Origin of the sequence: Bacteroides sp. AF29-11, from assembly GCF_003602895.1 — a bacterium.
Taxonomy (GTDB): Bacteria; Bacteroidota; Bacteroidia; order Bacteroidales; family Bacteroidaceae; genus Bacteroides; species Bacteroides uniformis.
In genome coordinates this window covers 1-57,671 of sequence record NZ_QTLY01000008.1, presented here as the reverse complement: position 1 = coordinate 57,671, position 57,671 = coordinate 1, and the positions used below count along the sequence as shown (strand labels likewise).

The following is a 57,671-nucleotide window of genomic DNA, read 5'->3' as shown; positions in this document are numbered from 1 at the left end:
GATTTATGACATCAGGCGAGCCTATGGGTACTATTACGACTTGAAGGAGGTGCGCCAGGTGACTTTTGGTGAGGACAGTCGCGAAGGACATCTTGTCACCGGCATGCTCGACGAAAGTCTGATGGACGGAGACGAACAGCTTTTCCAGTCTCTCTGGAAAACCTATTTCAAGGCAATCTGCATCAAGGAACGCCTCAATCCCCGGAAGCACAAGCAGGACATGCCCGTGCGCTATTGGAAATATCTGACGGAAAAACAGCAGTGATTCCCTTTATTCGATTTTCTCCACTGTCACTTCGGGAAATTCCTGCATCAGTTGCAGCAAATATCCCTCATCATAGCTTTTCTTGGATTTGATGACCATGGTCACTTGATAGTTGGTGTACTCTCCCTGCACTTGCCGGTCCAGGTTGTAGGACACCACCAGATAGTCTTTGGAGTTGAATCGCCGGGACACTTGCGGCAGTATCTCTTTGCTGGAAGTGGAAAAGGTTATCACGGAACTTTTCATGCCAATGCTTTTGAAAATAAGGCTCAACAGTTCGAGCCCTGCCAGAGTCAGCAGGGTGGCGGCAATGCTGATGGTGTACATTCCTGCACCTACTGCCAATCCGATGCCTGCAGTAGCCCATATTCCTGCGGCTGTTGTCAGTCCCCTGACTATCTGTTTCTGGAAAATGATGGTACCCGCACCGATGAATCCGATACCGCTGACTACTTGTGCGGCAACACGGCTGGGGTCCAGCGTCACACTGCTTTCCTTGATGATTTCCTGAAAACCATATTGGGATACAATCATGATGAGCGCGCTTCCCAATGATACCAGGAAATGGGTGCGGTAGCCTGCTTCTTTGGCACGGTATTCCCGGTCCAGTCCGATAATGGCACCCAATATTCCGGCTACCAGCAACCTGAGCACAAAATCAAAGTTTAACATCATCATCGTATCCTCTCTTTCTTTTTTATTAATTGATGACCCAATTCTTATTGTGGGGCACTGTTTTCTTGGGGTTGTAATGCATTCCGGCTTGTGTCGGTATTTTTAGTATGTATGTACGTCCGCTTTTATTCATCAGCGAGGTATCCCGCAGCCACGGATTGGCATCTTTCAGTTGGGCATAGGTGATGCCTTTATCTTTGGCAAACTGTGCCAGGTTGCCGATGCCCGTTGTGACGGTCACTTCCGTGTAGGGGATGGGTGGATAAAGATGTTCCCGTTTCAACAGAAAGCCGTACTGCTGCGGATTGCTGATGACTGCTTTGGCTGCCAGCAGGCGGAACATGTAGCGCGAAGTCTCTTCTACCAGCCATAAGTCGACAGCCTGGTCCACCATTTGCTTCTGCAGTTGTGTGGAGATGCGTCCTTGCCCGGCATTGTAGGCAGCGGCTACGCACAGCCAGTTCCCGTATTTCTGATAAGCATCTTTCAGGTACTTGCAGGCTGCTTTGGTCTCTTTCTCGATATGGTATCGTTCGTCGATGTTGCTGTTCACCTCCAGTCCGAATTCGCGTCCGGTGGCAGGCATGAACTGCCATAGGCCGGCGGCACCCGCAGGCGATTTGGCAAGCGGGTTCAGGTTGCTTTCTATCACAGCGAGGTACTTGAAGTCATCGGGAAGGCCGTTGGCTTTTAGTATAGGCTCTATGACGGGGAAGTAGCGGTTGGCACGCTTCACCATGAGCATGGTGGTGGAGTGCATGTAGGTGAAGGACATCAGTTCGCGGTCCATACGTTCGCGGTGGTCGTAGCGAAGCAGGTCAATAGCTTGTCCGGCAAAAGTGATCTTATCCGGTACGCTGGGGGAGGTCACGCAGTAGGGAACTTCGGATTTCACGGAATCGCGTTCGGGATTCAGCGTACTGCTGCCTGCGAGGAAGGGGAGGCTGGAACCTGCGCACAGTGCAATGGCAGCGGTAAGCACGATATATTTTGAATTTTTCTTCATGTCTGTATGTATATTTCTGTTTGGAGACGTGAAGATACGAAATCAATTCGTTATAGGCAACCTTTCCCATAGCCATCGTGGAATCATACGCCAAAAAAATACCAGTACCCGGTAGCGTCCGTCAATGACAACTACCCGTCTCTTTTCTCTTAAAGCCTTGATTATGTGCTGTGCTACACGGTCTGCTTTCATCAGCATCGGGTATTTCCCGCTTTTCAATAAATCGGTGGCAACAAATCCCGGACGGATGTCGGTGAAGTGTATATCAAGATGCTGCATCCGGGCAAGTTGTGCCAGCGCTTCGATATAGGTATTCTGGAAGCGTTTGGTGGCAGAGTAGGCCGGTGCAACGCCTAGTCCTTTAGTGCCTGCAATGGAACTGATGACAGCAATATGTCCGGAGCCTTTTTCCTTGAAATAGTTGAAGGCGGCAGTCACCATGCGGGTAAATCCCTCTACATTGGTACGTGCCGTGTTCAGTTCGATGTCCGGTTGTAAGTCCCGGTTTTGATGTCCCACGCCGGAACTGAGGAAAAACAGGTCTATGCCTCCCAGCTTTTTTATCAGGTTATGGAGGTGTAGAGTCGCTGTCTCTTCCGTAACGTCCAGCTGTTCCGTGACTATCCGGTCGGGTGCGGTGGCTTGCAGGGCATGCAATGCTTCCTCTCTTCTGCCGGCAATACCTATATGCCAGCCTTGTTGTACAAGTATCCTGGCTACTTCTTGTCCGATGCCTGAAGTGGCACCGATGATGATGGCTTTCTGCATGATGATAGGGGATTATCCGATGACGGTTGCTACAATTCTTCTTCCTCCGCCCCGGTTGCGGAACTCGCAGAGATAGATGCCTTGCCAGATACCTATGTTCAGACGCCCATTGGTGATGGGGATGGTGAGGCTGGTTCCGCTGAGGGTTGCCTTGGCATGGGCGGGCATATCGTCATCGCCTTCGCATGTATGTTGGTAATAAGGTTCCCGTTCTTTTACGAGGCGGTTGAAGATGGCTTCCATATCTGTCTGTACGTCAGGGTCTGCATTCTCGTTGATGGTGAGGCCTGCGCTTGTATGCTTGATGAACAGATGCAGGATTCCGGCAGACGGAAGCGGTGGAAGGTTGCGTATAATCTCCTCTGTCACCAGGTGAAAGCCACGCCGGCGAGGGGTTAGGGTAAATTCTTTCTGTGCGGTCATAAATCATTGTTTTTCGTTTGTTGTCAGGATGGTCTTGTCCGGCAGGGCAGTTCCACGGTGAATGTGCTTCCCACTCCCATTGTCGAATCTACGGTAATCACTCCATTCATTTTCTCAACGATGGATTTGCAGATGGAGAGTCCTAATCCGGCACCTTGGGCAAAAGAGTCCACCTTTTCAAACCGTTCGAATATCATTCCCAGTTTGTCGGGGGGAATACCGCATCCAGTATCGGAAACACTGATTCTTATTCCGTCTGTGTCCGTTTCGTAGTACACTTCGATATGTCCCTGCACGGTGTTTTTCAGTGCATTCGATATGAAGTTGTTCAGTATCTGTTTGATGCGCATCGGGTCGTGCTCTATCTGGCCGGGGGCTGCCGGATACCTGGCAAAGAGTTTCACTCCTGCCGGAACGTTCCGTTCGTACTCGGTAATACTTTCCTCGATGAGTTCTGCCGGATTGAACCATTCGGAATGGAGCTCTATGTGTCCGGCCTCTATCTTGGAAAGGTCCAGAACGTCGTTGATTAGTTTGAGCAACAGTTGGTTGTTGTGGTTTATCAAAGAGATGTACTGTTCCCTTTCCTGCTCGTTTTCCACGTAGTGCAGCAGGCTGGAGAAACCGATAATCGCATTTAGCGGCGTGCGGATTTCATGGCTCATATTGGCAAGGAAAGCGGATTTCAGCCAGTCTGCCTCTTCGGCCTTTTCCTTGGCTTGTATCAGCATTGCCTCCGTCTGCTTTAATTGGGTGATGTCGTAATTGATGCAGATAATCTCTATGATGTTCTGTTCAGGCATGTAGCGTTCTACAATGATGTTGACGTGGGTCCACATGAAAGAACCGTCTTCTTTAAGAACACGTACTTCCCGGCTGAGCTTGTGTGCCAGTCCTCTCTTTACGTTCTGTAGGAAGTCAAGCATGATAGTACGGTCGTCTGGGTGGAGATGATTGTAGGTTCCGATGATTTCGGACAACGGTGTTTCTGTTTTCTCACCCAAGTTCTTGTACCAGCTGCGTTGGGCATAGCCTTGCTCATTAAGAAGGTCATAATTGGCATATCCCACTTTGGCATAGTCACCTATAAGCTCAAAGTGGCTCTCGAACTCTTGTATTTTGTTGTAAGCGACGGTCGTTTCCGTTTTGTCTGCGTTGATTAGCAGATAGTTGGTCAGGTTGTGATTATCGTCGTAAAGGCTTGTGACTTTGGTTACAAGGTCTATGGTGCCCGTCTTCTTCTGTGTCTTGTAGTAATTGCCTATTTTAGAGAAGTCATACCGGAAAGTGAAGTCTGCATTTTCATGTTTTCTTAACTTGCTTTTCATCTCTTCCGGGAAAATCGGATTCTCGAAAATATTAATTCCAAGTAGATCTTCTTTCTGTTTGAGATGGAACATTTCCTGCTCTTTGTCATTCATATCTATCAATATTCCCTCTCGGTTATAGAGCTCAATTCCTACCGGAAGATATTTATAAATATTATGGAGGAGACGGTTACGCTCTTGTAAGGCTTGGGATGCCGATGACATGTCGGGACCGTCTTGTGTTTCGGCAATGCCGTAGACTTTGACATTACCGTTTTCATCGGTTCTCTGCAGGCATATCTTGCTTCTTATCCACGTTGGACCCTCTACTGTGTTGAGCAGATATACAGTCTCTTGTGTCTGCCGGATATTGTCGAAGGAATGTGTGGTAGTATGCCGTTGTTCCTCTTTCAGGATACGTTTGTTGAAATCTTTAAAGCTGATGGTTCCATCCTCATCCAGTCCCAGCAACCGGGAGATATATTCGGAGCAAATGTAGCTTTCGGTCTTTAAATCAGCTTCCCACCATCCCATATTGGCATTGGTCATCATTGCTGACAGTAAGTCATAATCAAATTTAGAATTCATACCGGAATCTTTAATAGTGATGTTTTTGTTCTGCCACAACAATTAAGATATTGACAAAGATACATTATTTCCAAATTAATCTGTGATGAACGGAAATAAAAATAAGGGTTATATGTGTTTTTGGGAAATGGGAAAAAGGTACCCGAGTTTTTGTACTTGCCGGAATAAGACGTATATTTGTTGCAATTTTTACATTCTAACAAGAAAATGCCATGAAGCGTATTGGACTCTTTGTAATAGTTTTTTTCTGCATATCACTCTTACTCCATGCAAGCGGCCCGCGTGTCTTGTTTATCGGAGATTCTATCACGGACGGTAACTGGGGAAATGCCTGCGGGATGCCCAAACCGACTGCGGAACGAAGCCTTTGGGATATGAACCATATTTACGGTAGCGGCTATATGTATTTGTGTGCAAGTCGTTATCAAGGAGATTTTCCGGAAAAGGAATATGCTTTTTTTAACCGTGGCATCAGTGGAAACACTCTCCGGGATTTGGAGAAACGCTGGGAAGAGGATGTCATTGGAATGAAACCGGATGTGCTTTCCGTCTTGGTGGGGACAAACGATGTACATTACTATCTGCAGGGTGACAAAAAAGAGCCTTTTGATTTTGAAGGATGGGAGAAGTGTTACCGTTCCTTGCTTGACCGTTCTTTGCAGGCCAATCCGGAATTGAAGATAGTGCTGGGCACTCCTTTTGTTGCCAATGTCGGCAATATGCGTAAGAGTGAGGACTTTGCAGAACGTGATAGTCTGGTGCGTCGCTGTGCCGCCATCGTAGAGAGGATAGCGAAGGACTATCAGACGGTATTTCTTCCTTATAATGCGATGTTCGATGAAATTCTCGGCACTGCTCCGGCTTCTCAAGACACCTATTGGATTTGGGACGGTATCCACCCCACTCCTGCAGGGCATAAACGAATGGCGGATATGTGGATAAAGCGTGTGAATTTATAATTTATCAATAAAATAGAGAGTAATGGAAAAAGTGATTATCAACTCGTACGAGGATTTTGAAAAGCTGGTAGGCCAGCAAATCGGTGTTTCGGAATATGTAGAGCTCCCTCAGGAGCGTATCAATCTGTTTGCTGATGCGACATTGGACCATCAGTGGATACACGTCGATACGGAACGCGCCAAAGTGGAAAGCCCTTTTAAGAGCACTATTGCACATGGGTATCTCACCTTGTCCATGTTGCCATATCTGTGGAACCAGATTATTGAAGTGAACAACCTGAAGATGATGATTAATTATGGTATGGACAAGATGAAGTTCGGTCAGGCGGTATTATCCGGACAGAGCATCCGACTGGTTGCCCATTTGCAATCTCTGTCGAATCTGCGCGGCGTAGCAAAGGCGGAAATAAAGTTTGCCATCGAAATACAAGGTGAAAAGAAGAAGGCATTGGAAGGGGTGGCTATATTTTTGTATTATTTCAATTGATTATGCGTAAGATGGTATGCCCCCAATGCAAGGTGGGGGCATTTTTTGTGACGAACGGACAAGGTGAGCGCTTGCCGGTCTACATCTCTGACAAAGGCGAGATTGTGCCTAAAGACAGCACCTCTTCATTGGAAGGATACGACCTGGATACGGTTTATTGTTTGTGCTGTTCCTGGCGCGGAACTCCGAAACGTTTGGTGAGATACTGATGGACATACTCCTGCCACAAATGGCAGAGTGCCGCCACGGGATGGTATAACAGCATCCGTGGTCCGGCATACCGCATGACTTTACGCATCCGTTCTTTCATTTCGGGCTTGTAGCAGTGAATGCTGCATTGCCTGCAGGTGGATTTATTCTCACCGAAAGGACAGCGTGAAAGACGAATGCGGGCATATCCCAGCAATTCCTCGCATCGGGGACACAATTGCTTGTTACCTTCCTTTTTCCGGCAGTAGAGGCGGACCATCCGTTCTACTGTCTGTTTTTCCTGCTCGATACGGGATGGCATGTTTATTGTTTGGACTGCCAGCGTTTCAAGGTCGGGAAGAATTCTTTCATACCGGCAATGGCTTCCTCTTTAGTGAAATTCATTCCGGAATCCTTGTTGAATTCGTCGGTGAACTGTGCACAATGTTCTATCATTTCGTCCATAGTGCAGTCTTGTGCAAAATTGCCGTGCTGGTAGCAATAGGTGCAATATTCCTCGTTGAGGCTACCGTCGGCATTGGTTCCGAGTACTTCTGCAGATGACAAGGGCATTCCGCAGCTTTGGCAAAGTTTAGCTTCCATAATGTGTGGAGTTAAGTGATATGCAAATATAGGATATTATTTTGGTTGAAGCGTTCTTTTCAGATAAATCATGTCTTTCAGTTGCTTGCCTCCTTCAAATATGGGGTGGTCGTAATTATCGATAAAGAAATCGGGTACCCGGTGTGAGTATGCAAATCCGCAGCTTTCATAGAAGGGGATGGTTAGCGGACTGTCTCCAGTGCCGACAAGCATAGTATGGCACCGGTCTTTATAATGTTCAAGAACGAATGCTATCAGTTGTCTTCCATATCCCTGGCGCTGGTATTCCGGATAGACAGCTATGCTCTTTATTCGTAGATTCCTTTATCCTCGCAGGTGATTACACAAGACGCTTTGACTGTATCATTATCGGATAGGATGAACATCTCTCCCCGTTCCAGATAACGGTCAATCATGGACTCTTGTTCGTCGGCAAGCAGCAGCAGGTCAAGATATTGCTTTTTGTTGCCGGATATGGGATGTATTCTTATCATATTTCTGAATTTCTGGTGTAAAGTTAGTCATTTGCCGCTGGATTACCATGGAATATCATTTTAACTTGTAGAAAATGAACTTTTTTTCTATATTTTATACTATTTGGATTTTAAAGAGTATCTTTGCATTGTGTCGATAATAAAATATATAATGGTTTTGCTGTGTCTACTTCTTGCAGGATTTTCTTTACCTGCTCGGGCACAGAACAATCCGTATAAGATTGATGATTCCTTATATATTATTTATCAGCGGGCAACAAGATGGAATACCCTTCCGCAAGGGTTGCTTATAGCTGATACTCTATATGCTGAAGCTACCAAGAAGAAAGATAAGAAAGCCCAATGCCTGGCACTGACCATTCCCGTACATTATTATGCTGCCGCCAATAACTATGATATGTTGGAGCAGTCTGCCGAAAGGTTAAGGCTCGAGGCGAGGAAAAATGACTATTTACAGTATTATTATTTTGCTTGTACAATTGAGATTAATAAGCTATTGAACAATGGCCGTACGTTGCGTGCACTACAAAAGGCTGAAGATATGAAGAAGCAAGCCTTTGAGGATAAACATGATTATGGAATCTTTTCTTGTATTCGTACCTTGGGAAACATTTATCGTGTTCGTGGAAATGAAGCATTGGCTGCGGAATACTATCAGGAAGCTTTGGTGTATATGCAAGAGCATCTTCCGGAGCAGGACCCTACAACACTTTACCAGGCTCTCATCAGATATTATCGTGGTAAAAAGGAGGAAGGATATGATAAGGCATTGGAACTGGCGGAGAAAGGTATAAGAGAGGCAAAAACGTCCGGAAGCCGTATTGGGGTCATGCGGGAGAAGTGTCAAGTCTTATACTGGATGCGCCGTGATGATGAATTCAGGACTTGCTATGACGAATGTCTGCGTCAGATGAAACAATATGGGATTGGATGGAATGAAACGGCGAGGAGACTTCGTGTATACAGGCTGGTTTTGGATAAGGATTATGAGCAGGCTCTGAAGGCAGCTGACTCTGTGGGTAATAAAATGGAGGTGTATCGTTTGCGCAGAGAAATATATGTGAAGTCCGGAGACTATGAGCAGGCTTATTTGTATGCCTCTGTATACAATAATTATAAAGACTCGTTGAGCCGGCTGGTGCAGTCTTCAGATTTGGCCGAATTGACAGCCCAATTGGATAACGAGCGTATGAAACTGGAAGCCAAAGTGCTGGAATACAAAAATACGAAGTTGAGTCTGGCCAATACACAGTTGGCATTGGAACAGAGCCAGTCGCATGCCGAATTGGAGAAAATCAATGCCGAGAACAGTAAGTTGGTGCTGGAGAACCGTAATCTGGAACTGGCCCGCCTCAATGTGGAAGCCGAGCGGCAGAAAGCCATTCTGAAGGAACAGCAGGTTGTGTCGCAGCACCAAATTGTTGTACTAAGCCTGGTAGCCTTGATTTTATTGCTGTTTACTTGTTTTCTTATATTCTATCTGTACAAACGTCGCAAGTCGATGGCTGCCTTGCAAGAGAAGAACCAGGAACTGACAGTGGCCCGCGACCGTGCCGAACAGTCGGATAAGATGAAGATGTTCTTTATACAGAACATGAGTCACGAAATCCGGACACCGCTCAATGCCATTGTCGGATTCTCCCAGATGCTGTCTTTGCCCGAAATGGAGTTTACTGAAGAGGAGAAGAGCGAGTTCAGTCTCCGCATTCAGCAGAATTCCGATTTGCTCACCACGCTGGTAGACGACCTTCTTGATCTTGCCAGTTTGGAAAGCGGTAAATATACCATGCGTTTGGAACCTCACAGTTGTAATGCCGTTTGTCAATCTGCCATTGTTACCGTAGAACATCGTAAACCGGAAAATGTGAAGCTGTATTTCACTTCGGATGTGGCGGATGATTATCTGATTGTAACGGATGAGAAGCGTCTGGAGCAAGTGCTTATCAATTTCTTGACCAATGCAGAGAAACATACCGAGCAGGGTGAGATTCATCTGCATTGTTCTCTCTCGGAGATTGCGGGAAAGATTACCTTTTCTGTTGCCGATACGGGTTCGGGCATTCCCGAAGATAAGGCCGACAGCATCTTCGAACGTTTCAATAAATTGGATGCGTTCAAGCAAGGTACGGGATTGGGATTGAATATCTGCCGCATTATCGCTGAAAGGCTGAATGGGGAGGTGAGGCTGGATAGAAACTATACCGGCGGGTCACGTTTCTTGCTGATATTGCCACTGAATGGTTGGGAGTTGACGGCCGGGAATTGCCGGTGAACAAAATCTACTGTACGTCGTTCTTCTCATAACATGATAATCTGATGAAGTTATGAGTAAGTTGAAATTCTCTTTTCTGGTTTTGATGCTGATGGTATCAGTCTCGGCTTCTGCCGATTGGGCACCTGCTGATGTACAGGCTGCACTGAAGAAAATGTATCCTACGGCAGATGATGTTGCCTGGTCGCATGATGAATCTTATTATGTGGCAGATTTCCTGATGAACGGTTTTGATACGAAAGTCTGGTTTGACGGGCAGGCGCAATGGGTAATGCAACAGACGGACTGGGAGACAATGGACGAAGTGCCCCCTGCCGTTTACAATGCTTTTGCCGCCAGTGAATATTCCGGAGGGATGGTGCAGAATGTCACTTGGGTACAGTTTCCCAAATGGCAGTCCATCGTGGCGGTAGAGGTAGGGATGGCAAATCTCCAGACGAAATATCAGATATTGTTTACCCCGACGGGCGAAATCATCCGTGCCCGTAATGTCACCTATACATACAATCCGCTCGGCGCAGCCACTTTCTTGTAACGTCTGTTCGCATACCTGCTGAATTTATCATATCTTTGCCTTCCCAAACCAGACTTTTATGGACAAAGACACTTTTCAGCAGGAGGTTTATAATGTAGTGGCCGCAATCCCTCCGGGGCGGGTGGTGACGTACGGACAGATAGCCTATCTTGTCGGAAGACCTCAATGTTCGCGCATGGTGGGACATGCTATGCACGATGTGCCCGACGGCATGTGTCTGCCCTGCCATCGGGTAGTGAACAGCCAGGGCAGGCTGGCACCGTGCTGGGCGGAACAGCGTGCTTTGCTGGAGGCAGAGGGCGTGACGTTCAGAAAGAATGGGTGTGTGGACATGAAAAAATGCCAGTGGGAATTCATGAAAGAGCAAATACAATAAGATTATGAAATTTATAGGTGCACATGTATCGGCCAGTGGGGGAGTGGAAGCGGCTCCCGTCAATGCCAGTGAGATAGGGGCAAATGCTTTTGCCTTGTTTACCAAGAACCAGCGTCAGTGGGTGGCAAGGTCGCTGACGGAGGAGAGTATCAGGGTGTTTAAGGAAAATTGTGGGAAGCTTGGCTTCGATTCCCGCTATATCCTGCCTCACGACAGTTATCTGATAAATTTAGGGCATCCCGAAGAAGAAGGGTTACAGAAAAGCCGTGCCGCTTTTCTGGATGAGATGCAGCGCTGCGAACAATTAGGGCTGAAGTTACTGAATTTTCATCCGGGCAGCCATCTGAATAAGATTTCCGTGGAAGAGTGTCTGGACAAGGTCGCTGAATCCATTAATCTTATATTGGGCAAGACGCACGATGTGGTGGCTGTCATAGAGAACACAGCCGGGCAGGGTAGCAATGTGGGAAATGAGTTCTGGCAGCTGGGACATATCATTGACCGGGTGGATGACAAGTCTCGCGTTGGAGTTTGCCTTGATACCTGCCACACGTATACAGCAGGCTATGATATAGTGAATGAGTATGACAAGGTGTTTGAGGAGTTTGACACAGCGGTAGGTTTCGGCTATCTGCGCGGTATACACCTGAATGACTCCAAGAAAGCACTCGGCTCCAGAGTAGACCGTCACGACAGCATCGGCAAGGGGCTGATAGGTATGGATTTCTTCCGGCGCTTTATGCAAGATGTGCGTTTTGACGGTATACCTATTATTTTGGAGACGCCCGATGAATCGCTTTGGGCAGAGGAGATAAAACTGTTGAGAAGCTTTGTCTCCTCTGATTGAGAGACTATGCCCTGAATACACATTCTATACGGTTACCGTCCGGGTCGAGGACGACACTTTCAAAATATCCGTCGCCGGAGGTACGGGGCTCTCCTGCGATGGTATATCCCGCTGTACGTAGCCGTTCTGTCTGTCGGAGGACAGCTTCCTGGCTGTCGAAGGCAAAGGCAAAGTGGGTCAGTCCCAGTCTGTTTTCCTCAATAGGGGTATTCTGTATGTCCGTACGGCTCATCAGTTCCAAATCCGTTCCTTCATCGAAGTGAAGGAAATAAGATTCGAATCCTTTTTTGGGGTTGATGTACTTTTCATTGCTGCTCCCGTTGAAGTAACGTGTGTAGAACTCTTTCATCTCTTCCAGTTGGAAGGTCCAGATGGCGATGTGATGTATCTTCATAAGTTTGCTAAATTATAATCTGTGTTCAATCTGAGTAATCTGTGGTGGGGTTGGTAATTGCAGGTGCAGAATAGGGAAAGGCTTTCCCGTCGGGTCGGTTTCGTCCCAGCCGGCCACTTGGAATCCCATATGTTGGTAAAATCGGCAAGCTTGTCCGTTCTGCTCGTTTACATCCACTTTGTGGATGTGTTTTTGGTGGACGGCGTACTCCATGAGCCGTTTTCCGTATCCCTTACCTTGTTGGTCGGGACGGACAAACAACATCTCGATGAGTTCATCGCTCAGTCCCATAAAGGCGGCAATTTCTTCTTTTTCGTTGCGGATGATGTAAAGCTCTACGGCAAGAAAGTACTGCTCTCTTATCAGCGGTTTGTAAAACTGTATATCCTTTTCTGCCAGGAAGTGGTGTGTGCTGCGGACAGAGGCTTCCCAGACGGTCAACAGTTCGTCATAATCTTGTGGGGTAGGTCGGAGTATCATCATTTATTGCATTACTTTGCTGGTTATTAATCAGTAGACAGTCAGAATTCGGCTTCTTTGGTAATCCTTACGGTTTCTCCCGTTATAGGGTGGGTAAATTCTAAGTATTCGGCATGCAGATAAAGCCGGTCTGCTTTCTCCCCGTAAAGTTCATCACCGATGATGGGGCAGTGCAAGCCAAGCGGGTGTGCTGCATGTATACGTAGCTGATGGGTTCTTCCCGTGCGCGGATAGAAAGCGATACGGGTCCGTTTCCCGTCCAGACGTTCCAGAACTTGATAATCGGTGATGGCGGGCTTTCCGTGTTCGGTGTGTACCATTTGCCGTGGGCGGTCAAGTGGATTCAGGCAAAGCGGGAGGTCGACCGTATCTTTGTCCTTTGGGACAATACCCTCGAGCAATGCGACATAACGTTTCCTGACCAGGCGGTTCTTGAACTGGGCCTGCAGGTTCTGGTGTACACGCTTGGTCTTGGCAATGAGCATTAAACCGGAAGTGGCCATGTCGAGACGATGCACCGTCAGGGGACCGTCAGCTTCGGGATATTGCTCACGCATCAGGCTATAGACGGAGACTGCATCTTCCTTGCCGGGAACAGACAGCATTCCTGCCGGTTTGTTGATGACCGAAAGCCATGGGTCCTCATAAACAATCTCCAAATTTTGGGAGGGTACCTGCATTCTTTTCAACATGGGGTTTTCTTCTACTTGTAGACCTTGCAGCATGTGTTGCAGTATAGGTTCGCACTTTCCTTTGCAAGCCGGATAATAGTGGCCGTGATGGCGTATCTCTGTCTTGGGGGAATCACCCCACCAGAACTCGGCCATGGCAATAGGTTTCCATCCGTGCAGATAAGCTTGTTGCAGCAGTTTGGGGGCCGCACATTCACCCGCGCCGGCAGGAGGTGTCTTGTGCACGGTCTGCCCGAATATCTCACAGAGATTCTTGACTTCTCCCCGGTAATTCAGCATCCCGAACTGTTCGAATAGCTTTTGCTGCAATGCTGCAGAGCGGGTTTTACGTTCAGACTTCAATGCTGAAATCCGTCTTTCCCAGTCTTCTGTCTGCGTTTGCAGTGTGGTAATCCTTGCTTTCCATGAACGTTCCAGGCGTTTATATTCCGCCTTTTGGAACTGGCTTTCCCGTATCAGTTCGGCTTCTTCCTGCGCATTGAGTTCTTTTTCTTTTCTGCGCTGTTCTCTGGCTGTTTTGGCTTCTTTCAACTGTGCTTTGGCTGTTGCCAGTATGTTTTCTGCTGACTGAATGGTCCGGGCAAGCTCTGCTGATAAGGCGGCATATGCTTTGTCATTTTCCAGTTGCCGGATGTTGCGGTTGATGGAAGAGATGTTCTCTTCTTCTATCTTGAAAAAGCCTTGTGGCTGTAGCAAGTCATATACGGGAGGAACAAAAAAGGGATGTAGGTTCTTTCCGGCCAATATGCCTGAGAATGCAGCTAAATATCCGGTTTCTCCATGCTCGGTTTGTACAATCAGTACCCCGAACATTTTGCCTTGGCGCAGTTCGTCCTTCCATGCAGTTTGTCGGGTAAGATAGCTTTGTACTTCTTTGGCTGCCAATATACATAATGGGTGCGGAGTATAGCAGAAAGGATAGGTGAACCTTTCCGGAAGCGGAATGTCGGTTATGGAAGTAGTAAAACGGTGCAACATCATGTTGCAAAGATACTATATTTCTCTCATAACAGACCGTTTGTACTGCAAATCTTTATTTCGTTGTATATAGGTTGTATCGCTTATGAAGAAAAAAACATCTTTGGGAAAGTTTTACTTATTCTCCGTTTATACAAATATGTATATATGTGTGAATTAACTTTGTTTTTGATAAATTGGCAACTCTGTTATCCTTAAAAAATGACTATTAATCTGTCTCGGATATTTTCTTCTTCCATAGACTTCTTTTTGTGTACTTTAGATGTTATGCCGTCGTATGAATACGGATGAAGAGCTTTTGCCTTAGTGATACTTGTAAAATAAATTAAGTTATTGCCTTTTTTGTTTTATTGGGGAATGGTTGTTTTTTAAACTTCCTGGATATATAAAAGAAACTTATTTCTCTTTAAAAAGTTGTATATTAGCGCCTTAAAGTTTTTCAAAAGATTATATGGGCAAAAACAAAGAGAAATTAAACATATTCTTGCTTCATTTTTTAGAACGGTTGAATAGCAATGAACCCAATGAAAGGAAAGTTATTGAATCGTTGACCGATTTCTGCAACTACTATGACTTTACGAAAGGGTTTATCTATCAGACTGACGGATTCCGTTATTTCTTATTGAAAGAAACGATTGGAAATGAAGGTGGGACTATGAAACCCCGTTTCGATATGGGAGAGTTGAAAAAGGAGCATGTCGATGCCATGAAAGCTCGGGATAAACCTTTCTATGGAAACAGAAATGCGGATGCTTCATGGGATGATATTGACATTCTTGATTTCTACGGTGAGGATTCTTTGTTAATCAGGCATTTTGAAGATACTGAGGGTAAAATCATCGGATTCATAGGTTTTGCAGGCAGGGAGGAAGAGACCTATCTCACGGAAGAGGAGTTGCAAATCATTCATCTCTTGCTGGGCTCGTTCTCTAAGGAAATTGCGGTCAGGGAATATAAGGAAAGGGAAGTGAGGGCCAGCAATACATTAGGCAGTATCATGAATAATATGGGCGTTGATATTTACGTCAACTCTTTCGATTCCCACGATATGTTGTATGCCAATAGGTCTATGGTGGAACCATATGGCGGTATCGAGCATTTCTGGGGGAAAAAATGCTGGGAGGCCCTCTACTCGGACAAGACGGGGGAGTGTGAGTTCTGCCCAAAGAGGCATTTGATAGATGAAAACGGACACCCCACCAAAGTCTATTCGTGGGATTATCAACGGCCATTTGACAAGTGTTGGTTTCGCGTGTTCAGTGCAGCCTTTGCTTGGGTGGACGGGCAGATGGCGCATGTCATTACCAGTGTGGATATCGACCATCAGAAAAAGATAGAGGAGGAATTGCGGGTCGCCAAGGATAAGGCAGAACATCTGGACCGCTTGAAGTCTGCTTTCCTGGCCAATATGAGTCATGAAATCCGTACTCCGCTCAATTCCATTGTCGGTTTTGCAAGCATCATTGCCGAACTGGACGATAGGGAAGAACGCCAGGAATACCTTGCCATCATGCAGGAGAATACGGAACTGCTCTTGCAACTGATATCCGACATTCTGGATTTGGCAAAGATAGAAGCGGGAACACTTGATTATAATATGGGGTATGTGGATGTCAGTGACTTCTGTAAGGACGTGATGCGCAACTATGATATAAAGGAAGACAAGGCTGTACCGGTTCTGTTGGCTCCCGACTTGCCCGATTACCGTATCTATACCGACAAGAAACGTCTGATGCAGGTGGTCACCAATTTTATAAACAACGCTTTGAAGTTCACCAGTGAAGGGCAGATCCTTTTGGAATATCATCCGGTGGAAGGTACCGGTCAGATAGAGTTTTCTGTGACGGACACCGGTATGGGTATTGCTCCGGATGCCGTGGCTACTGTGTTCGACCGCTTTGTAAAGCTTAATACCTTTGCGAAGGGCACGGGTTTAGGCTTGTCCATCTGTAAAAGTATCATTGAGCATCTTGGCGGGACTATCGGTGCTGAGTCGGAATTGGGAGTCGGCAGCCGTTTTTGGTTCAGACATCCGTGTGCCGGATGATTTTATTTGCCTATATTTGTGCGAACTTCAATATTTATGGATAAAAAACTCTGTACCGATGAAAAACAAGACATGGACGTGCCTGGTTGTTGTGTCAGCAGCATTGCTGATGGCGGGTTGCGGCAGCAGGACAAAGAAACAAACAAATGAAGATGTAAGTATGGATAGTGTCGGTGTAACATGCAGTGGCGTAAAGACCTTGCAACTGGAGGGAGTGCAGGCCACTTGGATTCAGGATAATGCTGGTGAGCATTTGATGCCGAGAACGATTTTCCCGGATGCAAGCGATGAATTGATGGAAAGTTTGTCGCTTCAAGGCGGTATTCCTTCTTCCATGAGCACCTTCCTGGTAGATACGAATGGTATCCGTATCCTTTTTGATACGGGAATGGGAGCTCCCGGCAGTCGTCTGTTGCCCGGATTACAATCTTTGGGTATCTCTCCGGCAGATATTGGATATCTGTATCTTACCCATTTCCATGGCGACCATATCGGTGGAATGATGAAGGGAGACAGTGTAGTCTTCCCGAATGCCGAAGTGTACGCATCAAAAGTGGAATATGATGCCTGGATGGCAATGCCTGCCGAAAGGAAGGCGCAGGTCGTAAAGACGATGGATGCCTATAAGGAACGGCTGCATCTGTTTGAGTTTGGCGATACCTTGCCGGGCAATGTGGTTGCCATGAAGGCAGTCGGTCATACTCCCGGTCATACGGTTTTCCAGAGTGGCAAGTTACTGGTGATTGGTGACCTCATCCATGGTGCGGCCCTTCAGTTGGAGCATCCGGAATACTGCGCTTCCTATGATATGGATAAGGAAGCTGCCGTGAAAGCACGCAAGTATTTCCTCCAATATGCCAAGGACAACCAATTGACGATGGCAGGTATACATCTTCCTGCTCCGGCCTTCAAATAGAATGGGAGAGTGTCAAAAGTATATGAGTACTTTCATTATGCTATATTTAGGCGCGGATAGTTCTGAGCCCCTCGTTATTCCTTTTTACTTTTAGAAGCGGCAGTCTTGTTCGATGTATGTCATATATTCGTCGTAACTGATGTGCCTGCCTCCCATTGTTTTGAGGTGAGGGGTTTCGAACTGGCAATCTATCATGACGCCTCCATGTTCCCTGAAGAATTGGGCCAGATGGATGAGGGCCAGCTTCGAGGCGCTGGGAACGAGTGAGAACATGCTCTCTCCAAAGAAACAACGTCCCAGGGTCACTCCGTACAGCCCACCTACCAATTGCTCTTCTTCCCATACTTCCACGCTGGCGGCGAATCCTTGTTCGTGCAGGTGCGTATAGGCTTCCATCATCTTCGTTCCGAGCCAGGCTCCTTCTTGTTCCATCCGCAATTCTCCGCAGGTTTGTATGACGTCTTCGAAAGCCTCGTTAAAGGTGATCTCGTACTTTCCTTTGTTGATGAGCGTACGCATGGAGTGGGAGATATGGATTTCGTCCGGAAAGATGACGAAACGGTCCATCGGGCACCACCATTGTATCAGTTCTTCCCGAAATGCGTACCAGGGGAAGATGCCGTTGGAGTACGCCAGGATGAGGCGGTCAATGGATAGGTCACCGCCCACAGCGAGCAACCCGTCGGGGTCGCCGTAGTGAGGGTCGGGGAAAGCAAGTTTATCCGTCAGTTGAAAGACCATATCGTTATTCGGTTGCGGGTTGTAGTTTCAATGCTCCGTTTTCCACTTGCACGCGGACTTTTCCTCCTGCCTTCAATGTACCGAACAGAATTTCGCGCATCAGCAAGGGTTTCAAGTGGGCGGCTATCACGCGGTCCATCTCCCGGGCGCCGTATTCGGGGATAAAACCCCGTTGGAGCAGCCATTCGTGTGCTTCCTGGCTCAATACCATTTCCACCTGGCGGGAAGACAGCTTGCTGCCTAGTTCTCCGAGTTTCTTGTCGAGGATAAGTGATGCCATCGGGCGGTCCATGTCATGGAAGACCACCGTGGCAGAGAGGCGGTTGATGAATTCGGGCTTAAAGGTTTTCTTGACTTGTTTCAGCATGGCTTCTCCGGCGGTGACCTGACTGTTGAAGCCGATGGACGCTTGGCGGGCATATTGTGCTCCGGCATTGGAGGTCATGATGAGGACCACGTGTCGGCAGTCGGCTTTCCGTCCTTTGTTGTCGGTCAGTACGGCATAGTCCATTACTTGCAGCAGGATGTTGAATACGTCGGGATGCGCTTTTTCTATTTCATCGAGCAATAGTACGCAGTTTGGAGTCTTGCGTATAGCGTCGGTCAGCAGGCCGCCGTCCTCGTAACCCACATAGCCGGCAGGCGAGCCAATCAGTTTGGCTACGGTATGCTTTTCGGTATATTCGCTCATGTCGAAACGTTGCAGGGCGATGCCCAGCTCGGCGGCGAGCACTTTGGCAACTTCGGTCTTTCCTACTCCGGTGGGGCCTACAAAGAGCAGGCTTGCTAGCGGTTTGTTTTCGTCCAGCAGTCCTGCTTTGGACATTTGCACAGCTTCCACTACCTGACGGACGGCTTCTTCCTGCCCGTAGATGCGGGAGCTGATGCGCTCGTGCAGGCTTTCCAAGGCGACTGTGTCGTCCTCTTTCATGGCGAGGGCATTGACTTTGCAGGTACGTGCCAGTATGTCGGTTATCAGTGCCTTGTCCACGGTCTGTTCTCCGGAGTCTGTGGGATGTATTTCCCGGTAAGCTCCTGCTTCGTCCACCAGGTCGATGGCTTTGTCGGGCAGGAAACGGTCGCTGATGTAGCGGGCGCTTGCCTTTACGGCGTAGGGGATGACGTCGGGCTCGTAGGTGACGCCGTGGTAGGTTTCGTATTTCTCTTTCAGGCCTTCTACGATATGTATGGCTTCTTCAATGCTCGGTTCCAGTATGTCTATCTGCTGGAAGCGGCGTACCAGTCCCTTGCTGCGTGCGAAGTAGCGGTTGTACTCGTCGTAGGTGGTGGAACCGATGAAACGTATTGCCCCGGTTTCCAGATAGGGTTTCAGCATGTTGGAGGCATCCATGGAGCCTTCACCCGTGCGTCCGGCGCCTATCAGGTTGTGTATCTCGTCGATGTAGACGATGGCGTGTCCTTCACGGCCTATGCCCTCCATGATGGTTTTCAACCGCTTCTCGAAATCGCCGCGATATTGCGTGCCTGCCAGCAGATTGCCCAAGTCCAGCTCGTAGATGCGGCAACCGGCAAGCCGTTCGGGGACGTTGCCCGCTTCGATACGGGCGGCAAGCCCATAGGCAAGGGCTGTTTTGCCTACGCCGGGTTCGCCCACATGCAACGGGTTGTTCTTTTCTTTGCGGCAGAGCACTTGTATGGTTCGCTCCAACTCCATCTCCCTGCCGATAAGCGGGTTGTGGTCTGCCAGGCGGTCGTTGAGGCAGGTCACGTAGTTACGCCATGGTTCTGTTTTCTCTTGTTCATCGGGGGATTGTACACCGCCTGCTTCTTCTGCCAGCTCCGCTTCTTCGTAGTGGGTAATGAGCAGACTGAGGAATTCGGGCAGGTCGCCGCCGACTGCTTCCTTTAGAAAATGGCATGCCCAGGAATCTTCCAGTTGCAGCAAGCCTTGTATCAGATGGGGAACACCCAGCTCTTCGGCGCTGGAATACTCTGTCACCATATAGGCATGTTGCAGGAGTGAACTGAGCTGGACGGAAAGTCCCAACTCGTATTCCACATTGTCGGGGATAGTTTCCACTTCTTCCGTCAGATAGTTTTCCAGTGAGATGCTGAGCTCCACATAATTGTAGAAGGTATCTTGCAGGGTGTTGATAAAGGGTTCCTGTTCCAGAATGGCGCTCAGCAGATGTTCGGGCATGATGAACTCGTGCCGGTAAGACTCGGCTTTTCTTTGTGCGGAAGCGAATGCTTGGTTTACGAATATCGTATTTTTTATATCCATATTGTTTCTTTCTTATTCTTCTTCCTCCGGGGTGACGGTGAGCCGGAGGGGGAAACCTTCATTGCGTGCCATGCGGGTGGCTTTCTGTACTTTGGAGTGGGCGATGTCGTATGAGTAGATGCCCACTACCGCGGAGTTGCTCTTGTGCACCTGCAACATCAGTGTTTCCGCTTCTGCCGATGATTTGTAAAAGACGGTGGTGAGTACCTTTACCACAAACTCCATGGTGGTGAAGTCATCATTGTAGATGGTGACTTTGAAGCGTCGGGGTTCCCGTAATTCTATGCGTTCTTTTTCTTTGAAAGAAGATTGCTGTTGTTCCATTTCTTTTTAAAAACTACTGTTAAGACATTGTTCTACCGTTGTGTGGGCAACGAAAACTCCTGCCAGTCATATTCGTCTCCATACTCGTCGGCTATGGCTATGCGTATGGTGACGTTACCCGTCTTTATCCGTTCTCCGGCACTGATGTTGGCGGTGTATTTCACACCGTTGTGCGGAGTTATTTGCTCTATCATGACCGACGGTGATATGTAAATGCGCTTCATGCCCGTGGTTTCCGCCACCACCGGCACTACGTTGTAGGCTGTTTTGTTTCCTTCGTTCATGATTTCAAAAATCACTTTACAGTTTTCGCCCGAATTGATGACGTGGTCGCGGCTGTTGTCAATGAAACGTATATTCCGTATCCTCAAGTGGTCGATGGCCGATGCTTGCGGCTGTCTTCCGGATTGCGGGGGATAGGGCTGTGTCCTTTCTATCCGGTAGCTGTACTCCTCCTGCTTTTGGGGGGCTGTGGCTGCATTGGCAATGGCAGCTCCCGCAATGGTCCCTATGATGGTGCCGATGGCAGAACCCCGGTATCCTCCTCGCCAGCCTCCGTTACTGTCACCTATCAGCCCGCCGATGGCACCGCCTACATTGCTTCCGATGGCAGCTCCTGCAAGCACAGCGTTAGGGTCGCCTGCAGCCATCTGGCTTGTGCCGCATCCGCTGAGGATGATGGTTGCTGCCAGGATTCCTATAAAAGACTTTTTCATGTTCATATCCTATAATTATTATGTTGGGCAGATTGTTTTATAAAAGGGCTATTCCCAGTAAATCATCTTTTTGGTCATGCCTCCGTCAATGGTTATGTTTTCGCCATTGATGAAGTCGTTTTCGTCTTGGCATAGGAATACGCACATACGGGCAATATCTTCCGGTTTGCCAACCCGTCCGGAGGGGTGTTGCGAATGGTCTTCTGCTCGTAATTGTTCATAATCGTGTGTCTGAATCCAGCCCGGAGAGATGGAGTTGACCGTGATGTGCCACTCTGCAAGCGATAAAGCCAACGCATGCGTCAATGAATAGATACCTCCTTTGGAAGCTGCATATCCTTCACTGCCCGGTTCACTCATCAGATAGCGGGTAGAACAGAGATTAATGATTCTTCCGTAGGTATTCGTGCTGTTTTGACTTTTGCGGTGTACTGCCAACGCATGTGAAGTAATGAACACCGGACGTAAATTCACAGACAATATTTTATCGAACGTCTCCACACTCGTTTCTGTGATGGGAGAGAATTCACTAATGCCGGCATTGTTTATAATGATGTCAATATCCCCCCATTCCTTGAAAATATTTTGCAAGCACAGTTCCAATGCTTCTTTGCTGTTTAGGTCGACGGGATAGAATTGTGCTCCGGTGGCTTGGGCGGTTTGCTGCCCTTTCATTTCATTCTTGTCACAAAAGGCTACTTGGTAATTAAGCTTGCAGAAGGCTTCTACAATGGCTTTGCCAATACCCCCGGCACCTCCGGTAACGAAAACTTTCTTTCCGCCTTTTTTGAGGGGAAGTGTCGGCTTATGTAGCGTTTGTACCTTGCCGGATTTTTTCGCTTTCTCCCAAGCTGCTTTGCGTGCCTGGTATTGCTCGTACTGATTTTCAAGATAATTATCGGCCATATATGTTTCCGGTTTTATTGTTTAACTGTCTTTTCTCCGAATAAGTTCACTATATTGATACAAGCCTTCATCTCTCTTCCTCCTTTTTTCCTTGAATTCTCTTTACTTGTTCCTCTATTTCCTCAATCGAAGGCAGTTGACTTTTAATATCTTCGGGAATCAGCTTAGACAGCTCATACTCTGATATGCCGATAGGCTGATTTGTTGATTCCAGTGCATATTGCGCCATTACTTGGTTTTTTGTCTTGCAGATAAGCAAGCCGATGGTGGGGTTATCGCCAGGTTTACATTTTAGATGGTTTACGGCACTGATATAAGTACCGAGTTGACCTATAAATTCAGGTTTGAACTTCTGCACTTTTAGCTCGATTACGCAATAACAACGCAGTCCCAAGTGGTAAAAAAGCAAGTCGGGATAGATTGTTTCATCGCCTACTTCCAAAGGCATTTGACGTCCTACGAATGCAAATCCTTTACCCAATTCAAGCAGAAAACGAGTGATATTTTGTGTCAAAACCTTTTCTAACTCTAATTCTTGAAAATCTTTGGTAATGGTCAGGAAATCGAAGTTATAGGGGTCTTTGAGTGTCTGTAGAGCTAGGTCACTTTGCGGTTTTGGTAGCAGACGACTGAAATTGTTTACCGCTTTGCCTTGCCGCTCATAGAGATTGGTATCAAGAAAGTTGAGCAAAACGGCACGACTCCAGCCGTTTTCTACAGTTTCATTCAGATAGAATAGAGCCTTATCCACTTCCTTGCATTGGGAGATGATATAGAGATGATGCCCCCAAGGGATGGAGAAAAATTTCTCTTCACCTAATTTGGAAACAACTTGTTGCCAAATTGTATATGGCTCATTATAAAATAGATACCACTGCTTTATACTGCGTATGTTTCTATATGAGAACCCTTTCATATCAGGAAATTCTGCCATCAGCTCACGACTCAACTCTTCGAGAAATCCGCTTCCCCAAGTCATTTCTTTCTGCCGTTCTATAATTTCTGCCCCCAGTTGCCAGTAAAGGTGAAGCAGTTCGCTGTTCACGCGTACAGCCGCTTTAATCTGTGCACTACGAATGTCTTGTTTTAGGTGGTTTACCCAATCCTTGAACGGTTGATTTATAGATAGTGCTGTTTTCATATTTTTATTTTCTTCATCGTCATATTCGATGTTTCTATTTCACAAAGTTAAGAAAAAGAATTTATTTCAACTGTAATCCTTTCCGTCTTTTCTACCTCTCCACTTTTACCACACAATATACCATCTCCCCCTCTCTTTCCTTTACCTCATCCCGTGTTGCTGCAATATCCTTCCGAACACGTTCACCCGTTTTGCAGAGAATAGGTATCGCACTATGTCGCTGTATTTCCTCCTATATTTTCGCAGGCGATAATTATTCCCCTTGTAGGGCTTCAAAAGGGAATCCGTCTGTTTCCCTAAGGAGAACGGTTTGTTTCAATATGGAGAACAGTTTGTTTCATTAGTAGGAAACAGTTTGTTCCGTTAAAGAAAACAGTTTGTTTTATTGAGTGCGAACAGTTTGTTTCATAGTATGTGAACACTTTGTTTCTTACTGTTGTAACAAAGTGTTCACCGTTGTGAACTAAAGTGTTATCTATATTTTCAGTGATAAAATGACATGAAAAGGGGGCTGAAGATTACCTTTCTACCATTTGTATTCCTCGCTGTAAGAGTCGAAAGCCGGTTCTCCCGGAATGTTGTATTGGTGGAAAGTTCTGCGGATATAGTTCTGGTCTTCGGGGGAAAGGTAAGATTCTTCCCGGTAGAAGCGGTAGTATTTTCCGCGGCCGAAATGGGCTATCAACTGGCTTTTCAGAGGTTGGAGATTCTTGTAGGGAACTTCATCGAGCAAGTGACTGATTCCCCATGCAACATGTATCTTTTGTGTCGATTGGAAATAGGCGCATTGGCTGCTATCCTCTGGAATACACAGTGGATTGATGATGCGGATGGACGGGTACTCGGGGGTATCGCGAAGGGCGGCTAAGCGATGCAGGCAGTTGTCGGCTTTCGGGCATTGGTTGTTGAAACAGCGTGAGTAGTTGGCAGGTGCTAAAGGTTTCTCGGAAGAATGTTTCATGTTTATATATACTTTGATGAAGCGACAAAGATAGCACTAACTTTTTGATATAGCCTTCTGTTCTCTTGTTTGAAATGCCCCCTCATTGAAAAAACAGCAGCCGGAACCACTGAATTCAGTAATTCCGGCTGTACCGTTCTTTCTTATAAGTATGGATGGACTATTTCACCTGGATGATGTCATAATTCAAGTCACTCACAGCTTCCTGCAGGCTGTCGTTGACAAGGCGCAGGGTTGTGTCGTTCACTACTACGAAGTACACCGGAGTGTCCCTGTCGTTCGGGGTCAGCTTGATGGCTGTTTTCTTCTTGTTGTCGACGTCTTTCTGGATAACTTCTTTCTTTCCTTTGGAAGTAAAGCTCTTGTTCTTTCCGGGGCCTTCGGCATCCAGATAAGTTGTTACCAGCGTGTAGCCGCTTTCTCCGTCGGGACCTACACTGTCTACGCTCAATACATACTGGATGCCCGGACCGTCGGCGGCGGGAAGGATTCCTTCGTATACGGCTACGGCAGACGAGTCATTGCCGGTAACAGCCATTACACTTTCGTCCATGGCGACGGCGTCATTGTTCTGAGTTCCTTTTGATTGGCAGGATACCAATGCAGCGGCAAGGGCTGCAATCATCATTACTTTTTTCATTGCTTTAATGGTTTAAGTTAATTATAAAGACGCAATAGCGTTTGTTATTCATCTTCTTCTTTCTTGATGACGAGCAGCTTGTCCACCCGTCCGCGGTCCATATCCACCACTTCGAAGTCCAGGTTTTTGTAGCTGAACAAGTCTCCGGCTTTCGGCACCCGTCCTATCAAGAACATGGCAAGACCGCTCAAGGTGGTGAAGTCTTCTTCTTTCAGGTCATCATAGTTCATAATGCCCATCGCCTCCATAAAGTCATCCAGATTCATGGAAGCTTCCACCAGCATGGAACCGTCTTGACGAACAACGATTTCCTCTTCTTCCGTTTCATTCTCTTCGAGGATGTCTCCGAAGATACTTTCCGTCAAATCGTGCAGGGTGATGATACCTTCTGTATTTCCATACTCGTCTACAACAACTCCGAACTTGTTTTTGTTCTTCTTAAACAGCTCTAAAACTTTCTTTGCATACAAACTTTCCGGAATAAACAAAGCAGGGCGTGCAATACTACGTAAGTTGAAGGGTTGTTCGCCGCCCATCATCAAGATGATGTCCTTTACGGAAACCACACCGATAATCTCGTCCTTTCCCCGCTCCACCAGGAGATATTTGCTGAAGTGTTCTTCGTGGATGATACGCAGCACCTCTTCCGGTGTGTCTGTGGGATGGAGCACGACGATGTCGCGGCGATAGGTCATCAGGTCATTCGCTCTTTTGTCCGAGAAGCGGAACACGTCACGCAACATTTCCGTTTCGTCTTTGTCGATGACGCCTTGTTCCGAGCTTTGGTGCAGAATCATCTTCAGTTCGTCTTGTGTCATTTGGCGTTCTTCGCCGCTGTTCAGTCCGACGAGTTTGTTCATCAGTTTGGTGGAAGCGCTCAGCAGGCATACAAACGGATAGGAAATCTTGGTCAGCACAATCATGAAGGGGCTGAGCATGGTGGCCCATCGTTCCGGGTTGTTCAAGGCGATGGACTTGGGCACCAGTTCGCCTATGATGAGCGACAGATAGGTGATGATGGCTACTACGGTAATCATGGCGAGAGTCTTGGCATAGGCGGCTACTCCCGGAATGAGGGCGAACAGCGGTTCTACGTCATCAGCGATGGTGGCACCACCATAGGCACCGGATACGATACCGATAAGAGTAATACCGATTTGGATGGTGGAGAGGAATTTTTCGGGTTCTTCCAGTTGTTTCAATACTCCTTTGGCTCTTTTGTTCCCTTTTCCGACAAGAGTTTCAAGGCGTGCTTTACTTGAGGAGACTAAAGCGATTTCATACATGGCAAAAATGCCGTTCAGAATAAGTAAAAGTAGAATGATAATAAACTCCATAGTGGATTTTGAATAGTTTGTGAGGCAAAGATAATGATTTTTCAGTATTTATTGTTAATATTGCCATCCGTTAGAAAAAATAAACAATAAATAGATGAAAAAAAGAATTATTGCCTTGGGGCTTTTATGGTGTCTGTCTGCCGTAATGTTGCAGGCGGCACGTGTAGACACGGTGTTGGTGAGAAGTGCAGCCATGAATAAGGATGTAAAAGTTGTGTATGTATTGCCTGATAAGGCTATCGGCAAGCAGGCTTGTCCGGTGGTTTATCTGTTGCACGGTTATGGCGGCAATGCGCGGAGCTGGGTGCAGCTGAAGCCGGAATTGCCGCAGATGGCGGATGAGAAAGGAATCATATTTGTATGTCCGGACGGCAAGAACAGTTGGTATTGGGACAGTCCGGAGAATCCTGCCTACCGTTATGAGACTTTTGTCACCTCGGAATTGGTGAAGTATACAGACGGGAACTATGCTACCATTCCCGATAGCAAGGCGCGTGCCATCAGTGGATTGAGTATGGGCGGCCACGGTGCTTTGTGGAGTGCTATCCGTCATAAGGATGTGTTCGGTGCGGCGGGCAGTATGAGTGGAGGAGTGGATATACGGCCGTTCCCCCAGAATTGGGAAATGAACAAGCAGTTGGGAGAGTTTGCTGCCAACAAGGCATCTTGGGATGCGCATACGGTGGTCAACCAGCTGGATAAGATTGTAAATGGAGACTTGGCGCTAATCATCGACTGCGGTGAGGCCGATTTCTTTCTTGAAGTGAACAAGGACTTGCACAACCGGCTGCTGGCAAGGAAGATAGACCATGACTTCATCACCCGTCCCGGTGGACATACCGGAACGTATTGGAACAACTCCATAGACTATCACGTCCTTTTCTTCGACAAGTTCTTTAAGAAGTAAGTAACTTATTATTCGATGGTATAGTTCACGGTGCGTGTGTAGTCCTGCTCGTAGCCGTTCCTTATATGCCTGACGACTGCATGGCAGGAAGTGACGATACCCCGGTTATCTAACGTATAAGTATAGGTGGTGGTCTCTTCACTTTCTCCGTTGCTGTCCGGGATGAGTTGGGTAATCAGATAGTTTGCAGGTTCTCCCAATATCTTCCCGTATATGGCAACCGCATGCATGGAAAGCGGATACATGTCCGTAATGAATAGGCTTGGTATTTCGGAGATATTTGCAATTTCATTGCCTGATGGTGTGGTAGCCGTACTGTTGTGCTCAAAAGTGTCAACCTTTTGCTGTATGCGCAATGCCCGGAAGTTGCTGTAGTCTATTGTAATGAATGAGTATTCTTTTCCGTCGTCCAGCTTTTCTGTGATGTTTTCCAGATAGTATTTGTCTTCGGTGTTGATGAGGTAGGAGAAGGTGTAAGTACGGGTATTTCCTGCCATATCCTGACTGGTACAAGTGGTGGCATAACCTTTGTCATTCAGCGTGTAGGTTGATACTGTACCTGCTTCGTCGGTTATCACGGCTTGATGGTCCTTGTATTCGACAGTAGTGGTATTCTCTATCTCGAAGAGTTCGTCTCCTGCCGTAAAGCTCTGTTTGCCGGTGTAGCCGGTCAGCCTGCCTGCACTGTTGTAAAGATAGGTATGGGTGGCAGTAACCGGTTGCGCATCGCTCTCTATCACTTCTTTGAGTTCGATTTTGGAGAAAGGAGTGGTGGGGTAGGTTGACGGCTCCGGTTCTGGCGTATCATTGCCATTGTTATCATCGCTGCAAGCTGCCAGTCCGCCGAGCAACAGCAGGCTGAACATGATTTCCGAAAATCGGGTGATGATTGTAACTCTTCTGTTTAGTTTCATCCTATTGGTCTTTTTATTTGATGCGTACGGCATGGCTTGCCCGACGTTCAATGGAGTTTGCGAGAGTGGTCACTCTTAAAGAACGGGTATCTTCTTGTGCGGGCGGTTGTATGCTTCCGTCGATGGCGCCGAGTGCAGTGCTCAATAAGGCTTCGTTGGTATCTCCAAAGGGCAGGAAACGTGACATGTCGCTCATCTCATTCACTACATATCCCGAGTAGGCCGGTTGGAATCCGGATTCATAATCAGATTTCCCTTCCGAATTGTATATCTTGCAGACGATGGGATTCATCGTTATCATCAGTTCGGGGCTGGAGAAATTCCTGGAACCTACATTCTTGCCTACGGTAGTACCGCCGATGATGACAACATCCATATACGGGTCGAGGCAGTTAATCACCATTTCGGAGGCGGAGGCAGTCTGGCTGCTGGTAAGTACGTAGAGAGTATTCAGGTTTAGGTTTGCTCCGTTTCCGATGAGTCCGGAGTTCAGGGTGAACGGTACTATCTGCGGATTGAAGCGGTTGTTGAATTCCAGGTACCCCAACTCTTGTCCCAAGGCGGAGGAAGGTGCAAGCATGGTACACAGCAATTCTGCGCAACTCAGTAATCCACCGTTGTTGTAGCGCAAGTCAAGGATGAATTCGTTGACTTGCTGTGATGCGAAATATTGGAATGCGCTGCGCAGGTCGTTGTCATATTCATTACTGTTGTCCGTGGGGCCGGAACTGAAGTGGTTGTAGACCAGATAACCTATTTTCTTGCTGCCTGATGTATATACATTCTTATAGTGCACCGGGTTGTCGTTGACGGGACGCGCCGATGCTATCTGTCTGGGTTTGTCGTAAGCAACGATGGCATTTTTCTCCACGTCGTAATAACCTACTGTAAGTTCCATGGCACTACTTCCATACAGTTTCTTATAATTCTGTTCAGTAATAAAGTTCCCGTCCATCTTCATAATCCAGTCACCCCGTTTCAGCCCGATTTCCGAGGCCGGGCTTCCGTCGGCAACGTAAAGAATCTGTGCAACAATGGCATTCTCTTCTCCTTCTACTTCTATCTGGTTGGTAGTGAACTGGAATCCGTAGCTGTAATCCGTATAGGGGATGCTGCGGGTAGTGGTGACGCTGACCAGACTGTCGATGGTGGAGAATTTGTCTTCTTCGGATTTGAGCGAGGCAAAGAAAGTGAAAGGGGCTTGAAAATAGTTCAGGTCGTTGGTATGGGAGATAGCGTCTACCCAATAGTACCACACACGCATGGTATCGTCAATCCAGCGGTCTGTCTGGGTCTGTCCGGCATACTCTTTCCAGCGGTCCACCCCGCAGGAAGTCAGATAAATGGGAAGAATCAGGGTTCCCAATATGAGTATCAGTATATTTCTTGCTTTCATGGGGGCAAAGATAGTGCAAATTGAGTGCAGAACTTTCATGCTTGCATGAAAAAGTTTTGCCGAAATGCAGTCTATCTTATCTAAAGATAGAAAATTGCTTGCTTATCTACCACAATTGTGGTATAAAATTCCCTAATCTGTGTCATTGTCTGCCCCGGCTTATCGCTCTATCTTTGCAACATCCGAATGAGAAACGGTTTATTCACCTAAAATACAAACGACAATGGAAACAAAGAAATTGCACTTTGAGACTCTACAACTTCACGTTGGACAAGAACAACCCGACCCGGCAACTGATGCCCGCGCCGTACCTATCTATCAGACAACTTCGTATGTATTTCGTAATTCGGCCCATGCGGCAGCCCGCTTTGGCTTGCAGGACCCGGGGAATATTTACGGGCGGTTGACGAATTCCACCCAGGATGTGTTCGAGAAACGTGTGGCGGCTCTGGAAGGCGGTGTTGCCGGATTGGCCGTAGCCTCGGGTGCGGCAGCCATCACTTATGCCTTTGAGAATATCACCCGTGCAGGCGACCATATCGTGGCAGCTAAGACCATCTACGGCGGAACGTATAATCTGCTGGCCCACACATTGCCTGCCTACGGGGTTACCACTACTTTTGTGGACCCGGGCAATCTGGACAATTTCGAGAAAGCGATTCAGGAGAATACCAAGGCAGTATTCATTGAAACGCTGGGAAATCCGAATTGCAACATCATTGACATTGATGCCGTTGCTGAAATAGCACACCGTCACCGGATTCCTCTGATTATAGATAACACCTTCGGTACTCCTTACTTGATTCGTCCCATAGAGCATGGGGCAGATATTGTAGTCCATTCGGCAACGAAGTTCATCGGAGGGCATGGTACGTCCTTGGGTGGTGTTATTGTAGATAGCGGCAAGTTCGACTGGGTGGCCTCGGGGAAGTTTCCCCAACTGACGGAACCGGACCCGAGTTATCATGGAGTACGTTTCGTCGACGCTGCCGGTCCTGCTGCCTATGCCATCCGTATCCGTGCCGTATTGTTGCGTGATACCGGTGCCACAATCAGTCCTTTCAATGCTTTCATTCTGTTGCAAGGATTGGAGACGTTGTCGCTTCGCGTGGAACGTCATGTGGAGAATGCCTTGAAAGTGGTTGAATTCTTGAAGAAGCATCCCAAAGTGGTTGCCGTGAACCACCCGTCCCTGCCCGAGCATCCTGACCACGCGCTTTACGGGAAATACTTTCCGAATGGAGGCGGTTCTATCTTTACGTTTGAGGTGCGGGGCGGTGTGAAGGAAGCGCAGACGTTTATTGACAGTTTACAGATATTCTCGTTGCTTGCCAATGTGGCTGATGTGAAATCCCTGGTTATCCATCCTGCCACCACTACCCATTCCCAATTGAGTGCACGGGAATTGGAAGAACAAGGCATCAAACCGGGCACGGTCCGCCTCTCCATCGGGACAGAACATATCGATGATTTGCTGGACGACTTGTCCCAGGCATTTGACAGAATTTAAAAGAATAACAGTATACGATAGAATGAATATTGCTGTATTATTGTCGGGAGGTGTAGACAGCTCCGTGGTGGTACATCTCCTTTGCGAACAAGGTTACCGTCCTTCTCTATTTTATATCAAAATAGGGAGGGACGATGCCGATTATATGGACTGCTCTGCGGAAGAGGATATGGAGATGGCTTCTGCCATTGCCCGGCGTTATGGATTATCGTTGGAAGTAGTGGACCTGCACCGGGAGTATTGGGACCAGGTGGCGGCTTATGCCATTGATAAAATAAGACGTGGCTTGACTCCCAATCCGGATGTGATGTGCAACAAGCTGATAAAGTTCGGGTGCTTTGAGCAACGTGTGGGGAAGGATTTCGATATCACGGCAACCGGGCACTACGCCACTACGGTGTTGAGGGATGGAAAGACATGGCTCGGTACCGCTGCCGATTCCGTGAAAGACCAGACCGACTTTCTGGCACAGATAAATTATCTGCAAGTTTCCAAACTGATGTTTCCATTGGGCAGACTGATGAAGAATGAGGTTCGTGACATAGCCCTGCGTGCCGGATTGCCCAGCGCCAGACGTCGTGACAGTCAGGGCATCTGCTTTCTGGGAAAGATTGATTATAATGATTTTGTGCGCCGTTTCCTTGGCGAAAGGGAAGGGGATATTGTGGAGTTGGAAACGGGTAGAAAGTTGGGCAAGCATCGGGGCTATTGGTTTCATACCATCGGCCAGCGTAAAGGATTGGGGTTGGGTGGAGGACCGTGGTTTGTTGTCCGCAAGGATGTGGAGGAGAATGTGATTTACGTGTCCCGCGGATGTGATACGGCATTGCAATACGGCTATGAATTCCGTATGTACGATTTTCATTTCATTACGGATAATCCCTGGAAGGGAGCGCAGGAAGAGGTGGAGGTGACTTTCAAGATACGCCATACGCCGGAGTTTGTCAAAGGCAGGTTGCAAAAGGAGGCGGAGGGTTACCGCATTGTTTCGGAAGAAAAGCTGCAAGGCATTGCTCCGGGCCAGTTCGGAGTGGTGTATGATGCTGATGCCCGGCTGTGTGTCGGGAGCGGGGAGATTTATATATAATATTCCACCAAGTCTATGATGCCTGCCTTCATGGCATATTTGGTGGCTTCGTGCGCATTGTTTACACCCAGTTTCCGGAAGATATTCTTCCGGTGGCTGTTTACCGTATGGAAGCTGAGGTTTCGTTCGGCAGCTATTTCTTTGGTTGTTTTCCCCAGGGCTATCTCTTTTAGGATGCTCCGTTCGGCAGTAGTCAGTAAATCATCTTTGATGGTAGGATGAGTGGGGGAGGAGGAACCGTTGCCTGCGAGCAGCAGGTTACTGACGTGATTACAGATGAATCGCTCCTTGCGTGAGGCGCATTGTAGTGCGGTCAGTATCTCTTCTTTGGAATTATCCTTCAGCGCTACGCCGAATGCCATGCTGCTGAACAATACCTGGCGCAGGAACGGTAGGCTCAATTCGTCGGAAAAGAGTAGCCAATCGGCTTCCTTGAAGCGTTCGTGAAGTACCATTAGCTCTTCGGCTCCCGAAAAATCAAAAAGGGTATAGTCCAGAATGACAATGGCGGTGGGATGCAGGCGTAGTTGCTGTATCAGTTCTGCCTTGTTGTCGGCTTCCAGCAGCAGGGAGGTGTCTTTCTGTCTGCCCAATAGGAACATCATGCCTGCTTTGGTAATATCTTGATTGTCTGCAATGATAAATTCTCTCATGACATTTGGTATATAAAAAACTCCGCTACAAATGTACACTTTTTAGTGTGATTTGCGGCGGAGTGGGAATATATATATTTATATAAGGGTTTTACCAGGAACGTCCCTTGAATATGTTGGATTGTTCCAGCGGAACCAGGTTCCCGCTCAAAGTCATGGTGTTGGAGTTGAAGTTCGGGCTGATGGTTACGGTTGCGTTATTCCCGCCATTGGTCAGCGTAAGGAATATCTGGGCGGAAATGCCGATACCCTGGATGCTGAAGTTACAATTCACGTTGCCCCGTTTGTCGGTAGTCATTTGGATGTCCGATACGGTTCCGTCTACTGTTACACCGCCAATGCCGTTAGGACCTGGGTATACGGTGTTGAAGGCTACCTGCACGGTGCCACGTCCTTGGTTGACCAATACGAAGTTGGTGTTGGAGTTTACAAATGCGGTCTGTCCGTTGCGGAACATCACTTGGTCTGCCTCCATTACGAACTGGTGAGCTTTCAAGGCCGCCATTGCGTCATCGTACGAAATGGCATCCTGTGCTTGTTCTTCAGCTTTCAGGCGTGCACGTTCTGCGTCTCTTTGGGCTTTACGGTCTGCGCGCTTTTCAGCTCTACTCTCTTGTGCATACATGGTCGTTGTTGCCATGCTTACCAATACTACTGCTGCTAATGCAATAAACTTTTTCATAATCGAATCTTTTTTTGTTTAGGTTTAATAAATTGTTCGTTATAAGTTTATTGCAAGAACAATGCCTGTCCAGGATTGTTCACCGGTTTTTTAATTATTTTATATCCGATAGCAGCAATAAAGATACTCATTACCGGACTGATAAGGTTGAAGAAGCAATAGGGAAGGTAGGTCAGTGTGGGTACACTCAAAATGGTGGCTTGCGTCATGCCGCAGGTGTTCCATGGGATAAGCGGGGAGGTGACGGTAACGGCATCTTCCGTGGTACGGCTAAGTAGCCGGCTTTCGTAGCCTTTCTTTGCGTAAACGTTGCTGAACATGTTTCCGGTGAGGATAATGCTGATGTACTGGTCTGCCGTGGCAAGGTTCAGGAACAATCCGGAACATACGGTGGATGCTACCATGCTGGCTGTATTCTTCATGAAGCGGACGAATAGGGAAGTGATGCTTCCTAGCATGCCGCTTGCCGTCATGGCTCCACCGAAACACATGGCGCAGATGATGAGCCAGATGGTATTCATCATTCCTGCCATACCTCGTGTGGCAATCAGTTCTGTCAACATGTCACTGTCAGTTTGTAGACTGGTACTGCCATAGAATGTCATCATTATCCCTTTGAACATATTCCCACCTTCCGCTATCTCATTCAGTAGTCCCGGTTGGAAGATGAAGGCGAATATCCCTGCCAGCAGAGTGGAGAGAAAGAGTGTGATGACGGAAGGCACTCTCCGGGCAATCAGTATTCCCGTAATCACGGGAACAGCCAGTAACCAGGGAGTAATGTTGAATTTGGCGTCCAATGCTGCCGTAAATTCCGCGATCTGTTGTGTATTGTTCGTTTCGTGTGTGAGTCCCATTACTGTAAAGATGACAAGGGTGATGAGGAGAGAGGGGACGGTGGTGATCATCATATAGCGGATATGGCTGAATAACGGTGTTTCCGTTACGGATGAGGCAAGGACCGTGGTATCCGATAACGGTGAAATTTTGTCTCCGAAATAGGCTCCCGAAATGATGGCACCGGCTATCCATCCCTCTTCAAAACCTTGTGCCTTACCTATGCCCAAAAGGGCGATACCGATGGTGGCGATAGTGGTCCATGAACTTCCCGTCATTACTGATACCAATGCACAAATAATGCAGGTAGAAGCAAGGAAAAAATTCGGATGGATAATCTGCATACCATAATATATAAGGGTAGGTACCACCCCACTTATCATCCATGTGCCGCTCAAAGCACCGATAATCAATAGAATAATGATAGCTGTGGCAACACCTGAAATGTTGTTGGTGATGGCAAGTTCATAATCTTTCCAAGGGATGCGGTAGAAAGCCATGCCGATAAAGACACACATACCAGTGGTGGCAAGCAGGGAAATCTGGCTTCCTCCACTCAAGGCGTCACTTCCGAAAGTATGGATGGTGGCGAACAGCATTCCTACGAGAAAAGCGATGGGAAATAGAGAAACGAGTGGAGAGGGTATTTTCTTTGCTGAATTCATAGGGTTGTTTTTGACTATGCTTGGTTGACGAATCTATTATCAATCTGTCGTTTATAGTTTGATGCGACAAAGGTATAACAATTCTGTTCAATATCTTCCTTATCCTTTGCATGACAAATAAAAATTATCAAATCTTTGCGTTTGCTTGGAAAAATGATAGTATCCTTGTTATTTCTTGCTGTAAAGGGTGATAGACAACGATATTATTGTTAAAATAACGCCGGTGCCGACCACGCCACTCCATCCCCAAGTCTGCCAACTGCTTCCTGCAAGGAAGGTACCCAAAGAGCCGCCGATGAAGTAAGTGGTCATGAAAATCGTATTTACCCGATTGGAGGCAGACGGGTAGATGTCGAAAATACTGGTCTGGTTGCTGAGTTGGATACATTGCATGCCTATGTCTATAAGAATGACACCGGTAATGATACCTGCATAGTTGTTTCCGCAGAAAAAGAGCGAGGCCCATGCAAGCAGAATCATTCCGCAACCGATAAAGTTGAAATTGCGTATGCCTACCTTTTTTACATATTTTCCTACAAAAGATGCGGTTAAGGCTCCGGCAATGCCGCAGAGCCCTAGTATGCCGATGACATCGCTGGATGCATGGAACGGGGCTTCTCCCATTTTGAATGCAAGGCAGGACCACATGGCAAGGAATGAGCCAAAGGCCAGTCCTGCACGTATCGAGTAGATTCGTAGAGAGGGGTATTCTCTTACTAATGAGAAAAGAGACTTCATCAGCCCGGAATATTTGCCTTGGAAAGTCGGTTGTATGTCCGGTAGTACCTTTAATACAACGATAGCGCATAGTAACATCATTCCAGCGGCGATGAAGTACATTTCACGCCAGCCAAGCACTTCACCCACAAATCCGCTGACAACACGTGATGCAAGTATTCCAGTCAGTAATCCTGAGATGACGACACCTACATTCCGTCCCTTGTTTTCGGGGCGTGAGAATTGCGAGGCAATCGGTACAAATATTTGGGGTATCATGGAGCAGATGCCGGTAATGAGTGATGCTGCCCAGATGATGTAGATGTTCGGTGCCATGGCAATGGCTAGAAGGGAAAATATGAGTAGGAAGAAATTCGTTAGGATGATATTCTTGCGTCGATAGAGGTCTCCTAATGGGACGATGAACAATAATCCCAGCGCATATCCGATTTGTGTAATCATGGCAATGAGGTTCGTTTTGAATTCAGAAACTTCCAATTCATGCCGCATGATATTAAGCAGGGGTTGATTGTAATACAAGTTGGCTACGGACACGCCAGCTACGATAGCAAGTGTCCAGAGTATATGTGCCGGTAATCCTCCGTTTTCTTTCAGTTCTTGTTTCATGCTGCAAAGATAATGTCTTTCTGTTTCATGCGCAAGATATGTGAGTATGATAAGAATATGTGTGAAGTGGTATCATCTTTTTAGCCTTTCCGTTTGTTATACTATTATTTTGTTTGAGAATAATTGATTGGAGCTATCTTGGATAAGCGGAATGTTGTATTGATATTTAAAGATACGTTGGGCATGGGAAATGAATGGTTTAGAGAGTTGCTGGGTATGAAATACAGGTGGACGAAATGCAGGCTCTTCTAGCAAACGAGGGTTGGTAAGGTGAATTCGATGACTCAAGGAACCTACCGTTCCCCCATTAGACCGCCTCCTGATGACATACTTGGGATTATCCTGCTATTGACTGAAAACTCGGGTATATATTAGTATGAATCATTATTACTTAAACTTATAATAGTATGAAACATTTATCGATAATAATAATAGTAGTGTCATTATGCGTTTTCCTGCTATCCATCGGCGTATATCATAAGGTTCCCTGGTCTGTTCTGCCAATAGTGGCTAGTGGAATCTGTATATTATGTTGGCTTTTGTTCCATTTACTCTGTATCAGTGAAGAAAGAGATTTACTGAAAGAGGGAAATCAGTATTTCATTGATACCTTTCAAAACATACGTAATCCCATTTCTTTGATTAAGACACCGTTAGGGGCAGTTTACGAAGGAGACTGTCCGGAAGACATAAAGAAGGAACTGGCTGTTGCACTTCATCATATAGGCGGGCTGGAGCAGCACTTGATAGCGTTGATGGAGTTGAAACGACTATTTGGCAATTCTGGTAGCCTGGTAGTTGCAGAACATGAAATCGGCGCATTTATGAGGAAGAAAGTGTCTTTTTTACAGTCTCATGTGGCCGGGTTACAGATGAAGCTGGATTTGGTTCCGGATTTTGACTATGCAAGCGCTTGGTTTGATCCGGGAAAGATATCTCCGGTTATCGACCGGTTTGTATTGAGTGCCATCGAGTGTTCTCTGCCGGAAACGCATCTCTCGATGCAGGTTTCGTTGAAGGGAGATTACTGGGCAATCAGGATTAAGGATACAGGCAACAAGCGATTTCTGAAATGTTGCAGATGGTACTCGTCGCGGCTTCCTATTCTGCGACCTCTGCATGGCAAGCAGTATGGCATGGGCGGTGTGTTTTTTGACAAGTTGATGAATATATGTGACGGGAAAATACTGACTTTGGAAAAGGAGGCTCTGCTTCGATTTCCCATAAGATGTTCGTGTGCGGTTTCGGGGGGGGATACATCCTTAAATATTCCGGACACTTTTCAGGTGAATGAGTCGGAAATAGCTTTCCATGGTTTCTCGAAGAAAAAAAATATGGATAGACCTTTAGTGATACTTGCGGATAATGACAAGGGATTCAAGGATTATCTTGGGAAACGTTTATCGGAATGTTTTGTAGTGAGGAGCTTTGATGACGGTCAGGAAGCATTGGAGGTAATATGTGAAGAGTATCCGGATTTGGTGATTTGTGATATCATGTTGAAAGGTATGAGCGGTGAGGAACTTTCTTCTAAACTGAAGACGTCGAGGGACACCTCCTTTATTCCGGTGATATTGATGGGGGCGCACATTGATGTGAAACGGCGGGAAAAGCGTTGTTCTTCTCAGGCTGATCTCTTTGTATGTAAGCCCTTTAATCTGGAGGACCTTAAAGTGGAAATATCCATATTGATAAATAATAGCCGTTTTCTTCGGAAGACATTTCTTCAGAAAGTTTTTGGAGAAGATTTTTTAACGAAACCTATGGAGCGGGCTCAGCAGGATGCCAATCTGGCATTTTTGAATGAAGTGAAGCTTTACATTATGGAGAATATGGATAAAGAGGATTTGACAGTAGATGATATTGCCTCCAGGATGTGCATGAGCCGGACAACCTTTTATAATAAGTGGAAGTTGTTGACGGGAGAAGCACCCAAATATTTGATTTCGAGAATCAGGATGGAGAAGGCACGGGAACTTTTGGAAAGCGGAAAATTTTCTGTGACTATGGTTGCTGAAATGGTGGGTATGCGAAATCTGAAAAACTTCAGAGGCAGGTATAAGGAGTATTTTGGAAAAACACCGAAGGAGTTTATGAAAAAAGTATGATATTTATCTGAAGAAAACTTTCATAGAAAGGCTGTCACATATTAGATAATGGACAGCCTTTGTTTTGAAATGGGAGATAGGAGAACTGAACATCCTAAGCTATCTATAAAGGAAAATCTCTCATCGTTTTCGTTTTGGGGATAACTGGGTATATATGATTAGCTTTACTTGCCGACGCAGCATATTTACACTATTGAGTGTTAGCGTTTTGCTCTTTTAAATGGTACAAACCTTGTTTTTACAATTACATTGAAAGTATCGGGAAATTCAATGTGTTGATTTTCAGGTTTTTCGATATACGTGTTGTACCGCATTTTTTCAGCCTGTTTGCGGGAGTCTCCAATCAATTTTAGAAGATTGATTTGGTGGGTGTTACCGCATTGGGGTTACAAATGGTTTGCAGCGACAAAGATATGAAAAATGGGGTACATGGTTCAAAGAAAGTGCAGAACTTTTGTACAAGCATACTTCATATTTGATTATTTGTAGTGCTTTTGTACAGTAATGAAAGAACCGCAAAGTGAATTCAGTTAAAAAGTTTACTCTATTTTACTTATTCAAAATCTGAATTGTATTCCTCTGCTATTGCATCACTTGTCATTATCTCTCAAATAGTTTAATGACAAAACGTATATCTGTTTTTCCGATTTATCATCAAACGGTTCTTCTTCAAAACCTCCAAACTTGTGAACAATACCAAACCCAGCTTGCTCCAGATATGAATCCAATTCTTGAGGGAAAAACAATCGCATATCCAAATTTTGGGTTGAATGAAACTCTTCGTTTATAAAATAGTACCACTCAATTCGGTTGATTTGGGTTGCACACTCGTAACGCATGGTTTGTTTTATTAAAACTTCTCGGCCATCGTCCGTTGTGTATTCGGCAATCATGGCTTGGCCTTTTTCGTTCTCGACAATATACTGAATGTTGGGATTAAAGCAATCCAACAGAAATAGCCCTCCTTCTTTGAGATGGTTCCTAACACATGCTAACGCCTTAAACAGATCTTCGTTTCGATATAAATGGTGGATTGAGTTAAACGGAATAAAGATAAAGTCGAATTTCTCTTGCAAGTCCAGTGTTCTAATATCCGCTTCAATGAAATTAATCTCTAATCCTGCTTCGGTAGCTTTCCACTTTGCTTGCTCAAGCATTGACGGAGTGTAATCTACGCCACAAATATTATATCCCTCCTGTGCAATTGGAATAGTGAGCCTACCCGTACCACAGCAGAGTTCAAGTATTCGAGCCTCTTTGTTGGTAGGAAGCCACTTTTTATAGAATTGCAAATCTGAGAGAAAGGTATTCAATCTATCGTAAATATTTGCGTCGTATATCAACTCGCCGACTTTATAATCTGTTTTCATTTTAGAAATTTATATAGATAGTAAAGTATTGTATCGTGTTGTTCTCTTTTTCCTTTGTTATCCATATCCCCATGTTTAATATCATCTAATTGAATAACTGAGATATGATACTTTTGTTGTTCTTCTACTGTCGGAATTACATTTTCGTCTGCTCCGTAGTCTGAACCTCTCAACGTATAAACTTTAGGAGAACTGCATCGTGGCATTACCATTCTTCTGTGATCTAAAGATATAATCTTTTGAGCCATCGTTGGATGTTTGGCTGCAAATAACATTGCCATATCTCCACCGTTGGAATGTCCCATAATAGTAATGTTATTCCAACTCAGTTTGGGCTTGAATTTCTTAAACTCTTTGATGGTAAACAATATATTCTCAACACCTCTTTCCCAGTTGGGCATTCGTGTTTTCATAAAGTTGCCACTCATCGCTAACGGCAGGTCATTTGGCAATTCATGCTGAATACTTATCACGTAATAACCTTTCATAGCTAATGGCTTTGTTAAGCATGAGTATGATATATACGAATCAGGAGCATTTTGTCCATATCCATGATTGAATATAATGACCGGAGTATGTTTGTTTACGTGTTTTGGTTCATATATAGCAATTGGAACAATGCGCTCTCTTTGTGCATCATATAAATTTACTGTATATTCAGTTTGCGCAAATAGCCGTAAAGTGCAAAACAAGAATCCTATGAGGAGTATGTTCCTATTTTTCATTTTGTTCTTTTAATCTTTATACTGTTCGTTGATTATACTGTTTTAAAAATTCCATTTCACCGGCTTGTTTTAATAGTTTTTGATTGGCAACAAAGTCTTGTCCATATTTCAGCCATCGTTTTGCGAAACTTTTAAATTTTGCACATGGAAAGGCTTTACATTGATAACAATGAGTGATTCCTTTTTCGGTACAACAAAGATGAAATGTTTTACATCTCTCACACCTTTCTTTGTTTTGCTCAGCGCCTAAACAGGGTTTCTTGTCTCGCGTATAAGTGGGACAACCACCACAAAATACACCGCAGGCAGGAACACGACTGTAATAGGTTTTTATAATGATGCTCTCTGGAATATTCCGTTTAAAATATACCATATCTTTCAGCAACACCCCATCTTCAAACATCTGATGATCGTAGTTGTCAGTGAAGAAGTTTTCTATTCGATGTGAATATTCAAATCCACAACTTTTATAGAAGCTAACAGAACTTGGCACATCACCCGTGCCAACTATCATCTGGGTGTACTTTCCAGCATAGTGCTTAACTAAATAATTTATCAGCCTCTTACCGTATCCCTGTCGTTGTGATTCGGAAGTCACTGCAATATTCTTGAGTTCGCAAATTCCGTTCGTTTCATCTGCGACGACACAAATAGCCTTTACACCATTGTCATTAAGCACAAACATGTCTCCACGCTCTAAGTAACGGTCGATCATAGATTCCTGCTCGTCAGCAAGTAGCAATAGGTCTATGTATTGTTTCTTGTTTTCTGTTAGTAGAATTATATCCATTTTTATTCGCTACATTATAATAGCACTGATATGTTTTCCATCGGGTGCAGTTGTTGCAAATTTTGCAATAACTAGCTTTGTACCCAGTACATCCTTTAAAAATATATTTCAATTGTTTGAGCTTTCGTTGCAACTTCTATGGTTACTCTACAACCTCCCAATGCCCCGATTTATTAGAACCAACACGCTTAATTAAGCCTTTCTCTTTCAATGTAGCCATGATACGTTCACCCTGCCGTAAGGATACCGAGAGCGATTCTGCCACCTCTTTTGCAGTTATCCGATTATTAATTCGAATAAGTTCTAATGTGCGCTGTTCGTTTATACCGACATTTATACCGACATCGACACGAGGCTCTAAACCTTCATCTTCTATGGAAGCCTGATAATTACGAATTGTCTGCTCCAAGTTGCGTATATGTTCATCAAACATAAAGTTGTGAAATAGCTCTATATCATCGTTTTCACGAGTAGTGATAAGAGCCTCAATATATTCGGCTTTACGGTCTTTGTTGATATTGGTGGGGATGAGCCTAAATTCAAACTGCAATTGATTCATAAGCAAACGAGACATTCTGCCGTTACCGTCAGCCCAAGGGTGGATAGTTACTAAATGAAAATGTGCATCGAAGCTCAATTTGTAGCATTCTATAATATTTGCCTTTGAAAGAGCCTTGCGTCTTTGATTTATATTTTTGCAGAGTTCCGATAACTTTATTAGCACCTTAGAGTAGTTCATATAAGAACGTCCTCCGGTGCCTGCCGTGACATTCAGTAAATGTAGATCTCCATTTGCAGACGAAAATTCCCCCAAGGCAGTTTGATAGGTTGTTCCTGTATTCTTCAAAACCACAGAAGATAGCTTCTTAAGCATTTCAACAGTAATATCACTATGGCTCTTTGCAAAAGCAATAGATTGCTCGTATGCTGCTTTCAGGTCTAAGTTCATTAACTGTTCGGTCATTGAACGATCTTTTGCGCTGATGCCCTCATCGAATAAAAGTTGGTTTTCTATTTCGGTGACGGTAGAACCCTCAATAGCTGTTGAATGGGTAATAATAGAGTAGAGATAGAATTTATTGTAATCTATCTGTTGATTTATACCCAGTTCTTTGAACTGGGTTAATAGAGATAATAACTTTTTCTCTCTGTTCATTATTCCATAAATTATTACTTAATGTTAATTCAAGATAGATTTTCCTCTTCTATATTCAACCCCAACTGCATAGCCGACTCCTTTACTACTTTGTAAACCTGTGCTGACTCATCCAATGGATTTAAACTTGTGGTTTTAGCCTTAAAAGATATTTCTATTTCCAAACCATTATTTTTGAGAGGAACAACAAAGCTGGAGAATAAATCAGTCCAGCGTTCAACTGGTACTTTCCCAGATACTTTGATGGACTTGAATTTCCGTATCTCATCAACAGATTGGGAGGAGTCCGTTTGCTCTGATTTCTCTTCGGCTGCTGAATTCCATCCAACAGGTTGTTCTTCGGTAGAACTTTCTTCAGGCTCTTGTTGATTATTAATAGATTTATCAACTAACCAATATTGCGGATCGGTAACATCTAAGAATGGAACAGATTCATGATGATAAATGCGATTGTAGTTTCCTTGTTCACCACAAGCTACATTAAAATCACCATTCTCGCAATACCTTTGAATACTTTGACTGACAGTTTCCACTCCACAAATCATGGGTTTGTCATCAAAGCGTAGAAAGGCCTCATATAAGTCGTTAACTTGTATGGGTTGCTCTATTGTAGGGTATAAGCCACTGCTGCGTAGAGTTCCTAGGCCAATTGACTTTTCAAGTAGCCATTCTTCTTCTTTTATATTGTTAAAAAGATTGCTACTTAGTTGCGTGTTAAAATCTTGCGCAAAATCTTTAATCTCAATTTTCTCTAATCCCTCGCTTACAGAGTATTTACATACAATATTATAAGCTGCAATAAGTAAAGTATTTGCTTGTTTATCGTATTCGGCTTTGCGCTCTAAAATATCTTTCTTCTGTTCTGGTTCTATCTGCCCACTATATTCAGCTTGTATTTTCGCACAAGCCAAATACTCAAGTAGCTTACTATGTAGCATACCTAAACCTATTTCAGAGCATGCCAAATATAATATAGTATTCCTATATATGCGACTACTATTGCCTTTATTTTGAGCTATTTGCTCAATTTGCTTTTTGGTTTTGGTATTTATACTTCCTGGCTGTGTTGCATACTCAGGACCGAGTATCACCAACGTAAGATTTTTCTGTTCAGGAATATCATTGGCTGGATTAACCAGCACCTTTATTTTTGATATGTTACGGGTTTGTGCATTTAGCCGATTGATGATTTCTCCCGAAATATCCGCTTGGCCTATTTCTGCTTTAGCCTGATTTACCAAAATATTGATATTAGGTTTGGATTGAAACCAATAACTGCGTGAGCCAACATTAGTGGAATAGAGATAATGAGCTACTTGTTCCAATTTGTTTAATGCACTATTTACTTCACTATGATTGAATGCACTAGGTTTCAAAATACATAGTTTTAGTTCTTCAATAGTCAATCCTTTGTTTTGTAAATTACCCAATGAAGCCATTAATATGGTGGTGGCTATACCTTGGGTCAAGTTATATTTACCGATATTGTTGTTAGGATCTTCATTATCTATTTTATAAGCATTGCTTGAGGTACCTATGACATCAGCATGAATCACTGTTTCCCACTGACTTCCCATCAGACTGGTTATAGTACCTGTCAATGTTGGCAGATTACTAAGGTTGACGTCTGAGGTATGGATTAATGCCTGGGTACCAGTTAATGATCCCCGTCGTGTCCACAAATCCTTCACGATGGATGCTAATAATCGTAATACTCCACGAGTACGCTGGAAACGAGAATCCTGTCCCCATTTTAAACGAAACATATCAATCAATTCTGGATGGAAGGGATAAGATTTGCGCATCTTGTTAATATATTCCATGCGGTCGGCTTGATTGGGTAAATCGGAACGTCGATTATGATATGTATTCTTGTAACGGTTTAAAACAAGCTCTATCACTTGTGGATTCCCAATATTGTCGAATAAACGACGGCGAACGACTTCAAATATTTCTTCATCTTCGACGGGTTTGATACTTGTTCCAACCCGGACAATACGATTTTCTAAGGCAGTCAGTATCTGTTGACCGATAGCCGATGAAGCAACTTCCGTTGCGCTAGCGGGTAATGTGGCAATTAATACGCAGCGAGGTACGGAAGATACCACCTCGGTCAGTGTTTGCATAAAACCAATAGTCTGATCGGATAGACTTCCTTTTCCTATCATGACTGCCGATGCTTTATTACAATAGTCTGCTAACTCATCAATTAGTATAAGAGCAGGGGCTGACTTTTCCAAAATGGGTCGAAATAAATTGGCTGCCGGCGAAATCCGTTCTATGTCATTCTTTTTAATTAAGTTGTATCCTTCTAAACCTCCTAATTGATAAGCTAGTTCTCCCCATAAGGTATTAATGGTGATTCCATCATCGGTGGTTCTGCCTTGTGATACATCAGTGGTATTATTGGTAAACACTGCTACTTGTGCATTCTCAAACTGAGGAGCTACTTTACTGTCTAAAATATGTTGAGTATAAGCTGAAGAGAGCAGAGATTTTCCAGTTTTTGTAATGTGGTATAAAGAGATCAGCGTATGCGTTTTACCGCCTCCGAATCCAGTCTGTAGAGAGATAACCCGATTATCGGTTTCTTCACCGTTCAACGCGCGGACAACTCGGTTAGCTATATCGCGCAATCCAGCTGTGATATAGGTCTTTTCAAAAAACATGGTCGGATTGCTATACACCTCTTGTCCGATGCCCATAGCCACTTCGCTAAGGTTTGCTGCAAAAACAGATTCATCCAGTGAACCGTTGCGGATGTCATAATGAGGATATACATTCGTATACCAGGCCGGTAGAGGGGAGTCTTCGGAGAACGAAACTGTAGAAGAAGCTTCTGTGGTGACAGGTGTCTCTATTTGAATAGTAGGTTCATTTCCTCTATTTTTTATTGTATCTATTTCTGTCACTAAATCAGGCATCTGAAGTAATTTAGCTACTAGTTTCATAGTGCCAAAAGCTCTATCTATCTCGTCTTCATCCAATGGCTGATAGTGGTTGCATTTATTACGTACTTCTTGTATCTCTTGCAGATAGCTAATAAGTTTATTTGCCTCCTTGCTACTCCCTAATTCATCGGTTAGTTCTTGCTTAAAGGCAATGGCAAAGCTTGAGAGATTGCTATAATCTACCAGTTGCTTACGGTCACTATCTGCGGATAGCGACTGAACAGCTTTATTCCAGGTGTTTTGTTTGTCCGGTTTAAGCCGTGCAAAGAATACGCCTTCCCAAGGTTCATTCTTAAATTTCTCCAGTAAGAACCCCACGACGAATGGACGCATGGCTTCAATAAAAATACTGAGTGCTTTGGATAAATTATCATTCATAATCATTCTGTATTTATTAAAATCCTAAATTCATTTGTGTAGCCTGACCAGTTATATCCTTCTGGCAAGACTGTATTAACTCCTCACTATTGGCAAGCAGCTCATTTACTTGTTTCAGGTCATCTCCATCGGGTAGTAACTCTTTCAGGGAGGCCAATACACGCCAAAAACTATTATTAGCTTCAGAACCAACCAGCTTAATAAGACGCAATAGTTTAGGGCGATTTTCTTTTGACCATAACATCATCGCTTGTTGTACTTGGTCTATTAATGGATCACTGATGTTAGTGCCTTGTACTTCGCCTGTAATTCGTTCTGTGTAGGAGGCCAAATGCTGCTTATTTCCATCTTTAATAAGTAAATGATGATGGAATATGTCGCTAACATCTATATTCATGCCGATGCGTGTGAATTTTGCAGCATCATCAAAATCAGTTTCTCCCATACCGTTCATTTGCAACCAGCCAATGTAGAATTTGGTATATTCATCTCCTTCAAAACCTCTGAGCAAAGCATTGAAAGCTGCTGTTTTTGCCAGTTCTAAAAGTTCCGCTACAGTCACTTCGCTTCCATCAGCTTTCTCTACTTTTTCATATTTGCCGAATTCACTTACTGCTTGTCCAAAGCATGCGGTTAATAGATCGGCACCACGAAAACCTAATCCATAAAGTTTTTCTACTTCTGTATTAACTTTTTCTTCAATGGCTCGTTTCACTTGTTTGAAACTGCCATAGCCTAAGCGCTCGGAGGGGCGACAGGAAACGGTAACGGAAGACTCAAGAGCAGCACTTGCCAGTCCCAAACTTCTATTTGCCATTTCTGTATCCATAGGCCAGCTACCTGTAATGTTCATGCGGGCACTTAGAATTGAATTACACAACGTGGTCCATGCTTCTGTTGTTTGGTGGGCAAACATTATACTGACAATATCAGACGTTTGTTGTTCTATTGCATCAAATATATCTGTGAGTTTCTTTTCAAAGTATAATTTAGCTTCTTGTTCGCTATTGTTATGATGATGTTTTAGTGCAGTACACTCCTCTGATTTAGGTGTTTGTGGTGTTGAAAAGTTTAATGAATATGTGTCATTTAATGTTCGCTTTAACCAAACGTAGAAAAAGTCTGATATATCCGCATAGGCAATCGCATCATAATATGGAGGGTCTGTAATCACAGCTGTCAGTTTTTTTTCTCCAAATTGTTTTTTTTCTCCACTGGAAGCATTTTTTAATATAGTCTCAAAAGAAGAATTACTTTCTGATTCTATATATCGCAGTATCCATTCGAGTTGGTTTGTTGCGCTGCCAGAACTACTACAAAAAGGATTGGATTCCGGATAGTCGAAAACCATAGCAATAGCTTGTCTGCTGAATGGATGCTCAATAGTTTCACGCCCGTTATGCCATCTTCCCAATGAAGTATTAGCCACAGCAATTCGATCAATCCAGATTGCTAAGTAAGTGTAAAGAGCTTGAGTATATTGCGTTGGTTCTATTTTCTTTTTTAAAAGAGAGAAGCTTTTTGTAAATGCCTGGAGCATGAATAGTTGACGGTCAGAGAACATGTCGCCATAAATTTCTATTCCCCATCCTGGAGTGTTGAAATTTCTATTATTTTCAACAGCCATTCTATCTGTAGGCTTATCTATATTTTTAGATTGTGGCTTAATGTATTCATTTTTGGTTGGCGATCTGTATAGCTTTCCTCTATTTGTTTCAGAAATGATTGCTAATAATACTTCTTTAGATGTTTTTGCCTTAAACTGTAGTTTTACCTGATTTACAGTTGTAATGCTTCCACAACAAGGACAAGTCATATTTCCCCGATTATTCCATCCACTTTTTATAGGACACATCCCTTCCTTAATTTCGAATTGAATATCTGTCCCATTAATGACAGGATTCAAATACACCTTCTTTGATGAAGTATTCGCCAAATAGAATTGCTTTAATAAAGGAACTTCCGCTTTACAGCTTGGATTAGAGCAAGTAGCAGTTCTTGCCCAATAGTAAGCGATTGGTTTGTTCCCATTTTCATCGGCAGGATATAAATACCCTACTTCCTTCTCTGTCATAGCCAACAGTTGTTTGGCATAGTATTCCACATCAAAAGAAAGTCTGTTGGGAATATCTATAATGCCGTTGCAGATAGAAATACCTTTGGTAATGAGTATATCTATACCTTCTTTTCCGTAAATACGACGAAACTCCTCTTCTGTATATCGTATGGGCTTCCCATATTTCTGTGGAAACTCTACACTTCCTTTTTCAATGATATGGGCAACCGGATTAATATCATTGCCATAACTACGACATCCCAAACGCGCTGTCTCTAAGGGTATAGCACCTCCACCTGCAAATGGATCGAACACACTTGGCATCTGCTTTTGAAAACAATCAATTGCAGTTTTCAGTGCAGCCTCCTTTTCTTTTATAATATCAGTTTCCAAATGACGGTCTATGCAAGTATAGAGATTGTTTTCTGCTTCTTCAATAGCTTGATAGGCTGCATCAAATGACTGACTTAATGAAATAAAAGAAGCATCAGGATTCTGTTCTGCATTGTATGCAACCCAAATTAACTTTCTTGCTTTTGCTAGAACAGCTTTATCGTTCTTACTTTCCCATTTTATCAGGCAACCTTCACTTAACTGTTCTTTCGAAGCTGTACTTTTGCCTTTCAACATATTAGCCTGACAGACTGGAGAAAACTTTCCTATAAACATCAGCAAACGATTGCGCAGATTGTCCGGCATTGGATCATATATCGCCGTATATGGAATATCCGGATAAGGTACATAAAGTGGATCGTTACTTAACAACTCCTGTATAGCATCTTTAAAAGCCAGCGGACATTGCTCATCCAATGGGTCTGGTACCAGACTGGCAAAGATTACAGCCCTGCACACAGGAAGTGGACGGCGTGCCCACCATAAATGTAAAGTAGAAATATGGCCGTGACGAATAGATTTATCACGTACACTCTCAGCCGATATTTCCTTAATCGGCATAGCTACTTCTATCAGTTTTTTTGCTTTTGTCATATTTATGTTTTCCTTATTTTTCAGTTTTATTTCTCCATTCATCCAGTGGCAGATAGTATTGTACTCCTTTGTCTTTCCGCTCAAAGATGAGCTTCTTGGCTGGGTTTTGAATACGGTGCAATTGTGGTTTAGATTTGCAATTCACTACAATATAAAGCCATGCACTGTTTCCCAGTTGTGCCAACCGGTTCATTTCATTCTCCGACAGCATAACCCCATCAATCCCTGAACGACCTTTGACCTCAATATATCGTTTAATATCTAACTTGTTAACGCTTCGGATATCATATCCTAAGTTTTGGCTGGAAACATCTTCCGCTTGCCATTCATTGGCAGCCTCATATTCGATAGCTATATTCATGGCTATGGCTTCTACTTCATCGTCTCTTTTCATGCCGTAATGTTGCTCATACTCCATTTGGCTGAGGGGGACGACATAGGCACATCCCAATATTTCCGGAGCTTTGGGATTTATTTGAACCATTTGCTCCATTTCGCGGATGCGTTCATCTTTTTTGCGGAGTAGTTCTGCTTTTCGTTCCATCTTATGCAATAACTTTTCCTGTATTTTTACATCTCCCAATAAAACCTTACCTTGCAATTCATTAATTTCTATGTCTAAATCCATGATAATCTGACTGAATGCAGTCTGCAAATATTCTTTTCGCTTTGCGGCATCTGCTTCTACAATCTCCTGTGTAGAGGTGAATAGAGGTAAGGTGATATTCTCGAATGCCCATTCGGTGACTTCTTCGTTACCTATAACAGCAGGAGGAGTGATTTGCTTGGCAAATTGAAGGGGTGCATGCAGATCCAGAAACTTGGCCGGTGAAGTTGCATGAAATACTCCATTATTAGTTTGATAAACAAAACTAAGCTGTTCATTTGCTATACTGTCGTCTCCTTTATTGGGACGATTGTCTGTGATTTGATTTTTAACATAAAAAGCAAAATAGTCTTCAGTATCTTCCGGTGAAACGAGAATCGTACCTTTCAGCATTTCGTCTCTGAAAGAATCGCGCACACAATCAATGAGTGCATCAAACAAAGCGTTACCCGGATTGATATAGTGTACCTTACCCAATATGGCATTGGTATTCTGATAGTCGAGAAATATATGTTTATCGAAACAGAACAATAATTTATTGATATTCTCAGCGTAGATGTTATAATCATCTTTTAGACGTTTGGAAAGTACATCCGGAATGTTTTCCATTTGATAAATTCCGTCTTGTATCATCCTGTATTTTCCTCCTAAATAGCTGAAAGTTCTTTCAAAAAAGAAACGAATATAAATCGGTTGCAATCGTTTCTCGTCAGAATGTTCTTTGAGAATACGGGCATCTTTATAATCGACTTCACTATGGGCGATTACTTTTTGTTGTTCTTCTATCTTATTCCGGAATACTTTCTCAATGATGATTTCATCCTGTTCTATAAACTGATCAAAAGAAGATTCTTTTCCATCAAAAACGGAAGTTATAATAGCATCCAGACTAACATCCTTCAGTACATCTTGAATAACATCATAAACGCGGTCATCACCCATGCTTTGACGAATAATATCCAGCTTTATCAGTAAACGAGACAATACTTGCCCTTCCCGTGTGTTGTCCGCCACCATATTGAAGACCAGTACATCATTTTTCTGTCCATAGCGGTGGATACGTCCCATGCGTTGCTCTAAGCGATTAGGGTTCCAGGGGATATCCCAATTTATTAGTAATCTACAAAATTGAAGATTGATACCTTCGCCGGCAGCATCGGTTGCAATGAGTATTTGGGTTTCGGGAGACATGAAATCCCATTGTGCCTGACGGCGTTCATCAACAGATAAGCCTCCATGAATGACTGCTACTTTATAGCCGTTATTGCTTAGGCGTTCTCTCAAATAGAGCAATGTGTCCTTGTGCTCTGTGAAAATAACGAGTTTTTCGCCATTGATAACTCCTTGGCTTTTCAAGAGTTCTTTTAGCTCAATGTATTTCTTTTCTTCTTGATTTTGATTGTATAGGCTGTTTGCCATCTCATACAGACGTTTCACTTCTTGAGCTTCGGTCTGTATCTCTGCTAAACTTTTTGAAGTGGTGAACAATTTAAATTTTCGAGGGTCAGATAGGATACCATCCAATGCATCTCGTTCATCGTCCTCCAGGTCATCGTATTGGTCGATGCTATCCACATCAAGTTCTTCTAACTTCTGGCGTTGTTTCCATATATTAGGATTCTTGCCTACTTCATCTACTATGCCTTGTAACGCAATCCAACGTTTGTATAATGTGTTTTTGATGGCAAAAATAGAACTGACTAACCGTCGTTGCATTACAGCCAAAGCCAAAGATACATGGATGTTCCTTGTTTCGGCTGCTTCTTCTTTCTGCTTGGTCAAATAGTTGGTAACATTGTCATAAAGTCGCTTTTCTTCAGGTGTCAATTGAAAAGATACTGTTCTGGTATACCGATTTTTGTATAGATTGTTACCATTCCAGTCTTTCATGTCCTCTTTTAATCGGCGTATGAAAAACTTATTCAGCCCATCTTTACTTAATTCTTTCACTCTGTCGGCAGCAATATCCTCTGTTGCAAAAATATCTTCGTCTAATAATTGGAGAAGTTTCTTGAACGTATCAGTTCTTCCTCTATGTGGGGTAGCTGTCAACAACAAGATGTGCTCACATTGTTGCGAAAGTAAGTGAGCAGCTTCATATCGTTTTGATTTATATGTTTTTTGTCCGTATTCATAAGCCGATAGTTTATGAGCCTCATCAAAGATAACCATATCCCAATTCGTGTTGCTGACAATGTTCAACACATCCTCTCGGCAAATGAAATCAATAGAGGCTACCACTTTATTTGCTGAGCGAAAAATGGTAGGGTCAGCATTAAAAATACTTCTATTGACAAGCGTAAACGGAATATTAAATTTTACTCCCATTTCATCTTCTTGCCATTGTTTGGTCAAGCCGCCTGGTGTGATAATAAGTATGCGCTCAATGATCTTTCGCATCAATAGCTCCTTCAATAATAAGCCTGCCATAATTGTTTTTCCTGCACCTGTATCATCTGCCAGCAAAAAACGTATTTTAGGTTGGGGAAGCAAAAATTTGTATACAGCTTCTACTTGGTGGGGTAGTGGATCTACAACACTACAATTGATGGCAAATAGAGGATCAAATTGATAAGCGGAGTTTATTCGTTCTGCTTCTGCAAATAATACAAATTTACCGGGATCGCCCTTGAAATTGAACTCTCCATCAGATGTCAATACTTCTAAAGAACTGAACTGTTCTTCTGTAATTACCTTGGAACTGCTTTTGTTCGTATTTACTCCTGTAAATTTGAGCGAATACATAGTTCCTAATTTCTGTATTTTGTTAACAACAACAGCTTCTGTTGGTATTAGATTCTTTATTATATTTCCGACTTCAATCATTGTTAGAGGATTTTATAAGATCTTTTACGTCCATTTGAAGGACTTCTGCTATCTGAAATAAAACTTCCAAACTGGGCTGTCTTCTATTGCAAACATAAGAATTGACAATACAGAAACTTTTTCCAAGTTTTTCTGCCAGCCAGGTTTGTTTGATACCTTTTTCTTCAAGCACTTCTTTTATCCGATTCATGGGTTTGTCCATCACAAAATTCTTAATTGTTAAACAAAGATATAAAACAATCTGCTATAAAAAGAGAAAAGAGGATGATTATTTCTCTCAAGATGCTAAAAATAGGTAGTGAAGTATCTAATTGTTTTGCTTCTTTTTCCGGCATCACAGGTTTGCTGCTATCTGTTAGGGTTAGAACGCTCTTTATACAAAGATGGAGAATGACAAAAATCTCCATCTTTGCAATGTGTTGATACTCTATTTCTTCTGCTTTATACTTTCAGCTTCTTTGCGAAGTTGTTCGGCTTGTGCCTCTTTGAGGCGGGCTTGTTCGAGGTCACGGGCTCTCTGCTCTACACGTTGTTCGTGATCCTCAATCATTCGACGTATGGAGCGTTGCTTCTGTTTGTCGGGCTCATACTCAAAGATGGTTTCAAGTTTCAGTAGGTTTTCGGATGTGATCTCTCCGAATGCTTTGATGTAGCGGAACTTGATGTCGTTATTACTCAAACGGCTGTTTGCTGAGAATTGATAGACATTGTAGCATACTGAGCTGAATAGTGCCACACCAAGCGAGATCAGTGCGATGACCACCTTTGAGGATTTTAACTCTATGGTGTGCAGATGCTTTTGAACAGGTAGGGGTTTATTCTGCTGTTTTTCTAACTTCTGCCCAAGTTCATCCAATTGCTCTTGGTGCTTTTTGAAACCCTCTTGGATAAGCTCTTTTGTATGAGACGCATGGTTCTCTAACTCTGACAGATCCACTTGTTGTGGTATAATCGGTAGCGCAGGTTGATCGGATTTGGCATTAGCCAGAGATTCAACCAATTTCGAAAGGTTACTAAACTGTTCTGATATTAACTTTTTCAAGTCCTCGAACATGGAGATGATAATTTTTATATCCATAATTTTTTGTTTTAATTTGTTATCTTCTTATTCCTTTTCTCTTTTTCTTTCGTTGCATCTGGCGACGGAAAGCTTCTTCTTCAGGATCGTAGGCCGGGCAGGGAGTGAGCAATCCATCGAATAATCCACCGATGCTGCTTGATAAACTATTCGTATCAGGAGAGGTAAATTCCTGTTGAACTTTCTGGGGCGATGGCTGGATGATTGCTTCTTGCTTCTGATCAGCATGGGCATTCTGCTGCAATGCAAAATTAATCTTTGAGAAGCTGAACTGCTGGTCTACCTTTGAACCATTGAAGTGATAGCCGTTTTTGCTGAACTTGATGCCTTGCGGCTCATTGGTTCCGCTCTTCATCTTAAATTCAACGGCGATGCCTTCTTTATTCAATCGATTTAATAGTTCACGCCAGCTACTGCATTCTGGAAGAGCTGTCTTTAGGGCATTGTAAATCTCATACTTGGTTTTATCAGGCTCTTTCAACCGGTGCTGTTTTACTTGCTCTTTGCCACTTGCGAAGTACAGACCGTATTGGGCCGTCAGCTCTTTACAAATTTTTTCGCTGCGGATGCGGTCATTCTTATCTGAGATGGTGCGTCCGTTGTTATCCACCCGATTGAATGCGATATGCAAATGTGGGTGTTCCTTGTCATGGTGTCGACCAATGATGTACTGCGTGTTGACTATTCCCATCCGGTCCATATAATCGTGTGCGATGCGAGCCATTACTTCATTAGAGAGTTTGTCTCGGTCTTGTGCCGAAAAATCCAAAGAGATATGCCCGACAGGTTTACTTACTCGTGAGTTTAGTTCTCGTTGTGCCTCGAAACTCTGGGCTATAGAGTCCAAATTCTTTAGCCGTACACCATCTGCTGCCAATAGATTGGTTTGCTTTTCGGGATCGAGAATGTATTTTACCACACCACTAAACGAGGTGCCTTTTACTATTTTCGCTATCATTGTTGTATCTGGTTTAACAGGTTGTCAATCTTGTCGGCTAAGAATAGATATTCCATGCGTGCATCCGGATAACCTGCAGCATTTGCCTTGTGTGCGATCTGATTCAGGTTGTTTGCCATACCGGATAGCTTACGGATATGATCCATCCATTCGGGTGAGAGGCGTTGCCTGATTTCTGCCTTCAGAATGATGGCTCGGATAAAATCACAGGGTGAGACTTCGGCTTCCGAAGCTCGTTCCTTGAGGGTGTAATACTCTTCGGTGTTCATCTTTAGATTCACCCGATAAGTTCGTTTTTCGACTAACGATTTGGTGGGTCTTCCACCTTTATTATATGCTTTCATGCGTTCATTTTTTTTAGTTCAATTTGCAGACCATCGGGATTAAAGCAAGGTTTTGGGACGTCCAAAACATAAACTTGCTACCTCAAAATCTACGATTTTCTTTTAAAGCTTGAAGCCTCTTCTTTTTACTGTACTAACAGGGTGAACAGGTTCTTCTATAAGCACTAATCCCAGCTCTTTTATCAGCAGATTAAGAGATGGATTCTTAGCGATCATACCTTGCAAAATGGTTTGCGGTCGTTTCACCTCCAATATGAAGTCGGCAATGTCGAATCCATTTTTCCGTTGTTCCGGGGTAGCGTTCTTCTCCAAATAGTCGAAGAGTTTGACGGTAATTCCCATTCGCTGCATTGTGGAAATTCGGGCCGCCCAATCATCGGTGGCTCCCAAATCGGGAAAGAGCACGACGTTCCTGCCTTTGAGCACGCTGAGATTCTCCTCTCGGAAACAGCCGTTCTTCCCACCCGAAGCGATCCACAAATATTGTGGTAGATAGGAGCTGGCGATCAGGGCACTCTTTTCGCTTTCGACAATAGCCACCGACTTTGTGCTGTCTTTGGCCAATAGGTGTTCACCAAAGAAGCATTGCTTGAGAGTAAACCCATCCTTATGAATAAGGGAGTGTACCCACGTAATGTGATTGTGCGGCTCTTTGATGCGTCTGCCATTGGCTGGATTATAAAGCATGATTTTGCTGGTGCGGACTTTGCCCTGTATATCCGTTTGCCAAAATACCGTTGAACCTTGCCAATGGTTGGCTGTTCCTACCCGATAGAGTTTCATTAGTCGCAATGACTCGTCCTCTCCAAACTGAGATAATAAGAACTGGAATAGTTTATTTTCCTTGTAATGACTCATCGACTGTTTTACCAAAGCTTCGTCTATATAGCTTGTTGATGATGGTGGTGGAGTAGGGCGAAACGGACGCTCACGCGCTTGTGTCTGTTCACATTGTTCGGGATTCTGCTCAAAGTATGTTTTGGGTGTGAGGTGGTAACCGCACTTTTGTTCACGGTCGCACCGCCCGACGTATTCGGGAAAGGAGATGGCTCCCTCCGTATCAATATATCGGGAAAAATATCTTTTGTGCTTGCACTCCGGACAGGTGTGTCGAGAGGCAATGCTTTTGTAGGGTTCTAATATAAATCTGTGTGTCATTGATTCTTTTTGTTAGTGCATTTTCGACATTTTCTGCATTTTGGTTTCTCAAAATGTGGATAGTGTGGATAATGCGGTTATACTTTTCTGTATTCTCCATGCCGATCTTTCTGAAAAAGGGTTCCTGTGTGTTTACTCAGGAACTCTTTGAAAGCCCGCTCTTTCATCCCTTGACTGGCGGCTATCTCTATACCTTGTGCAGTGGTGAAGAGTTCGGGGAGTTGAAATAGAACGGATTGTTGCTGTACCGTAAGAGCCGTTTCGTTCATTAGATTTTGCACTCTGGTAGCGGTTTGTTTGAAATATTCCGTTAGCAAAATCGCTCGTCGGACGGTCTCGGTGTCTACCTGTTCCTTGCCACACTCTCCGCAAAGCCAGCGGGTTATCTGTATCAACAAGCAAAAGCGGATGATATAGATTTCCAGTTTACAATATATTCCTAAAAGTATTTCATTACTAAGGTTATCGCACAGGTCTGCATGTTCGTGTTGCCATTTATACAGGAACTTGCGAGCCTCGTCGCTGAAGGTTACGATTGAAGGCTGAATCTCATTGTTCTCATCCAATGCGCACTCGATGTTGATAAGCCTATTTAGTAGTGTATGCCATTGAGATTCCAAGTCGGGAGAAATATCTTTTTCGTTCCATCGAGCTTTTTGCTGGATGGTAGGCATGATAAACAGAATACGGTCGATAAATCCATTGCTCGAACGGTCGCCATGAGCTAAATCACTGAGAATCTTTTTCTGGATGGTGCCAATCACTGGAATGAACGGGCGAGTGATGAAGACGGAGCTTTTAGCATTTTTGCGGTCGGAAATAACAGTCTTTGCACTGAATACCGACAACCAGAACTGCTCCTCTGAACCATTATTATAGCGATTAAAATTCTTGAACCATGCCGAAAGCTCATCCGACCAAAGGCAAAGCCCACGTTTATTCTGTGCATGGATATAACTCAATCCTTCAGGTGTGATGTCTGAAACCAGAAAGCGTTTGCGAATAGGCTCTTGTGGAAACTCCTCTACGCCAGCATCCATACGCTCCTTTTTGCTCATGGATATATCTTGCTCATATTTAGCATACAACTTTCCAAATTCCAGATTCTGCTGATAATCGAAGTTGATAAAGGGCTTCATGGCAAAACTGAGGGGATGGCTTTTGTTAGCACCTGGTCGGCCAACCAATGCAACAAACAGAATGGCACTCTCCACCCAGCCTTGTTTCATTTGAACAAGGTGGGTATTACCTATTCCTGCGGCAATGGCTGTCAGGATAGAGGCAGCCGTGTAGTCAATCGGATAACTTTGACATTCGTACACTTCGTGTATAATCCTCTGAATCATGGATGGAAATATCTCAACCGGGAATTCTGCTTCTGTAAAGGACATATTCATTCCCATTGCCTGATTGATAATTCCTTCGGGAGTTATTGATTTCTCTTTCATAACTCTGACGGATTAAAGGTTAAAACCTGATTTTGGTTTGCGACGTACTCCGTTTTGCATCGAGGCCAGCATCTGGTCGTAGTTCTGCTCAGCCGTGTTCTTTCGTCCGTTTTCGATCCATGCCAGTAGTTCATCCTCATAGAAGTAAAGCTTCTTCCCTTTCTTATAAGAGGGAAGTATCCCTTTACGTACAAGGGCATAAATGGTCGGCTTTGCTTTTTGAATAATACGACAAGCATCGTCAATACCAACCAGCAGATGCTTTTCAGATTGCGGTGCCTGAAGTTCCGATACCAACTGTTTTAACTCTGCGACCTGTTCGGTCAGATAAGTTATCGCCTGCGGTAACTTATCAAAAGTAATTTCGTGTTTACACATAAACTTGTAGCTAACACTTGAAAAGGGACCCGGAACAACATTTAAA

The 57,671-nt window shown here is 44.5% G+C and carries 53 protein-coding genes and 1 pseudogene (1 of these 54 running past the window's edge); 14 read left to right on the top strand and 40 right to left on the bottom strand.

Going from position 1 to position 57,671, the window contains the following annotated elements:
- Nucleotides 1–265 carry the 3' portion of a TIGR03915 family putative DNA repair protein gene (locus DWZ03_RS14255; RefSeq protein ID WP_120130304.1) on the top strand. The gene continues 509 nt to the left of window position 1, outside the view, so 265 of the gene's 774 nt are visible here — the last part of the coding sequence; its start codon lies off the left edge, out of view; its stop codon occupies nt 263–265.
- 6 nt (nt 266–271) lie between these two features.
- On the opposite strand, the gene DWZ03_RS14250 is transcribed toward DWZ03_RS14255, so the two are convergent.
- From DWZ03_RS14250 to DWZ03_RS14230, 5 genes are read right to left on the bottom strand one after another with little or no spacing between them, the layout of a single operon-like run.
- A complete protein-coding gene (locus tag DWZ03_RS14250) occupies nt 272–940 on the bottom strand; it encodes an MgtC/SapB family protein (protein WP_009036622.1) in 669 nt (222 codons plus the stop codon).
- A 25-nt stretch (nt 941–965) separates the two neighbouring features.
- Complete coding sequence (locus DWZ03_RS14245) at nt 966–1,946, bottom strand: lytic transglycosylase domain-containing protein (protein WP_005826452.1); 981 nt, start codon at nt 1,944–1,946, stop codon at nt 966–968.
- Between the two features lie 42 nt (nt 1,947–1,988).
- Nucleotides 1,989–2,714 (bottom strand): SDR family NAD(P)-dependent oxidoreductase, encoded by a 726-nt coding sequence (locus DWZ03_RS14240; protein WP_005826453.1) that lies wholly within the window; start codon nt 2,712–2,714, stop codon nt 1,989–1,991.
- Between the two features lie 12 nt (nt 2,715–2,726).
- A complete protein-coding gene (locus DWZ03_RS14235; RefSeq protein ID WP_005826454.1) occupies nt 2,727–3,137 on the bottom strand; it encodes a secondary thiamine-phosphate synthase enzyme YjbQ in 411 nt (136 codons plus the stop codon).
- Nucleotides 3,138–3,160: 23 nt separating this feature from the next.
- Complete coding sequence (locus DWZ03_RS14230; RefSeq protein ID WP_120130303.1) at nt 3,161–5,032, bottom strand: PAS domain-containing sensor histidine kinase; 1,872 nt, start codon at nt 5,030–5,032, stop codon at nt 3,161–3,163.
- 212 nt (nt 5,033–5,244) lie between these two features.
- On the opposite strand from DWZ03_RS14230, the gene DWZ03_RS14220 reads away from it, so the two are divergent.
- The 3 genes from DWZ03_RS14220 to DWZ03_RS14210 are packed head-to-tail and all read left to right on the top strand — an operon-like array spanning nt 5,245 to nt 6,687.
- Nucleotides 5,245–5,991 (top strand): SGNH/GDSL hydrolase family protein, encoded by a 747-nt coding sequence (locus DWZ03_RS14220; protein WP_009036626.1) that lies wholly within the window; start codon nt 5,245–5,247, stop codon nt 5,989–5,991.
- A 22-nt stretch (nt 5,992–6,013) separates the two neighbouring features.
- On the top strand, nt 6,014–6,478 hold the full coding sequence (locus tag DWZ03_RS14215; protein ID WP_005826461.1) for a MaoC family dehydratase: 465 nt from the start codon (nt 6,014–6,016) through the stop codon (nt 6,476–6,478).
- Nucleotides 6,479–6,480: 2 nt separating this feature from the next.
- Nucleotides 6,481–6,687: a hypothetical protein gene (locus DWZ03_RS14210; RefSeq protein WP_080650794.1), complete on the top strand. Its 207-nt coding sequence runs from the start codon at nt 6,481–6,483 to the stop codon at nt 6,685–6,687.
- On the opposite strand, the gene DWZ03_RS14205 is transcribed toward DWZ03_RS14210, so the two are convergent.
- The 3 genes and pseudogenes from DWZ03_RS14205 to DWZ03_RS14195 form a co-directional block, all read right to left on the bottom strand.
- On the bottom strand, nt 6,633–6,989 hold the full coding sequence (locus tag DWZ03_RS14205) for a nitrous oxide-stimulated promoter family protein (RefSeq protein ID WP_009036628.1): 357 nt from the start codon (nt 6,987–6,989) through the stop codon (nt 6,633–6,635). The two genes, DWZ03_RS14210 and DWZ03_RS14205, sit on opposite strands and share 55 nt — an antisense overlap.
- Nucleotides 6,990–6,991: 2 nt before the next feature.
- The gene (locus tag DWZ03_RS14200) at nt 6,992–7,270 is read right to left on the bottom strand and encodes a zinc ribbon domain-containing protein (protein WP_005835861.1); all 279 of its coding nucleotides are present in this window, start codon (nt 7,268–7,270) and stop codon (nt 6,992–6,994) included.
- Between the two features lie 36 nt (nt 7,271–7,306).
- Nucleotides 7,307–7,764, bottom strand: a pseudogene (locus tag DWZ03_RS14195) (GNAT family N-acetyltransferase).
- A 151-nt stretch (nt 7,765–7,915) separates the two neighbouring features.
- On the opposite strand from DWZ03_RS14195, the gene DWZ03_RS14190 reads away from it, so the two are divergent.
- From DWZ03_RS14190 to nfo, 4 genes are read left to right on the top strand one after another with little or no spacing between them, the layout of a single operon-like run.
- Nucleotides 7,916–10,036, top strand: a complete 2,121-nt coding sequence (locus DWZ03_RS14190; RefSeq protein ID WP_081028746.1) for a sensor histidine kinase — start codon at nt 7,916–7,918, stop codon at nt 10,034–10,036.
- A gap of 52 nt (nt 10,037–10,088) precedes the next feature.
- The gene (locus DWZ03_RS14185) at nt 10,089–10,571 is read left to right on the top strand and encodes a PepSY-like domain-containing protein (RefSeq protein WP_005835865.1); all 483 of its coding nucleotides are present in this window, start codon (nt 10,089–10,091) and stop codon (nt 10,569–10,571) included.
- Between the two features lie 58 nt (nt 10,572–10,629).
- Complete coding sequence (locus DWZ03_RS14180) at nt 10,630–10,947, top strand: MGMT family protein (RefSeq protein ID WP_005826471.1); 318 nt, start codon at nt 10,630–10,632, stop codon at nt 10,945–10,947.
- Between the two features lie 4 nt (nt 10,948–10,951).
- Nucleotides 10,952–11,794, top strand: coding sequence for a deoxyribonuclease IV (gene nfo / locus DWZ03_RS14175; protein WP_057252739.1), 843 nt, complete (start codon nt 10,952–10,954; stop codon nt 11,792–11,794).
- A 4-nt stretch (nt 11,795–11,798) separates the two neighbouring features.
- Here the strand turns inward: nfo and DWZ03_RS14170 are convergent, their stop codons facing one another.
- Genes DWZ03_RS14170 through DWZ03_RS14160 form a run of 3 tightly spaced genes read right to left on the bottom strand, consistent with a single transcriptional unit; the run spans nt 11,799 to nt 14,338 of the window.
- Nucleotides 11,799–12,188: a VOC family protein gene (locus DWZ03_RS14170; RefSeq protein ID WP_005826473.1), complete on the bottom strand. Its 390-nt coding sequence runs from the start codon at nt 12,186–12,188 to the stop codon at nt 11,799–11,801.
- A 12-nt stretch (nt 12,189–12,200) separates the two neighbouring features.
- Nucleotides 12,201–12,671, bottom strand: a complete 471-nt coding sequence (locus tag DWZ03_RS14165) for a GNAT family N-acetyltransferase (RefSeq protein WP_035449481.1) — start codon at nt 12,669–12,671, stop codon at nt 12,201–12,203.
- Nucleotides 12,672–12,709: 38 nt separating this feature from the next.
- A complete protein-coding gene (locus DWZ03_RS14160) occupies nt 12,710–14,338 on the bottom strand; it encodes an RluA family pseudouridine synthase (protein WP_165852470.1) in 1,629 nt (542 codons plus the stop codon).
- Between the two features lie 451 nt (nt 14,339–14,789).
- On the opposite strand from DWZ03_RS14160, the gene DWZ03_RS14150 reads away from it, so the two are divergent.
- Together DWZ03_RS14150 and DWZ03_RS14145 are read left to right on the top strand one after the other, a co-directional pair.
- Entirely contained in the window at nt 14,790–16,385 is a 1,596-nt protein-coding gene (locus DWZ03_RS14150) for a sensor histidine kinase (RefSeq protein WP_120130302.1), read from the top strand.
- 58 nt (nt 16,386–16,443) lie between these two features.
- Complete coding sequence (locus DWZ03_RS14145) at nt 16,444–17,301, top strand: MBL fold metallo-hydrolase (protein WP_120130301.1); 858 nt, start codon at nt 16,444–16,446, stop codon at nt 17,299–17,301.
- A 90-nt stretch (nt 17,302–17,391) separates the two neighbouring features.
- On the opposite strand, the gene aat is transcribed toward DWZ03_RS14145, so the two are convergent.
- The 9 genes from aat to DWZ03_RS14095 all read right to left on the bottom strand — a co-directional run bounded on the left by aat (nt 17,392) and on the right by DWZ03_RS14095 (nt 26,312).
- On the bottom strand, nt 17,392–18,042 hold the full coding sequence (aat, locus tag DWZ03_RS14140) for a leucyl/phenylalanyl-tRNA--protein transferase (RefSeq protein WP_005835880.1): 651 nt from the start codon (nt 18,040–18,042) through the stop codon (nt 17,392–17,394).
- 4 nt (nt 18,043–18,046) lie between these two features.
- Nucleotides 18,047–20,287: an AAA family ATPase gene (locus DWZ03_RS14135; RefSeq protein WP_005835881.1), complete on the bottom strand. Its 2,241-nt coding sequence runs from the start codon at nt 20,285–20,287 to the stop codon at nt 18,047–18,049.
- 12 nt (nt 20,288–20,299) lie between these two features.
- On the bottom strand, nt 20,300–20,611 hold the full coding sequence (locus DWZ03_RS14130; protein ID WP_005826483.1) for an ATP-dependent Clp protease adaptor ClpS: 312 nt from the start codon (nt 20,609–20,611) through the stop codon (nt 20,300–20,302).
- A gap of 32 nt (nt 20,612–20,643) precedes the next feature.
- On the bottom strand, nt 20,644–21,333 hold the full coding sequence (locus DWZ03_RS14125) for a glycine zipper family protein (protein WP_120130300.1): 690 nt from the start codon (nt 21,331–21,333) through the stop codon (nt 20,644–20,646).
- Between the two features lie 42 nt (nt 21,334–21,375).
- Nucleotides 21,376–22,233 carry an SDR family NAD(P)-dependent oxidoreductase gene (locus DWZ03_RS14120; RefSeq protein ID WP_005835885.1) on the bottom strand — a complete coding sequence of 286 codons (858 nt, stop codon included), beginning with the start codon at nt 22,231–22,233 and terminating at the stop codon, nt 21,376–21,378.
- Nucleotides 22,234–22,300: 67 nt separating this feature from the next.
- On the bottom strand, nt 22,301–23,374 hold the full coding sequence (locus tag DWZ03_RS14115) for a YhcG family protein (RefSeq protein WP_044467751.1): 1,074 nt from the start codon (nt 23,372–23,374) through the stop codon (nt 22,301–22,303).
- A gap of 526 nt (nt 23,375–23,900) precedes the next feature.
- Nucleotides 23,901–24,335 (bottom strand): DUF6078 family protein, encoded by a 435-nt coding sequence (locus tag DWZ03_RS14105; RefSeq protein ID WP_008663796.1) that lies wholly within the window; start codon nt 24,333–24,335, stop codon nt 23,901–23,903.
- Between the two features lie 160 nt (nt 24,336–24,495).
- On the bottom strand, nt 24,496–24,975 hold the full coding sequence (locus DWZ03_RS14100) for a copper resistance protein NlpE N-terminal domain-containing protein (RefSeq protein WP_120130299.1): 480 nt from the start codon (nt 24,973–24,975) through the stop codon (nt 24,496–24,498).
- Between the two features lie 44 nt (nt 24,976–25,019).
- Entirely contained in the window at nt 25,020–26,312 is a 1,293-nt protein-coding gene (locus tag DWZ03_RS14095; protein ID WP_120130298.1) for a hemolysin family protein, read from the bottom strand.
- A 94-nt stretch (nt 26,313–26,406) separates the two neighbouring features.
- Between DWZ03_RS14095 and DWZ03_RS14090 the strand changes: the two genes are divergently transcribed.
- Nucleotides 26,407–27,219, top strand: a complete 813-nt coding sequence (locus DWZ03_RS14090; protein WP_057089159.1) for an alpha/beta hydrolase — start codon at nt 26,407–26,409, stop codon at nt 27,217–27,219.
- Between the two features lie 8 nt (nt 27,220–27,227).
- Here DWZ03_RS14090 and DWZ03_RS14085 read toward each other — a convergent pair whose 3' ends face one another.
- Together DWZ03_RS14085 and DWZ03_RS14080 are read right to left on the bottom strand one after the other, a co-directional pair.
- Entirely contained in the window at nt 27,228–28,133 is a 906-nt protein-coding gene (locus DWZ03_RS14085) for a DUF4595 domain-containing protein (protein ID WP_120130297.1), read from the bottom strand.
- A gap of 13 nt (nt 28,134–28,146) precedes the next feature.
- Entirely contained in the window at nt 28,147–29,568 is a 1,422-nt protein-coding gene (locus tag DWZ03_RS14080; protein ID WP_120130296.1) for a S41 family peptidase, read from the bottom strand.
- 184 nt (nt 29,569–29,752) lie between these two features.
- Here DWZ03_RS14080 and DWZ03_RS14075 point away from each other — a divergent pair, with 184 nt between their 5' ends.
- Both DWZ03_RS14075 and mnmA read left to right on the top strand, forming a co-directional pair.
- Nucleotides 29,753–31,039 (top strand): O-acetylhomoserine aminocarboxypropyltransferase/cysteine synthase family protein, encoded by a 1,287-nt coding sequence (locus tag DWZ03_RS14075; protein ID WP_005835904.1) that lies wholly within the window; start codon nt 29,753–29,755, stop codon nt 31,037–31,039.
- Nucleotides 31,040–31,061: 22 nt separating this feature from the next.
- Nucleotides 31,062–32,126, top strand: coding sequence for a tRNA 2-thiouridine(34) synthase MnmA (gene mnmA / locus DWZ03_RS14070; RefSeq protein WP_120130295.1), 1,065 nt, complete (start codon nt 31,062–31,064; stop codon nt 32,124–32,126).
- On the opposite strand, the gene DWZ03_RS14065 is transcribed toward mnmA, so the two are convergent.
- From DWZ03_RS14065 to DWZ03_RS14050, 4 genes are all read right to left on the bottom strand, one after another.
- Complete coding sequence (locus DWZ03_RS14065; protein ID WP_120130373.1) at nt 32,117–32,779, bottom strand: response regulator transcription factor; 663 nt, start codon at nt 32,777–32,779, stop codon at nt 32,117–32,119. The two genes, mnmA and DWZ03_RS14065, sit on opposite strands and share 10 nt — an antisense overlap.
- 91 nt (nt 32,780–32,870) lie before the next feature.
- Nucleotides 32,871–33,461, bottom strand: a complete 591-nt coding sequence (locus tag DWZ03_RS14060; RefSeq protein ID WP_025834828.1) for a DUF4251 domain-containing protein — start codon at nt 33,459–33,461, stop codon at nt 32,871–32,873.
- Nucleotides 33,462–33,508: 47 nt separating this feature from the next.
- Complete coding sequence (gene nhaC / locus DWZ03_RS14055; RefSeq protein WP_120130294.1) at nt 33,509–34,963, bottom strand: Na+/H+ antiporter NhaC; 1,455 nt, start codon at nt 34,961–34,963, stop codon at nt 33,509–33,511.
- A 168-nt stretch (nt 34,964–35,131) separates the two neighbouring features.
- Nucleotides 35,132–36,307 carry an MFS transporter gene (locus DWZ03_RS14050; protein WP_005826523.1) on the bottom strand — a complete coding sequence of 392 codons (1,176 nt, stop codon included), beginning with the start codon at nt 36,305–36,307 and terminating at the stop codon, nt 35,132–35,134.
- A 407-nt stretch (nt 36,308–36,714) separates the two neighbouring features.
- Here DWZ03_RS14050 and DWZ03_RS14045 point away from each other — a divergent pair, with 407 nt between their 5' ends.
- On the top strand, nt 36,715–38,415 hold the full coding sequence (locus tag DWZ03_RS14045; RefSeq protein ID WP_120130293.1) for a response regulator: 1,701 nt from the start codon (nt 36,715–36,717) through the stop codon (nt 38,413–38,415).
- Between the two features lie 590 nt (nt 38,416–39,005).
- On the opposite strand, the gene DWZ03_RS14040 is transcribed toward DWZ03_RS14045, so the two are convergent.
- The 14 genes from DWZ03_RS14040 to DWZ03_RS13965 form a co-directional block, all read right to left on the bottom strand.
- Nucleotides 39,006–39,785, bottom strand: a complete 780-nt coding sequence (locus DWZ03_RS14040; RefSeq protein WP_055289373.1) for a class I SAM-dependent methyltransferase — start codon at nt 39,783–39,785, stop codon at nt 39,006–39,008.
- On the bottom strand, nt 39,782–40,510 hold the full coding sequence (locus tag DWZ03_RS14035; RefSeq protein WP_055289371.1) for an alpha/beta hydrolase: 729 nt from the start codon (nt 40,508–40,510) through the stop codon (nt 39,782–39,784). Before DWZ03_RS14035 ends, DWZ03_RS14040 begins: the two co-directional genes overlap by 4 nt.
- A 16-nt stretch (nt 40,511–40,526) precedes the next feature.
- Nucleotides 40,527–41,300: a GNAT family N-acetyltransferase gene (locus DWZ03_RS20255; protein ID WP_229122372.1), complete on the bottom strand. Its 774-nt coding sequence runs from the start codon at nt 41,298–41,300 to the stop codon at nt 40,527–40,529.
- Between the two features lie 142 nt (nt 41,301–41,442).
- A complete protein-coding gene (locus tag DWZ03_RS14020) occupies nt 41,443–42,456 on the bottom strand; it encodes a Fic family protein (protein ID WP_070101846.1) in 1,014 nt (337 codons plus the stop codon).
- A gap of 29 nt (nt 42,457–42,485) precedes the next feature.
- Nucleotides 42,486–45,785: a DUF499 domain-containing protein gene (locus tag DWZ03_RS14015; RefSeq protein WP_055289369.1), complete on the bottom strand. Its 3,300-nt coding sequence runs from the start codon at nt 45,783–45,785 to the stop codon at nt 42,486–42,488.
- A gap of 16 nt (nt 45,786–45,801) precedes the next feature.
- Nucleotides 45,802–48,870 carry a DUF1156 domain-containing protein gene (locus DWZ03_RS14010; protein WP_229061119.1) on the bottom strand — a complete coding sequence of 1,023 codons (3,069 nt, stop codon included), beginning with the start codon at nt 48,868–48,870 and terminating at the stop codon, nt 45,802–45,804.
- The gene (locus DWZ03_RS14005; protein WP_055289366.1) at nt 48,842–52,261 is read right to left on the bottom strand and encodes a helicase-related protein; all 3,420 of its coding nucleotides are present in this window, start codon (nt 52,259–52,261) and stop codon (nt 48,842–48,844) included. Before DWZ03_RS14005 ends, DWZ03_RS14010 begins: the two co-directional genes overlap by 29 nt.
- Nucleotides 52,254–52,463, bottom strand: coding sequence for a helix-turn-helix domain-containing protein (locus tag DWZ03_RS14000; protein ID WP_032540868.1), 210 nt, complete (start codon nt 52,461–52,463; stop codon nt 52,254–52,256). Before DWZ03_RS14000 ends, DWZ03_RS14005 begins: the two co-directional genes overlap by 8 nt.
- 225 nt (nt 52,464–52,688) lie before the next feature.
- Entirely contained in the window at nt 52,689–53,339 is a 651-nt protein-coding gene (locus tag DWZ03_RS13990) for a hypothetical protein (RefSeq protein WP_055289362.1), read from the bottom strand.
- A 19-nt stretch (nt 53,340–53,358) separates the two neighbouring features.
- Complete coding sequence (locus DWZ03_RS13985; protein WP_055289360.1) at nt 53,359–54,297, bottom strand: relaxase/mobilization nuclease domain-containing protein; 939 nt, start codon at nt 54,295–54,297, stop codon at nt 53,359–53,361.
- A complete protein-coding gene (locus DWZ03_RS13980) occupies nt 54,294–54,641 on the bottom strand; it encodes a plasmid mobilization protein (RefSeq protein ID WP_055289358.1) in 348 nt (115 codons plus the stop codon). The genes DWZ03_RS13985 and DWZ03_RS13980 overlap by 4 nt, the downstream gene beginning before the upstream one ends.
- Nucleotides 54,642–54,743: 102 nt before the next feature.
- Nucleotides 54,744–55,799: a DUF6371 domain-containing protein gene (locus tag DWZ03_RS13975; protein WP_087332712.1), complete on the bottom strand. Its 1,056-nt coding sequence runs from the start codon at nt 55,797–55,799 to the stop codon at nt 54,744–54,746.
- Between the two features lie 77 nt (nt 55,800–55,876).
- A complete protein-coding gene (locus DWZ03_RS13970) occupies nt 55,877–57,247 on the bottom strand; it encodes a DUF3987 domain-containing protein (protein ID WP_055289354.1) in 1,371 nt (456 codons plus the stop codon).
- Nucleotides 57,248–57,259: 12 nt separating this feature from the next.
- Nucleotides 57,260–57,625 carry a helix-turn-helix domain-containing protein gene (locus tag DWZ03_RS13965; RefSeq protein ID WP_055289352.1) on the bottom strand — a complete coding sequence of 122 codons (366 nt, stop codon included), beginning with the start codon at nt 57,623–57,625 and terminating at the stop codon, nt 57,260–57,262.
- Nucleotides 57,626–57,671 lie beyond the last annotated feature (46 nt).

Bases quoted from the DNA above. Each gene is read 5' to 3' on its own strand.
- DWZ03_RS14095 (WP_120130298.1), bottom strand. From the start codon at position 26,312: ATGGAGTTTATTATCATTCTACTTTTACTTATTCTGAACGGCATTTTT.
- DWZ03_RS14060 (WP_025834828.1), bottom strand. From the start codon at position 33,461: ATGAAAAAGTTTATTGCATTAGCAGCAGTAGTATTGGTAAGCATGGCA.
- DWZ03_RS14230 (WP_120130303.1), bottom strand. From the start codon at position 5,032: ATGAATTCTAAATTTGATTATGACTTACTGTCAGCAATGATGACCAAT.
- DWZ03_RS14215 (WP_005826461.1), top strand. From the start codon at position 6,014: ATGGAAAAAGTGATTATCAACTCGTACGAGGATTTTGAAAAGCTGGTA.
- DWZ03_RS14000 (WP_032540868.1), bottom strand. From the start codon at position 52,463: ATGGACAAACCCATGAATCGGATAAAAGAAGTGCTTGAAGAAAAAGGT.
- DWZ03_RS14235 (WP_005826454.1), bottom strand. From the start codon at position 3,137: ATGACCGCACAGAAAGAATTTACCCTAACCCCTCGCCGGCGTGGCTTT.
- DWZ03_RS14005 (WP_055289366.1), bottom strand. From the start codon at position 52,261: ATGATTGAAGTCGGAAATATAATAAAGAATCTAATACCAACAGAAGCT.
- DWZ03_RS14180 (WP_005826471.1), top strand. From the start codon at position 10,630: ATGGACAAAGACACTTTTCAGCAGGAGGTTTATAATGTAGTGGCCGCA.
- DWZ03_RS14170 (WP_005826473.1), bottom strand. From the start codon at position 12,188: ATGAAGATACATCACATCGCCATCTGGACCTTCCAACTGGAAGAGATG.
- DWZ03_RS14015 (WP_055289369.1), bottom strand. From the start codon at position 45,785: ATGAATGATAATTTATCCAAAGCACTCAGTATTTTTATTGAAGCCATG.
- DWZ03_RS13970 (WP_055289354.1), bottom strand. From the start codon at position 57,247: ATGAAAGAGAAATCAATAACTCCCGAAGGAATTATCAATCAGGCAATG.
- DWZ03_RS14130 (WP_005826483.1), bottom strand. From the start codon at position 20,611: ATGGAACAACAGCAATCTTCTTTCAAAGAAAAAGAACGCATAGAATTA.
- DWZ03_RS14035 (WP_055289371.1), bottom strand. From the start codon at position 40,510: ATGAAAAATAGGAACATACTCCTCATAGGATTCTTGTTTTGCACTTTA.
- DWZ03_RS14200 (WP_005835861.1), bottom strand. From the start codon at position 7,270: ATGGAAGCTAAACTTTGCCAAAGCTGCGGAATGCCCTTGTCATCTGCA.
- DWZ03_RS14065 (WP_120130373.1), bottom strand. From the start codon at position 32,779: ATGAGAGAATTTATCATTGCAGACAATCAAGATATTACCAAAGCAGGC.
- DWZ03_RS20255 (WP_229122372.1), bottom strand. From the start codon at position 41,300: ATGGATATAATTCTACTAACAGAAAACAAGAAACAATACATAGACCTA.
- DWZ03_RS14045 (WP_120130293.1), top strand. From the start codon at position 36,715: ATGAAACATTTATCGATAATAATAATAGTAGTGTCATTATGCGTTTTC.
- DWZ03_RS14240 (WP_005826453.1), bottom strand. From the start codon at position 2,714: ATGCAGAAAGCCATCATCATCGGTGCCACTTCAGGCATCGGACAAGAA.
- DWZ03_RS14125 (WP_120130300.1), bottom strand. From the start codon at position 21,333: ATGAACATGAAAAAGTCTTTTATAGGAATCCTGGCAGCAACCATCATC.
- aat (WP_005835880.1), bottom strand. From the start codon at position 18,042: ATGGTCTTTCAACTGACGGATAAACTTGCTTTCCCCGACCCTCACTAC.
- DWZ03_RS14135 (WP_005835881.1), bottom strand. From the start codon at position 20,287: ATGGATATAAAAAATACGATATTCGTAAACCAAGCATTCGCTTCCGCA.
- DWZ03_RS14080 (WP_120130296.1), bottom strand. From the start codon at position 29,568: ATGAAAGTTCTGCACTCAATTTGCACTATCTTTGCCCCCATGAAAGCA.
- DWZ03_RS14010 (WP_229061119.1), bottom strand. From the start codon at position 48,870: ATGAATGGAGAAATAAAACTGAAAAATAAGGAAAACATAAATATGACA.
- DWZ03_RS14050 (WP_005826523.1), bottom strand. From the start codon at position 36,307: ATGAAACAAGAACTGAAAGAAAACGGAGGATTACCGGCACATATACTC.
- nhaC (WP_120130294.1), bottom strand. From the start codon at position 34,963: ATGAATTCAGCAAAGAAAATACCCTCTCCACTCGTTTCTCTATTTCCC.
- DWZ03_RS14105 (WP_008663796.1), bottom strand. From the start codon at position 24,335: ATGAAACATTCTTCCGAGAAACCTTTAGCACCTGCCAACTACTCACGC.
- DWZ03_RS14250 (WP_009036622.1), bottom strand. From the start codon at position 940: ATGATGTTAAACTTTGATTTTGTGCTCAGGTTGCTGGTAGCCGGAATA.
- DWZ03_RS13975 (WP_087332712.1), bottom strand. From the start codon at position 55,799: ATGACACACAGATTTATATTAGAACCCTACAAAAGCATTGCCTCTCGA.
- DWZ03_RS14150 (WP_120130302.1), top strand. From the start codon at position 14,790: ATGGGCAAAAACAAAGAGAAATTAAACATATTCTTGCTTCATTTTTTA.
- DWZ03_RS14100 (WP_120130299.1), bottom strand. From the start codon at position 24,975: ATGAAAAAAGTAATGATGATTGCAGCCCTTGCCGCTGCATTGGTATCC.
- DWZ03_RS14145 (WP_120130301.1), top strand. From the start codon at position 16,444: ATGAAAAACAAGACATGGACGTGCCTGGTTGTTGTGTCAGCAGCATTG.
- DWZ03_RS14020 (WP_070101846.1), bottom strand. From the start codon at position 42,456: ATGAACAGAGAGAAAAAGTTATTATCTCTATTAACCCAGTTCAAAGAA.
- DWZ03_RS13990 (WP_055289362.1), bottom strand. From the start codon at position 53,339: ATGGATATAAAAATTATCATCTCCATGTTCGAGGACTTGAAAAAGTTA.
- DWZ03_RS14210 (WP_080650794.1), top strand. From the start codon at position 6,481: ATGCGTAAGATGGTATGCCCCCAATGCAAGGTGGGGGCATTTTTTGTG.
- DWZ03_RS13985 (WP_055289360.1), bottom strand. From the start codon at position 54,297: ATGATAGCGAAAATAGTAAAAGGCACCTCGTTTAGTGGTGTGGTAAAA.
- mnmA (WP_120130295.1), top strand. From the start codon at position 31,062: ATGAATATTGCTGTATTATTGTCGGGAGGTGTAGACAGCTCCGTGGTG.
- DWZ03_RS14160 (WP_165852470.1), bottom strand. From the start codon at position 14,338: ATGTTGCACCGTTTTACTACTTCCATAACCGACATTCCGCTTCCGGAA.
- DWZ03_RS14075 (WP_005835904.1), top strand. From the start codon at position 29,753: ATGGAAACAAAGAAATTGCACTTTGAGACTCTACAACTTCACGTTGGA.
- DWZ03_RS14245 (WP_005826452.1), bottom strand. From the start codon at position 1,946: ATGAAGAAAAATTCAAAATATATCGTGCTTACCGCTGCCATTGCACTG.
- DWZ03_RS13980 (WP_055289358.1), bottom strand. From the start codon at position 54,641: ATGAAAGCATATAATAAAGGTGGAAGACCCACCAAATCGTTAGTCGAA.
- DWZ03_RS14040 (WP_055289373.1), bottom strand. From the start codon at position 39,785: ATGAAAACAGATTATAAAGTCGGCGAGTTGATATACGACGCAAATATT.
- DWZ03_RS14115 (WP_044467751.1), bottom strand. From the start codon at position 23,374: ATGAAAACAGCACTATCTATAAATCAACCGTTCAAGGATTGGGTAAAC.
- DWZ03_RS14185 (WP_005835865.1), top strand. From the start codon at position 10,089: ATGAGTAAGTTGAAATTCTCTTTTCTGGTTTTGATGCTGATGGTATCA.
- DWZ03_RS14120 (WP_005835885.1), bottom strand. From the start codon at position 22,233: ATGGCCGATAATTATCTTGAAAATCAGTACGAGCAATACCAGGCACGC.
- DWZ03_RS14085 (WP_120130297.1), bottom strand. From the start codon at position 28,133: ATGAAACTAAACAGAAGAGTTACAATCATCACCCGATTTTCGGAAATC.
- DWZ03_RS14090 (WP_057089159.1), top strand. From the start codon at position 26,407: ATGAAAAAAAGAATTATTGCCTTGGGGCTTTTATGGTGTCTGTCTGCC.
- DWZ03_RS14165 (WP_035449481.1), bottom strand. From the start codon at position 12,671: ATGATGATACTCCGACCTACCCCACAAGATTATGACGAACTGTTGACC.
- DWZ03_RS14220 (WP_009036626.1), top strand. From the start codon at position 5,245: ATGAAGCGTATTGGACTCTTTGTAATAGTTTTTTTCTGCATATCACTC.
- DWZ03_RS14190 (WP_081028746.1), top strand. From the start codon at position 7,916: ATGGTTTTGCTGTGTCTACTTCTTGCAGGATTTTCTTTACCTGCTCGG.
- nfo (WP_057252739.1), top strand. From the start codon at position 10,952: ATGAAATTTATAGGTGCACATGTATCGGCCAGTGGGGGAGTGGAAGCG.
- DWZ03_RS13965 (WP_055289352.1), bottom strand. From the start codon at position 57,625: ATGTGTAAACACGAAATTACTTTTGATAAGTTACCGCAGGCGATAACT.
- DWZ03_RS14205 (WP_009036628.1), bottom strand. From the start codon at position 6,989: ATGCCATCCCGTATCGAGCAGGAAAAACAGACAGTAGAACGGATGGTC.